Source organism: Micromonospora sp. CPCC 206061 (assembly GCF_036906915.1).
Lineage (GTDB): Bacteria > Actinomycetota > Actinomycetes > Mycobacteriales > Micromonosporaceae > Phytohabitans.
In genome coordinates this window covers 1-55,873 of the sequence record NZ_JBAKHX010000006.1, presented here as the reverse complement: position 1 = coordinate 55,873, position 55,873 = coordinate 1, and the positions used below count along the sequence as shown (strand labels likewise).

General features: G+C 72.0%; 53 protein-coding genes and 1 riboswitch (1 of these 54 cut by a window edge). Of the genes, 34 read left to right on the top strand and 19 right to left on the bottom strand.

Annotation, left to right across the window (positions count from 1 at the left end):
- From V6V89_RS07230 to V6V89_RS07220, 3 genes are all read left to right on the top strand, one after another.
- Positions 1-493, top strand: the 3' portion of a protein-coding gene (locus tag V6V89_RS07230) for a CPBP family intramembrane glutamic endopeptidase (protein ID WP_334618193.1). 380 nt of this gene lie to the left of the window's left edge; the window shows 493 of its 873 coding nt (coding positions 381-873); its start codon lies off the left edge, out of view; it ends in the stop codon at positions 491-493.
- A gap of 308 nt (positions 494-801) precedes the next feature.
- Positions 802-5,595 carry a diguanylate cyclase gene (locus V6V89_RS07225; protein WP_334618192.1) on the top strand — a complete coding sequence of 1,598 codons (4,794 nt, stop codon included), beginning with the start codon at positions 802-804 and terminating at the stop codon, positions 5,593-5,595.
- Positions 5,596-5,702: 107 nt separating this feature from the next.
- Positions 5,703-7,313 (top strand): CBM35 domain-containing protein, encoded by a 1,611-nt coding sequence (locus tag V6V89_RS07220; RefSeq protein ID WP_334618191.1) that lies wholly within the window; start codon positions 5,703-5,705, stop codon positions 7,311-7,313.
- A gap of 45 nt (positions 7,314-7,358) precedes the next feature.
- On the opposite strand, the gene V6V89_RS07215 is transcribed toward V6V89_RS07220, so the two are convergent.
- Positions 7,359-8,003, bottom strand: a complete 645-nt coding sequence (locus tag V6V89_RS07215) for a maleylpyruvate isomerase family mycothiol-dependent enzyme (RefSeq protein ID WP_334618190.1) — start codon at positions 8,001-8,003, stop codon at positions 7,359-7,361.
- Positions 8,000-9,133 (bottom strand): cupin domain-containing protein, encoded by a 1,134-nt coding sequence (locus V6V89_RS07210; protein WP_334618189.1) that lies wholly within the window; start codon positions 9,131-9,133, stop codon positions 8,000-8,002. Before V6V89_RS07210 ends, V6V89_RS07215 begins: the two co-directional genes overlap by 4 nt.
- 75 nt (positions 9,134-9,208) lie before the next feature.
- Here V6V89_RS07210 and V6V89_RS07205 point away from each other — a divergent pair, with 75 nt between their 5' ends.
- The 4 genes from V6V89_RS07205 to V6V89_RS07190 all read left to right on the top strand — a co-directional run bounded on the left by V6V89_RS07205 (position 9,209) and on the right by V6V89_RS07190 (position 12,327).
- Positions 9,209-9,970: an IclR family transcriptional regulator gene (locus tag V6V89_RS07205; RefSeq protein ID WP_334618188.1), complete on the top strand. Its 762-nt coding sequence runs from the start codon at positions 9,209-9,211 to the stop codon at positions 9,968-9,970.
- Positions 9,971-10,103: 133 nt separating this feature from the next.
- Positions 10,104-10,850, top strand: a complete 747-nt coding sequence (locus tag V6V89_RS07200) for a DUF3152 domain-containing protein (RefSeq protein ID WP_334618187.1) — start codon at positions 10,104-10,106, stop codon at positions 10,848-10,850.
- Positions 10,851-10,892: 42 nt separating this feature from the next.
- Entirely contained in the window at positions 10,893-11,393 is a 501-nt protein-coding gene (locus V6V89_RS07195; protein ID WP_334618186.1) for a SigE family RNA polymerase sigma factor, read from the top strand.
- Complete coding sequence (locus V6V89_RS07190) at positions 11,386-12,327, top strand: hypothetical protein (protein ID WP_334618185.1); 942 nt, start codon at positions 11,386-11,388, stop codon at positions 12,325-12,327. The genes V6V89_RS07195 and V6V89_RS07190 overlap by 8 nt, the downstream gene beginning before the upstream one ends.
- Before the next feature lie 115 nt (positions 12,328-12,442).
- Here the strand turns inward: V6V89_RS07190 and V6V89_RS07185 are convergent, their stop codons facing one another.
- The 3 genes from V6V89_RS07185 to V6V89_RS07175 all read right to left on the bottom strand — a co-directional run bounded on the left by V6V89_RS07185 (position 12,443) and on the right by V6V89_RS07175 (position 15,803).
- Positions 12,443-13,222: an alpha/beta fold hydrolase gene (locus V6V89_RS07185; RefSeq protein ID WP_334618184.1), complete on the bottom strand. Its 780-nt coding sequence runs from the start codon at positions 13,220-13,222 to the stop codon at positions 12,443-12,445.
- Between the two features lie 184 nt (positions 13,223-13,406).
- Positions 13,407-15,038, bottom strand: coding sequence for a thiamine pyrophosphate-binding protein (locus V6V89_RS07180; RefSeq protein ID WP_334618183.1), 1,632 nt, complete (start codon positions 15,036-15,038; stop codon positions 13,407-13,409).
- Between the two features lie 3 nt (positions 15,039-15,041).
- Positions 15,042-15,803, bottom strand: coding sequence for a cyclase family protein (locus V6V89_RS07175; protein WP_334618182.1), 762 nt, complete (start codon positions 15,801-15,803; stop codon positions 15,042-15,044).
- Positions 15,804-16,040: 237 nt separating this feature from the next.
- Between V6V89_RS07175 and V6V89_RS07170 the strand changes: the two genes are divergently transcribed.
- Entirely contained in the window at positions 16,041-17,027 is a 987-nt protein-coding gene (locus V6V89_RS07170) for a pectate lyase family protein (RefSeq protein ID WP_334618181.1), read from the top strand.
- A 51-nt stretch (positions 17,028-17,078) separates the two neighbouring features.
- Here the strand turns inward: V6V89_RS07170 and V6V89_RS07165 are convergent, their stop codons facing one another.
- Complete coding sequence (locus V6V89_RS07165; protein WP_334618180.1) at positions 17,079-17,546, bottom strand: MarR family winged helix-turn-helix transcriptional regulator; 468 nt, start codon at positions 17,544-17,546, stop codon at positions 17,079-17,081.
- Positions 17,547-17,617: 71 nt separating this feature from the next.
- On the opposite strand from V6V89_RS07165, the gene V6V89_RS07160 reads away from it, so the two are divergent.
- Positions 17,618-18,739, top strand: coding sequence for a 5-methyltetrahydropteroyltriglutamate--homocysteine S-methyltransferase (locus tag V6V89_RS07160; RefSeq protein ID WP_334618179.1), 1,122 nt, complete (start codon positions 17,618-17,620; stop codon positions 18,737-18,739).
- Between the two features lie 2 nt (positions 18,740-18,741).
- Positions 18,742-19,692 (top strand): ABC transporter substrate-binding protein, encoded by a 951-nt coding sequence (locus V6V89_RS07155; RefSeq protein ID WP_334618178.1) that lies wholly within the window; start codon positions 18,742-18,744, stop codon positions 19,690-19,692.
- Positions 19,693-19,864: 172 nt separating this feature from the next.
- On the opposite strand, the gene V6V89_RS07150 is transcribed toward V6V89_RS07155, so the two are convergent.
- Complete coding sequence (locus V6V89_RS07150) at positions 19,865-21,265, bottom strand: cellulase family glycosylhydrolase (protein ID WP_334618177.1); 1,401 nt, start codon at positions 21,263-21,265, stop codon at positions 19,865-19,867.
- Positions 21,266-21,513: 248 nt separating this feature from the next.
- Here V6V89_RS07150 and V6V89_RS07145 point away from each other — a divergent pair, with 248 nt between their 5' ends.
- From V6V89_RS07145 to V6V89_RS07090, 12 genes are all read left to right on the top strand, one after another.
- Positions 21,514-22,101 (top strand): CDP-alcohol phosphatidyltransferase family protein, encoded by a 588-nt coding sequence (locus tag V6V89_RS07145; RefSeq protein WP_334618176.1) that lies wholly within the window; start codon positions 21,514-21,516, stop codon positions 22,099-22,101.
- Positions 22,098-22,961, top strand: coding sequence for a DUF881 domain-containing protein (locus V6V89_RS07140; RefSeq protein WP_334618175.1), 864 nt, complete (start codon positions 22,098-22,100; stop codon positions 22,959-22,961). Before V6V89_RS07145 ends, V6V89_RS07140 begins: the two co-directional genes overlap by 4 nt.
- Before the next feature lie 52 nt (positions 22,962-23,013).
- Positions 23,014-23,346, top strand: a complete 333-nt coding sequence (locus V6V89_RS07135; protein ID WP_265251335.1) for a small basic family protein — start codon at positions 23,014-23,016, stop codon at positions 23,344-23,346.
- 11 nt (positions 23,347-23,357) lie between these two features.
- A complete protein-coding gene (locus V6V89_RS07130; RefSeq protein WP_334618174.1) occupies positions 23,358-24,188 on the top strand; it encodes a DUF881 domain-containing protein in 831 nt (276 codons plus the stop codon).
- A gap of 12 nt (positions 24,189-24,200) precedes the next feature.
- Complete coding sequence (gene gcvH / locus V6V89_RS07125; protein WP_334618173.1) at positions 24,201-24,581, top strand: glycine cleavage system protein GcvH; 381 nt, start codon at positions 24,201-24,203, stop codon at positions 24,579-24,581.
- A 124-nt stretch (positions 24,582-24,705) separates the two neighbouring features.
- On the top strand, positions 24,706-25,152 hold the full coding sequence (gene odhI, locus V6V89_RS07120; protein WP_265251338.1) for an oxoglutarate dehydrogenase inhibitor Odhl: 447 nt from the start codon (positions 24,706-24,708) through the stop codon (positions 25,150-25,152).
- 54 nt (positions 25,153-25,206) lie between these two features.
- Positions 25,207-25,887, top strand: coding sequence for a transcriptional regulator FtsR (gene ftsR / locus V6V89_RS07115; protein WP_334618172.1), 681 nt, complete (start codon positions 25,207-25,209; stop codon positions 25,885-25,887).
- A gap of 190 nt (positions 25,888-26,077) precedes the next feature.
- Positions 26,078-26,542, top strand: coding sequence for a bifunctional nuclease family protein (locus tag V6V89_RS07110; protein WP_265251340.1), 465 nt, complete (start codon positions 26,078-26,080; stop codon positions 26,540-26,542).
- Between the two features lie 95 nt (positions 26,543-26,637).
- A complete protein-coding gene (locus V6V89_RS07105) occupies positions 26,638-27,207 on the top strand; it encodes a MerR family transcriptional regulator (protein WP_334618171.1) in 570 nt (189 codons plus the stop codon).
- Positions 27,208-27,602: 395 nt separating this feature from the next.
- Positions 27,603-28,010, top strand: coding sequence for a YciI family protein (locus V6V89_RS07100; RefSeq protein WP_334618170.1), 408 nt, complete (start codon positions 27,603-27,605; stop codon positions 28,008-28,010).
- Between the two features lie 6 nt (positions 28,011-28,016).
- Positions 28,017-29,168, top strand: coding sequence for an RNA polymerase sigma factor (locus V6V89_RS07095; protein ID WP_334618169.1), 1,152 nt, complete (start codon positions 28,017-28,019; stop codon positions 29,166-29,168).
- 36 nt (positions 29,169-29,204) lie between these two features.
- Positions 29,205-30,146: a C45 family peptidase gene (locus V6V89_RS07090; protein ID WP_334618168.1), complete on the top strand. Its 942-nt coding sequence runs from the start codon at positions 29,205-29,207 to the stop codon at positions 30,144-30,146.
- A 143-nt stretch (positions 30,147-30,289) separates the two neighbouring features.
- On the opposite strand, the gene mgrA is transcribed toward V6V89_RS07090, so the two are convergent.
- Complete coding sequence (gene mgrA / locus V6V89_RS07085; RefSeq protein WP_442935085.1) at positions 30,290-31,285, bottom strand: L-glyceraldehyde 3-phosphate reductase; 996 nt, start codon at positions 31,283-31,285, stop codon at positions 30,290-30,292.
- Between the two features lie 83 nt (positions 31,286-31,368).
- Positions 31,369-31,464, top strand: a riboswitch (glycine riboswitch).
- A gap of 72 nt (positions 31,465-31,536) precedes the next feature.
- Between mgrA and gcvP the strand changes: the two genes are divergently transcribed.
- From gcvP to V6V89_RS07070, 3 genes are all read left to right on the top strand, one after another.
- On the top strand, positions 31,537-34,308 hold the full coding sequence (gcvP, locus tag V6V89_RS07080; RefSeq protein ID WP_334618167.1) for an aminomethyl-transferring glycine dehydrogenase: 2,772 nt from the start codon (positions 31,537-31,539) through the stop codon (positions 34,306-34,308).
- A 109-nt stretch (positions 34,309-34,417) separates the two neighbouring features.
- Complete coding sequence (locus tag V6V89_RS07075) at positions 34,418-34,594, top strand: hypothetical protein (RefSeq protein WP_281898567.1); 177 nt, start codon at positions 34,418-34,420, stop codon at positions 34,592-34,594.
- The gene (locus V6V89_RS07070; RefSeq protein ID WP_334618166.1) at positions 34,591-34,971 is read left to right on the top strand and encodes a hypothetical protein; all 381 of its coding nucleotides are present in this window, start codon (positions 34,591-34,593) and stop codon (positions 34,969-34,971) included. Before V6V89_RS07075 ends, V6V89_RS07070 begins: the two co-directional genes overlap by 4 nt.
- A gap of 44 nt (positions 34,972-35,015) precedes the next feature.
- Here the strand turns inward: V6V89_RS07070 and V6V89_RS07065 are convergent, their stop codons facing one another.
- Both V6V89_RS07065 and V6V89_RS07060 read right to left on the bottom strand, forming a co-directional pair.
- A complete protein-coding gene (locus V6V89_RS07065; protein ID WP_334618165.1) occupies positions 35,016-35,753 on the bottom strand; it encodes a VOC family protein in 738 nt (245 codons plus the stop codon).
- A 390-nt stretch (positions 35,754-36,143) separates the two neighbouring features.
- The gene (locus tag V6V89_RS07060; protein WP_265255307.1) at positions 36,144-36,344 is read right to left on the bottom strand and encodes a DUF5999 family protein; all 201 of its coding nucleotides are present in this window, start codon (positions 36,342-36,344) and stop codon (positions 36,144-36,146) included.
- A 123-nt stretch (positions 36,345-36,467) separates the two neighbouring features.
- Between V6V89_RS07060 and V6V89_RS07055 the strand changes: the two genes are divergently transcribed.
- Entirely contained in the window at positions 36,468-37,673 is a 1,206-nt protein-coding gene (locus V6V89_RS07055; protein WP_334618164.1) for a chorismate-binding protein, read from the top strand.
- 46 nt (positions 37,674-37,719) lie between these two features.
- Positions 37,720-38,217: a peptide deformylase gene (gene def, locus V6V89_RS07050; RefSeq protein WP_334618163.1), complete on the top strand. Its 498-nt coding sequence runs from the start codon at positions 37,720-37,722 to the stop codon at positions 38,215-38,217.
- A 22-nt stretch (positions 38,218-38,239) separates the two neighbouring features.
- Here def and V6V89_RS07045 read toward each other — a convergent pair whose 3' ends face one another.
- The 3 genes from V6V89_RS07045 to V6V89_RS07035 are packed head-to-tail and all read right to left on the bottom strand — an operon-like array spanning position 38,240 to position 42,490.
- A complete protein-coding gene (locus tag V6V89_RS07045) occupies positions 38,240-39,379 on the bottom strand; it encodes an alanine racemase (RefSeq protein ID WP_334618162.1) in 1,140 nt (379 codons plus the stop codon).
- Entirely contained in the window at positions 39,369-40,985 is a 1,617-nt protein-coding gene (locus V6V89_RS07040; protein WP_334618161.1) for an IucA/IucC family protein, read from the bottom strand. The genes V6V89_RS07045 and V6V89_RS07040 overlap by 11 nt, the downstream gene beginning before the upstream one ends.
- Positions 40,982-42,490 carry an IucA/IucC family protein gene (locus tag V6V89_RS07035; RefSeq protein WP_334618160.1) on the bottom strand — a complete coding sequence of 503 codons (1,509 nt, stop codon included), beginning with the start codon at positions 42,488-42,490 and terminating at the stop codon, positions 40,982-40,984. The genes V6V89_RS07040 and V6V89_RS07035 overlap by 4 nt, the downstream gene beginning before the upstream one ends.
- Before the next feature lie 568 nt (positions 42,491-43,058).
- Here V6V89_RS07035 and V6V89_RS07030 point away from each other — a divergent pair.
- The gene (locus tag V6V89_RS07030) at positions 43,059-45,785 is read left to right on the top strand and encodes an Hsp70 family protein (RefSeq protein WP_334618159.1); all 2,727 of its coding nucleotides are present in this window, start codon (positions 43,059-43,061) and stop codon (positions 45,783-45,785) included.
- Here V6V89_RS07030 and V6V89_RS07025 read toward each other — a convergent pair.
- Positions 45,782-46,273 carry a methyltransferase family protein gene (locus V6V89_RS07025; protein WP_334618158.1) on the bottom strand — a complete coding sequence of 164 codons (492 nt, stop codon included), beginning with the start codon at positions 46,271-46,273 and terminating at the stop codon, positions 45,782-45,784. The genes V6V89_RS07030 and V6V89_RS07025 overlap by 4 nt on opposite strands.
- Positions 46,266-47,468, bottom strand: coding sequence for a glycosyltransferase (locus V6V89_RS07020; protein WP_334618157.1), 1,203 nt, complete (start codon positions 47,466-47,468; stop codon positions 46,266-46,268). Before V6V89_RS07020 ends, V6V89_RS07025 begins: the two co-directional genes overlap by 8 nt.
- An 18-nt stretch (positions 47,469-47,486) precedes the next feature.
- Here V6V89_RS07020 and V6V89_RS07015 point away from each other — a divergent pair, with 18 nt between their 5' ends.
- From V6V89_RS07015 to V6V89_RS06995, 5 genes are all read left to right on the top strand, one after another.
- Complete coding sequence (locus V6V89_RS07015; protein ID WP_334618156.1) at positions 47,487-47,951, top strand: MarR family winged helix-turn-helix transcriptional regulator; 465 nt, start codon at positions 47,487-47,489, stop codon at positions 47,949-47,951.
- A 79-nt stretch (positions 47,952-48,030) separates the two neighbouring features.
- A complete protein-coding gene (locus V6V89_RS07010) occupies positions 48,031-48,891 on the top strand; it encodes a phytanoyl-CoA dioxygenase family protein (protein WP_334618155.1) in 861 nt (286 codons plus the stop codon).
- Between the two features lie 238 nt (positions 48,892-49,129).
- Positions 49,130-49,837, top strand: coding sequence for a hypothetical protein (locus V6V89_RS07005; protein ID WP_334618154.1), 708 nt, complete (start codon positions 49,130-49,132; stop codon positions 49,835-49,837).
- Positions 49,838-49,843: 6 nt separating this feature from the next.
- Positions 49,844-50,323 carry a pyridoxamine 5'-phosphate oxidase family protein gene (locus V6V89_RS07000; protein WP_334618153.1) on the top strand — a complete coding sequence of 160 codons (480 nt, stop codon included), beginning with the start codon at positions 49,844-49,846 and terminating at the stop codon, positions 50,321-50,323.
- 150 nt (positions 50,324-50,473) lie between these two features.
- Positions 50,474-50,956, top strand: coding sequence for a hypothetical protein (locus V6V89_RS06995; RefSeq protein WP_334618152.1), 483 nt, complete (start codon positions 50,474-50,476; stop codon positions 50,954-50,956).
- Between the two features lie 88 nt (positions 50,957-51,044).
- Here V6V89_RS06995 and cydB read toward each other — a convergent pair whose 3' ends face one another.
- Positions 51,045-52,031 carry a cytochrome d ubiquinol oxidase subunit II gene (gene cydB / locus V6V89_RS06990; protein WP_334618151.1) on the bottom strand — a complete coding sequence of 329 codons (987 nt, stop codon included), beginning with the start codon at positions 52,029-52,031 and terminating at the stop codon, positions 51,045-51,047.
- An 11-nt stretch (positions 52,032-52,042) separates the two neighbouring features.
- Positions 52,043-53,431 (bottom strand): cytochrome ubiquinol oxidase subunit I, encoded by a 1,389-nt coding sequence (locus V6V89_RS06985; RefSeq protein WP_334618150.1) that lies wholly within the window; start codon positions 53,429-53,431, stop codon positions 52,043-52,045.
- A gap of 63 nt (positions 53,432-53,494) precedes the next feature.
- Between V6V89_RS06985 and V6V89_RS06980 the strand changes: the two genes are divergently transcribed.
- Positions 53,495-54,169, top strand: coding sequence for a lysophospholipid acyltransferase family protein (locus V6V89_RS06980; protein WP_334618149.1), 675 nt, complete (start codon positions 53,495-53,497; stop codon positions 54,167-54,169).
- 8 nt (positions 54,170-54,177) lie between these two features.
- Here V6V89_RS06980 and V6V89_RS06975 read toward each other — a convergent pair whose 3' ends face one another.
- Positions 54,178-54,711 (bottom strand): LuxR family transcriptional regulator, encoded by a 534-nt coding sequence (locus V6V89_RS06975; protein ID WP_334618148.1) that lies wholly within the window; start codon positions 54,709-54,711, stop codon positions 54,178-54,180.
- Positions 54,708-55,873 (bottom strand): helix-turn-helix transcriptional regulator (locus V6V89_RS06970; RefSeq protein WP_334618147.1); only part of this gene is annotated, 1,166 nt, incomplete at its 5' end. The genes V6V89_RS06970 and V6V89_RS06975, both read right to left, overlap by 4 nt.

The following is a 55,873-nucleotide window of genomic DNA, read 5'->3' as shown; positions in this document are numbered from 1 at the left end:
GTCCGTGCTGGCCCTCGTGGTCCTCGTCTTCCTGTACGAGGCGCTGCCCGAGGAGCTCGTCTTTCGCGGGTACCTCTTCCGCAACCTCGCCACGGCGCTGCCACGCTGGGCGGCCGTACTGGCCCAGGCGGCGCTGTTCACACTCTTCGGCGTCGTGGTCGGTGCCGCCGGCAGCGTCGACCGGATCGTGCTCTTCTTCGCCTTCGCCTACGTGCAAGGGGTCATCAGGGCGGTCACGGACACCCTCTGGGTGCCCGTCGGTTTCCATCTCGCGTTCCAGACGGCGGAGCAGATCGTCGGCCCGTTCTGGGACCGGTTCGCCGTCAGTGACCTCGATCTTCTCCAGCAGATCGCGCTCGGGTTGATCCCGCTGGCGCTCGGCGTCTTTACGGTCCAGGCGCTGTGGGGAAGGACGGGGGACCCCAGCCACCCAGGCGGTGCACGCCCGGCTTGGTGGCGTAGGCGTCGTGGAGGTCGTCCCAGGCGTGGTTGAGCGCGTCCGGGCCGCGGATCGCCCCATCGACGCCACGGGCGACGATGCTCGCCGATCAAGGAGATCTGCGCCGATCAAGGGCAAACGCACGCGGAAAAGAGATCGAACCACGTGCGTTTGCCCTTGATCGGCGGAAGACGGGGTGATCGGCGGAGGAGGGGGTGATCGGCGGAAGGCGGGGTGATCGGCGGAGGAGGGGGTGATCGGCGGAAGGCGGGGTGATCGGCGGAGGTGGGGGTGATCGGCGGAGGTGGGGGTGATCGGCGGAAGAGGGGGTGATCGGCGGAAGAAGGGTGTAAGCACGGGGTATGGCCTGGGTCCCGCCGGGCCGGGACGCGCCGGTCCGGACCGAAGTGCTGCACGAGAGTGGGCGCACGCGCGTGACCCGGCTGTTCCTCCCGGGGCGCACCGCGATCCGCAAGGAGCCGCTGGGCCCGGACGCGGACCGCAGGCTGCGGCACGAGCTGGCGATGCTGGAGCGGCTGGGCGGAGTACCCGGGGTGGCGCAGCTGCTGGACGCGCCGCGGTACCCGGGGTCGCTGGTACTGGCGGACGGCGGCGTGAGCCTCGCCGACCTGCCGAAACCGCTGATCGTCGACGAACTGGTCACGCTCGCGCTGGAGCTGGCCCGCGTCGTGGCGGGGACGCACCGCCGGGGCGTGATGCACCAGGACATCTCGCCGGCGAACATCGTGGTCTCCGACGCGGGCGCCCCGTGCCTGGTGGACTTCGCGCTGGCGTCGTCGCTGGCGGAGATCCGGCCGGCGTTCACGCACCACACCGAGATCGTCGGGACGCTGGCGTACCTGGCGCCGGAGCAGACCGGGCGCACCGGCCGATCGGTGGACGAGCGCGCCGACCTGTACGCCTTGGGGGCCACGCTGTACGAGCTGGCGACGGGGGAGCCGCCGTTCGGTACCGGTGATCCGCTGCGCCTCACGCACGATCATCTGGCGCGGGTGCCGCGGCCGCCCGCCGAGGTGAACCCGGCCGTCCCCAGGCCGCTGGCGGCGATCATCATGCACCTGCTGGAGAAGGAACCGGACAACCGGTACCAGACCGCCGACGGCGTGGCCCACGACCTCGAGCGGTTGAAGGACGCCGGCGCCCGGGTGCACGTCGGTGAGCACGACTTTCCGCTGCGGCTGCTGCCGCCGTCGCGCCTCGTGGGCCGCGAGGACGAGGTGGCGGCGCTGGAGACGGCGTTCGCGGAGACCCTCGCCGGACGGTGCCGCGGGGTACTGGTCGGCGGCCCGCCCGGCGTCGGCAAGACAGCGCTGGTCGAGCAGCTGCGTCCGGCGGTGACCGGTGGTGATGGCTGGTACGTGGCCGGCAAGTACGACCAGTACCGGCGGGCGTTGGAGTTCGACGCCGTCCACCAGGCGTTCCGCGCCCTGGGCCGGCTGCTGCTGGCCGAGCCGGAGGAAGACCTGGCCGAGGTGCGCGAGCGGATCCTGACGGCGATCGGCGCGAACGCGGGCCTGGTGGCGGCGACCTCGCCGGAGTTCGCGGCGCTGCTGGCGGTGCCGCCCGACCCGGGGGATCCGCTGACGGCGCAGGCGCGGGCGCAGCGCACCGGCGTACAGATGCTCCGAGCGATCGCCTCGCGCAAGCGGCCCGTGGTGCTCTTCCTCGACGACTTGCAATGGGCGGGGCGCACCCCTCTCGGCTTCGTCGACCTCGTGCTGGGTGAGGATCCGGTCGATGGCCTGCTGCTGGTCGGCACGTACCGCGACGACGACCTGGACGAGGCGCACCCGCTGGCCGCGCCGCTGGCGCGCTGGCGCGGCCAGGCCGCGGTGCGCCACCTGCGGCTCGACAACCTGCCCGAGCGCGGCCTGCGAACCATGGTCGCGGAGATGCTGCACGCGGCCCCGGACTCGACGAAGGCCCTCGTCGAGGTGATCGAGGCATACACGTCCGGCAACCCGTACGAGAGTGCCGAGTTGCTCAACACGCTGCGCCGCGACGGCGTGCTGACCGCGACGGCCAGCGGCTGGCGGTGGGAGCCGTCGGCGGTACGGGCTCACCTGGGACGCTCGGAGGTCGCCGGGCTGCTGACGGCGCCGTTCGAGGCGCTGCCCGCGCGGACGCGGGTAATGGTCGAGGCGATGGCGTGCCTCGGCGGGCGCGCCGAGGTCACCGTGCTGCAGGTCGCGACCCGCGAGCCGGCGGCGGAGGTGGAGCGGATCCTCGCCGCGGCGCTCGACGAGGGCCTGCTGGTGGTCGAGCCGGGCGCGCACGAGGCGATGCGGTTCCGACACGACCGGATCCGCGAGGTGATCCTCGACGAGATGGACCAGCCGCGGCGGCGCACCCTGCAACTGTCCATGGCGCGGCGGCTCGCGGCGGTGCCGGAGCTGTTCGCCGTCGCGGCGGAGCAGTACCTGCCGGTGGTCGACGCGGTCGACGACCCCGGCGAGCGGCGCGAGGTCGTCGGGCTGCTGCGGCGCGCTGCCGGCCAGGCCGCCATGGTCGGAGACCACCCGCTGGTGTACACGCTGCTGACGGCCGCGCTGCGGCTCGCCGACCCGGACGACACCGCCACGCTTATCAAGCTGCGCACCGGCCGCCACGCCGCGCTGTTCGGCGTGGCGCGCCTGGATGACGCGGACGAGGAGTATCGGGAGATCGTCGCGCTGCGACCCACCACGATGGAGCGCGCGACCGCGACGGGGGTGCAGGTGCGCGGCCTGACCTTCCGCAACCGGTACGCGGAGGCGCTAAGCCTCGGCCTGGCGGCGCTGCGCGAGCTCGGCATCACGGTACCGGCGGCGGACCGGCTGTTCGCGGAGCTGGACCATCAGTTCGAGCATCTCTACCGGTGGTTGGACCGCGTCGACGACGCGGACGACCTGGCCCGGCCGGAGCTCACCGACCCGGCGCTGCTCGCCGCGACCCGCCTTATCGACGCGGTCCTGCCGGCGGCGTTCCTGTTTCCCGACCCGGCCACGCACGCGTGGCTGAGCCTGGAGGCGGTGCGGATCTGGCTCGAACACGGCCCCGGCCCCACCCTCATCGGCCCGGTTGGGATCGCCGCCTTCGGTGTCGTGGCGATGCGGGCGGACTACGCCGCCGGCTACCGGGCGCTGCGGCGGGTCCTGGCGCTGGGCGAGGCCCGTGGCTACGAGCCTGACACGTCGCAGATCCGCTTCCTGTTCGCCACCCTGTGCTGGTGCTTCGAGCCGGTCGAGAATTGTGTCGCGGGGGCTCGGCGGGCCCGCGAGGGGCTGATCGGCAGCGGCAACCTGGTGTACGCCATCTACACCTACCACACCACCGTGCGCGGCATGCTGGACTGCGCGCCGACGCTCGACAGCGTGGCGGCCGAGGTGGAGGCGGGGCTGGCCCTGGTGCGGCGCGGCGGCGACGAGCAGACCGGCGCGACGCTCGACATCTACCGGTGGCTGGTCGGCGTGCTGCGCGGCGAGAGCTCCGCGGCGGCGGCGCCCATCGACCGGTACGCGGACAACCCGCTCGCGATCCTCCACGGGCACATCAGCCACGCGGTTGCTGCCGCCATCTTCGGCGATCCGGTCGCCCTGTCGCAGCACACCGCCGCGGCGATGCCGGTGCTGCCGGCCGACCTGGGCAGCTACCCGACCGCCACCGCCTACCTGGTGCGCGGGCTGGCCCTCGGCGGGCAGGTCCGCGCCAGCCGGGGCGCCGAGCGTGAGGCCCTACTGTCCGAACTGGACGGTGTGACCGGATGGCTGGCCACCCGCGCGGCGGACGCGCCGGAGAACCTGTTGCATCTGCTCCGGCTCGTCGAGGCCGAGCGGGCCTGGGCGGTGGGCGACTTCCGCGCCGCTGTGCTCACCTTCGACGCCGCGCGGCGCGAGGTCGAGGACCGCCAGCGTCCGTGGCACCGGGCGCTGATCGCGGAGCGCGCGGCCCGCTTCCACCTCGCGCACGGCGTCGAGCACACCGGCTACGAGCTTCTGGCGCAGGCACGCGAGGAGTACCTGGCGTGGGGCGCGACGGCGAAGGTCGACCAGCTGGACTGGGCCTACCCGACCCTGCGGCCGCGCGATCGCCGCGCTGCTGTCACGACCGGGGCGATCGACCTGCTCGGTGTCCTGTCCGCGTCGCAGGAGCTGAGCTCGCAGACCAGCGTCGAAGGGCTGCACTCGTACGTCGTCGAGGTGCTCAGCGCGATGACCGGCGCCACGGGCGTGCACCTGGTGCTGTGGAACGACGAGGCGCAGGAGTGGCTGCTGCCCCCGGCCGGGCGTGAGCACACCCTCCCCTTGTCGGTGGTGCGCTACGCCCAGCGGCTGCGCGAGCCGCTGGTCACGCGCGACGCCACCCGCGACGACCGCTTCGCCCGCGACCCGTACTTCGCCGATGTCGCCTGCTGCTCGCTGCTGGCCGTGCCCATCGTCAACCGGGGCGCGCTGCGGGCGGTGCTGCTGCTGGAGAACCGCCTCATCCGAGGGGCGTTCTCCGCCGAGAGGCTCGACGGGGTCAGGCTCATCGCCGGCCAGCTGGCCGTCTCCCTCGAAAACGCCATGGTGTACGCGTCGCTGGAGCGCAAGGTCGCCGAGCGCACCGAGGAGTTGGCGATCGCCAACGAGCTGCTCAGCATCGCCAACACGCGCCTGGAGCAGCTGAGCGTCACCGACCCGCTGACCGGGGTCGCCAACCGGCGCCGGCTGGAGGAGGTCCTGGACGCCGAGTGGCAGCGCGCCGAGGCCACGGCGGCGCCCATCAGCTTCGCCATGATCGACATTGATCACTTCAAGCTGTACAACGACCACTTTGGACACGCGGCGGGCGACCGCTGCCTGCAGCGGGTGGCGGCCCGCGTGCGCCAGCACGTCCGCGACACCGACCTGGTCGCCAGGTACGGCGGCGAGGAGTTCGCGGTCGTGATGCCCGGGATGGGTCTGGAGGCCGCCGTGGCGGCCGCCGAGCGCCTGCGGGTGGCGGTCATGACGCTCCCGGCGCGAGATGTGACCGTGAGCATTGGTGTCGCCGCTGCCATCCCGGCCAGTGACGGCGCGTGGCACCAGCTCGTCGAGGATGCCGACGCCGAGCTGTACCGGGCAAAGCGCGGCGGCCGCAACCAGGTGCACGCGGCCCTGCCCCGCACGACGTAACCCGTGACCTGCAACAAACCTGCAAACGCCAGCTCTTGAGATACGGAAAGCGCTTTCCGTACGCTGGCGTTTGTCAATGTTTCGATATTGTGTCCGGGAGAAGAATGATGCGGTTCAAAGTTCTCGTCGCCGGCGGCGCGACCGCCGTCGTCGCCGGCGCGGTGGGCGTATGGGCCGCTGGCTCGGCGTTCGCCGCGACCCAACGCTACGAGGCGGAGACCTCCCCAGCGGTCTGTACCGGCACGATCGACAGCGACCACTCTGGGTACTCCGGTTCCGGCTTCTGCAACGGCACCAACTCCACCAGCGGGTTCGTCCAGTTCACGGTGAACGCGCCGGCGGCCGGTGCGGCGACGCTCGCCGTGCGGTTCGGCAATGGCACGACGAGCAGCCGTCCGGCCAACCTGCTCGTCAACGGCGCGACCGTGCAGTCGGTGTCGTTCGAAGGCACGGGGGCGTGGAACGCGTGGGCCACCAAGACGCTGACTGTCACGCTGAACGCGGGCAGCAACACGATCCGGTTCAACCCGACCGGCTCGGCGGGCCTGGCGAACATCGACTACCTCGATGCCACGACGGACGGCACGCCGCCGACAACCCCGCCGCCGACAACGCCTCCGACAACGCCTCCGCCAGCGGGCGACACGCTGTTCGTGGCGCCGAACGGTAGCGACAGCGCGGCGGGCACGCAGGCGAACCCGACGACGCTCACCTCGGCGATCACCCGTATCGGCGCCGGCGGGACCATCTACCTGCGCGGCGGGACCTACAACCTCTCCCAGACCGTCACCATCGCGCAGGGTAACAACGGCACCGCCAGCGCACGCAAGAAGCTGTTCGCCTACCAGGGTGAGCGGCCGGTGCTGAACTTCTCGGCCCAGAGCGAGGACCCGGCCAACCGCGGGCTCGCCGTAGGCGGGAACTACTGGCACATCAGCGGCATCGTCGTCGAGCGGGCCGGTGACAACGGGATCCTCCTCGCCGGCAACAACAACATCATCGAACGCACCATCACGCGCCACAACCGCGACTCGGGGCTGCAGCTGTCCCGGCTGATAGCTGGCGCTCCCCGCGACCAGTGGCCGTCGAACAACCTCATCCAGAGCGTGGAATCGCACGACAACGTCGACTCCGACGGCGAAGACGCCGACGGCTTCGCCCCCAAACTCACCGTCGGCCCCGGGAACGTGTTCCGCTACACCGTGGCCCACAACAACATCGACGACGGCTACGACCTGTACACCAAGGACGACACCGGAGCCATCGGCGCGGTCACCATCGAGGATTCCCTGGCCTACGACAACGGCACCCTCAGCAACGGTGGCCAAGCCGGCAACGGTGACCGCAACGGCTACAAGCTCGGCGGCGAGGACATCGCGGTCAACCACGTCGTCCGGCGCAGCATCGCGTTCGAGAACGGCAAGCACGGGTTCGGCTACAACCGCAACCCCGGCTCGATGACCATCTCGAACAACCTCAGCATCGGTAACGAAGAACGCAACTTCAACTTCGACGCCGGTAGCTCGGTCTTCCGGAACAACACCTCCTGCAACAGCGGAGCAAACGACCGGATCATCGGCAACTCCGACAGCTCCAACCAGTTCTGGTCCGGCACCAACGGATCCCGCTGCGCCAACTTCAGCGGCTCCCTGGGCTGGTCCTTCGCCTCCGACGGCCGCCTGGTCGTCACCCTCGGCGGCAGGACCGTGACGCTCTAGCGTCCGCGGGTCGGGCCGGTACGCCGCACGTGCCGGCCCGACTGCTCACAGCCACGGCGGCAACGGATCGGCGGGGTCGCCGTCGGCGGTGGTCACGCCCGTGTAGGGGCGGCCGGCGAGGTAGGCGGTGACCTCCGCCGGGTCGCCGTGCACCGAGGGCACGCCGGCCCTGCCGCGCTTGGCGAGGATGTCCTCGCGGAGCGCGTCGAGGAACTCCCCGGGCAGGTCGGCGAACTCGATTCCGGCACCGAGGTCCACGGCGTGCACCATGACCTCCCGGCCGCGCATCCAGGGCGTCTCACTCGCCGGCACGGTCCGGCCCTGGGCGGTGACCACCGGCGCTTGCCACTGCTCGGCGGTCAGGCCGGCCATGGCGTCGGCCAGGACCCGCGCCGACTCCTCGAACCACGCGGTAAGGCGGGCGCCGGGCAGCGCCGCACCGGTCTGGATACCCACGGCGCGGGCCTCCGGCGATGCGTACATGGGGGTCGGCTCACCGGTACGTGCCCACCGCACGAGGTTTGCGATGGCTTCGGCGTTGCCGGCCAGGTGCGCCACGACGTGCTTGCGGGTCCAGCCGGGCAGCCGCGACGGCTTGCCGTACGCCGCCTCGTCGAGGCCGCCGATCGCCTTCCGGCACAGCGCGGTGCCTTCGGCGACCCACGCCAGCGCCGTCCGCAGGTCCCTCATCGCGCCTCCTCGACTTGGCTGCGGTACAGGTTGAGCTTGGCGAAGATCGGCGCGTCGGAGAACTGGAACAGGTCGAGCGCCCCCGAGTCGGAGTCGGACGCGGACGCCTCGGACGTGATCGACAGCGGCGTCCAGGACGGCACCACGAACAGGTCGCCGCGCTGGACCGACCACGAGGAGTCGCCCACGCTCACCCGGCCCGAACCGTCGAACACCTGGTACACCGACGACCCGGTCTCGCGGCGGGGAGCGGTCCGCGTGCCGCTACGGACGCGGTGGAACTGCGCGCGGATGGTCGGCAGCACGTCCTGGGCGGTGGTGGGGTTGGTGTACCGCACCAGCGCGTGGCCGGGCTCGACGGTGCCCGGGTACCCCTCGCGTTCCAGCTCCAGCTGGTCGGTCAGGGCCGCGTCGGTGTCCTCCCAGCGGTACCGCAGCAGCGGGCTGCCCTCACTGGGCTGGAGCCTCGAGACCGGTGCCAGGCCCGGGTGCCCCCAGAGCCGCTCGGCCCGGGAACGGTCGGGCGTCGCGTGCTCCCGCTCCGACAGCTCGTCGCGCCCGAAGTCGAAGAACTGCCCCTCGACGCCGTACTGGAACGGGATGTCGAGGCCGTCGATCCAGGCCATCGGCTCATTGGCCGAGTTGTGGTGCGCGTGCCAGTTCATGCCCGCCTGCGGCAGGAAGTCGCCGCGCCGCATGGGCACCGGGTCGCGCCCGACGACCGTCCACACGCCCTCGCCCTCGACGACGAACCGGAAGGCGTTCTGGGTGTGCCGGTGCTCGGGCGCGTCCTCGCCGGGCATCAGGTACTGGATGGCGGCCCACAGCGTCGGCGTGGCGTAGGGCCTGCCGCCGAGGCTCGGGTTGGCCAGCGCGATGGCCCGCCGCTCACCGCCGCGCCCGACCGGCACGAGGTCGCCCGAGCGGGCGGCCAGGTCGACCAGGGTCTTCCACTCCCACCGGTACGGCTGCGCCTTGGAACGGGGGTGCGGCGGCATCAGGTCGCCGATCCGGGTCCACAGCGGCACCAGCAGCGCCTTCTCGAAGCCGCGATAGAGATCTTCGAGCTCCGGGGTGACCGGCGGCTGATCCGGCCGGTCCTCGGCCTTGAGCGAGACGGGGGAGTCCATACGAGCACCGTGCGCCGCGGGGCCGCTCAGGAACAGTAGATTCTGTTCAGCGGAACAGCGACGCGAGAGGTCATCGTGGCCAAGCCGATGAAGGAGCCGCCGGCGTACGGCGTGACCAGCGTCGACCACGCGCTGCAACTGGCGGTGATCCTGCAGGTCGAGGGTCCTCTCACGGTGTCCGAGGCCGCGATCCGGCTCGGCGTCGCCCGTTCCACCGCCCACCGCCTGCTCTCCACGCTCGTGTACCGCGACTTCGCCGTCCAGAGCGAAGACCGCACCTACCGCGTCGGCCCCGTGTTGGAGATCGCCGCCCAGACGCAGTCGAACGTCGCCGCCATCCGGGCGGCCGCCCTCGGCCCGCTGCGCATCCTCGTCGAGGCGCTCGACGAGACGGCCAACGTCAGCATCCGCACCGGCCGGACCATACGGTTCATCGCCGCGGTCGAGTGCTCGCAGGCGCTGCGGGTCGGCAGCCGGGAGGGTATGGTCCTGCCGGCGCACCTGACGACCGGTGGCCTCGTCATGCTGGCGGCCCTGACCGACGACGAACTGTCCGCGCTCTACGCGGCCACGCCGGCCACCGGCTCCGGCGAACGCCCGGACCTGGCGCGGCTGCGCACCGAGCTTCGCGCCATCCGGCGCAGCGGCGTCGCCCTCAACCTGGAGCGTTCCGAGCGCGGCGTCGTCGCCGTCGGCCGGGGCGTGACGAACGCCAGCGGCGACACCGTCGCCGCCGTGTCGGTCTCCATGCCGAGCGTCCGCCATTCACCCCGCCGAATGAAGGAGGTGGTGGCCGCCCTGACGGCGGCAGCCAACTCCATCTCCGCGGGCCTCTAGGCCCGGCCCGGCTGACCCCGGACCAGGTCGACGACGCGATGCGCGCTGGCAACCGCACAGCAGGTAACGGTTGCGTCGTGTGACGAAGCTCCGCATCTGAAACAGGGGCGCGGCCGCACCCCGTGAACGCGGCATGAGGATCGCGTTGACGGTGGCTCTACTTCTCCTGGCGGGGTGCGGCACCACACCGCCCAGGCCACCCGCGGTGGCCACGCCCGCGCCGCCACCGAGCCCGGCCGCTCGCTCTTCGACGACCGCGGCAATCGAAAAGACGATCGAAAAGCCCATCGAGTACCCCGAACGCGGCGCCGGCACCTGGCTGGTGGCCGCCGGACAGAGCCGCGTCGCCGGCCGGGCCGGGAGGCTCATGCGCTATCGCGTCGCCGTCGAGCGGGGCATCCGCAACGTCGACCCGGCCGCGTTCGCCAGCGCCGTGGATCGGACACTTGCCGATCCACGCAGCTGGACCGGTGACGGGCAGTGGCGGCTGCGCCGGGTTGGCCCCGGCTCCGCGTACGACTTCACCGTGTACCTGGCCACCCCCGCCACCCGCGACAAGCTCTGCGCCACCGGGTACGACCGGTACACGTCGTGCCGCAACGGCGCGAGCGTGGTGATCAACGTGGCCCGCTGGGTGCACGGCGTGCCGCACTACGGCGCGGAGCTGGAGCTGTACCGGCAGTACGTGGTCAACCACGAGGTCGGCCACCGCCTGGGCAACGGCCACGAGAAGTGCCCCGAGCGGGGCCGGCCCGCGCCCGTCATGCAGCAGCAGACACTCGGCCTGCACGGCTGCGTCGCCAACGCCTGGCCACTGGTCGACGGTGAGCGGTACCGCGGCCCGTCCGGCGCCTACGACGATCCGCTGCCGAAACGGTGAAACGAAACCGGGCCCCGACCGCGTGTACAGGACGGGAGGAACATGATCTCGTTCGACGACTTCGTCGCGGCCCGCGCTCCGGCGCTGCTCCGCTTCGCCTACCTACTGTGCGGTGACCGCCACCTCGCGGAGGACATCCTGCAGGAGGTGCTGACACGCGGGTACCGCCGGTGGGACCGCATCGCGCCGAGCGGGCCGCCGGAGGCGTACCTGCGGCGGGCGATCCTGCGCGAGTACCTGTCGTGGCGGCGGCGCCGGGCCAGCACGGAGGCCGTCGTCGCGGTCGTCCCGGACCGCCCGGGCAGCGGCCACCTGGAGGACGAACTGGCCGTACGGGACGAGATGTGGACCCTGCTGGCGACCCTGCCCCGCACCCAGCGGGCCGTACTTGTCCTGCGCTACTACCTCGACCTGCCCGACGGCGACATCGCCGACCTGCTCGGCTGCGCGGTGCCGACCGTGCGGGTCACCGCCTTCCGAGCCCTCACTACGCTGCGCGGCCAGCTCTCGCCGTCACCTGTCACGGAGGCACGCAATGGATGAGATCGAGGACCTCGTCCGGTCCACCCTGGTGCGACGGTCCGGCGAGGTCACCCCGCACGCCGACCTCGCCGAACGGGTCCGGCATCGGTCCCGGCGCGCCCGCCGGCGTACCCAGTCTGTCGTTGCCGCCGCGGTGGCCGCGGCTGCCGTCCTGCTCGCCGCGCCCGCGCTGGCCGGCCTTTTGCGGCCCTCGGCCGGCACCGAGCCGGCGGCCAAGCCGGCACTGGCCGTCGAACCGTTCCCGCTCCTGCCCCGGCTGGCGCTGGGCGGCTACGGTCCCCCGGTGGCCGAGATCGAGAAAGGCCGCCCAGTGCTGCGCCAGTCGAGCGCGGACGGCCGTTGGGTGGCCGTGTCGGTCACCTCGACGCCACCGTCCGACCCGGACGAGCCGCCGACGTCGTCGCGCCAACACGAGGTGCGCGGTCGCGCAGGCACGCTGACGTTCGGCACCACCAGGACACTGACCTGGCAGGAGGGGGACGGCCGCTGGGTGCGTATCCAAGCGGACTCCCGCGTCGAGGTCGGCATCCTGACCGCGTACGCCGAGGGCCTGGACGCCGCCGGCAGCGTGCCGGTGCGGGTGCCGTTCCACTTCGACGTCGTGCCGGACGGCCTGGTGCTGGACAACGTGACCACGGCCGTCATGACGTTCCGGCCACCGGATGTGCCGGCGAGCACCGCCTTCAGCGACAAGCTCGTGGTGAGCCTCTCACCGGTGGAGCAGATGCCCACGACGGGCGAGTCGGCGACCGTGGGCGGACGGTCGGTGCGGATCACCCGCGGCGACCTGGCGATCACCGTGCACGCCGACCTGGGCGACGGCCGGATGGTCGATATCCAGGCCGCCGCGCGGACCGGCCTGGACGAGGCGTGGCTGACCGCGTTCGCGGCCGGCGTCCACCCGACCGCCGACGCGGCGGTCTCGGCCGGCTAGGGCCTGGGGCGGATCTCCCGCGACATGCCCTAGCCCTCGCGGGCGCACCGCGCGGTGCTGGCGCGGATCAACGTCCCTGGTCAAGCGGCGCGAGCTGGCCGGCTCGGCCCGTCCGCTAGCGCAGGAAGCCGAGCACCGCCTCCACGAACTCCCCTGGCTGCTCGAACATCACCAGGTGGCCGGTGTCGATCTCGGCGTACGCGCTGTCCGGGATGGCCTCGTGTACCTGCCGGGCGCGCTCGACGGGCACGACCTGGTCGCGGGTGAGACCGACGACGAGCGTGGGCGCGCTGATCTTTGGTAGCAGGTCGCGCACATCGGCGACGAGGTCGAGCTCCATGTGCCGGCGCATGCCCGGCGTGATCGGCGGTGCGCCCGCGAGCAGCCCGGCCACGCCGGCCTCGCCGAGGCCGCTGAGAAACGGGGCGCTCAGGCAGTTCAGCTGCAGGAAGCGGTTGAACAGGTCGTGGTCGGCGCGCTCCAGCCGCAGCCACAGGTCGATGGCCAGCTGGTGGCGGGCGTCGTCCGGCCCTGGCCAGCCGGCGACCAGGATCAGCCGTCGCACCAGGTCCGGGTGGTTGGCCGCGACGGTCGCCGCGACCATCGCGCCGAGCGAGTACCCCACCAGGTCGACCGGCCCGTCAACGGCCTCGCGCGCCGCCGCCGCGACCTGCTCGGCCAGCAGATCCAGAGCGAGCGGCCCGTCGTCGGGGAAGGTGGTCTGGCCGCTGCCGGCGTAGTCGGGCAGGACCACGGTGTGGCTGGTGAACGCGTCGACGAGATGGCCGAAGTTGCCCTGTGCGGGAAGGCCGGTGCCGGCCACCAATACCAGGCCCGGGCCGCTGCCCGCGACGGTGTACTCCACGGTGGTACCGGCGGCGGTCGTCGTCGGCATGGCGGCCCTCCCTCAACTTGGGTGACACTAGATTTGCGTATGCAAGGCAAAGTGTCAAACATTGTGAGCTATCTCGGGAGGACGCCGATCGGGTCTAGCGCTGGGGCCTAGCGGTCGAGGTTGATCAGCCTCGACCGGTTCGCTGGCTCGACCTCGCCATGGACGCGGAGGTCGCGCGGTTGCCCTAGTGGCCGCGGAAGGCTTCCTCCAACCACCACGAGCCGCGGTGCGAGGTCACCTTGGCGTCCACTACGAGGGGGCGGTCGCGGGGGCCGGCGAGCCAGTCGCGTACCGCGGCCAGATCGCCGGGTGAGCGGATGGTCGCGCCCGCGCAGCCGAACCCGCGCGCGATCGCCGCCAGGTCGGTGTCTGGGAACCTGACCGTGTCCAGGGGGTGGCCGTGCGGCCCGAAGTGGTGCACCTCGGCGCCGTACGCCGCGTCGTCGTACACGACGACCAGTAGGGGAAGGCCGAGCCTGGCGGCCGTGGTCAGCTCGGCCACGGACATCAGGAAGCCGCCGTCGCCGAGCGCCGCCACGGTGAGCCGGTCGGGCCGGGCGACGGCCGCGCCGAGTGCGCTGGCCAGGCCGAGCCCGACCGACTGGAACGCCTGGGTGAAGCAGAACCCGGCGGCGTCCGGCACCGACAGGAACATCGACGGGTACCCCATGAAGTTGCCCGAGTCGACGGCCACCGTGCGTTCGGCCGGCAGCAGGTCGTCGAGGGCGATCGTCAGGGTGCGCGGGTCGACCCGGTCGCCGTCACTGTCGTCCACATAGAACACGTCGCGCCAGTGGCCCTCGGCGGCGATCCGGTCGCGCAGCTCCGGCGTTCGCCAACCGGCCGGTCGAGGACCTCGGTTGCCCAGCTCGTGCTCACATCTCGCGGCGACGGCCGCGACGTCGCCGGGCACGGCGATGTCGACGGGACGGTGCACGCCGAGTGCCGCCGGGTCCACGTCGACCTGCGCGACCACCGCGGACGGCGGGATCAGCCGGCCGTGGCGGGTGGTCCACATGTTCAGCGTGCTGCCCCACGCGACGACCAGATCCGCGCCGGCGACCAACTCGGCGCAGAGCGGGGTCGCGAAGCCGCCGGACACGTCGAGATACCACGGGTCGCCGGCGAACAGGCCCTTGGCCGCCGCGGAGACCGCGAGCAGCGCGCCGCACCGGTCGGCGAGCGCGGCGAGCTCGGCGCGGGCGCGCCGAGCGCCACGCCCGGCGATGAAGACCGGTCGGTGGGCGGCGTCGAGCGCGTCGACCAGCCGTCCGAGGGCACGCGTCGAGTACTGGTACGGCGCCCGCTGTGCCGCGGGTGGCTCCGCGTCCAGCGCCGCCATTGCCTGTACGTCGAGAGGGAGTGCCAGGACCACGGTGCGGCCGGCGCCCTCGGTGGCCAGCCGGCACGCGCCCGCCACGTCGGCGGCGACCCGCTCGGCGCCGATCCGCCGGAACTCGGCGCCCACCGCGGCCGCCAGTCCCGGCAGGTCGACGAAGAAGTTGGACCGCGGGTTCGTCGCCTCGGGCGCCAGCACCACCAGCGGCGTGCGGCTCTTGGCCGCCTCGGTGAGGCCGGTGAGCGCGTGGGTCACGCCCGGCCCCTGGTGCACGCTGAGCACCGCCAGCCGGCCGGACACCCGGGCGTACCCGTCGGCCATGCTCGCCGCGCCGCCCTCGTGCGCGGCCGGTACGAACCGGGCGCCGGCCGCCACGAGCGCGTTCGTGACGTGGAAGTTGCCGCTGCCGACCACGCCGAAGACGTGGTCGACGCCCTGCGCGCGCAGGGCGCGGCCGGCGGCGGTCGCGACGTCCATCGGCTAGCGCTCGACCAGCGCCAGCACCCGGCACGGGCTGCCGGAACCGTCCACGATGGGCAGTGGGCTGGCGATCAGCACCGCGCCGGTGGGCGGCAGCGCGGCCAGGTTCTGGAGCTGGGTGAGCCCGTACTTGCCGGCGCCCAGCAGGTACGAGTGGCAGGGGAACGGCGGGTCGAACGAGTGCGCGGCGCCCGCGTCGGTGCCGACCGTCTCCACGCCCACGCCGATGACCGGTGCCTGCTCGGCGAGCCACTTGGCGCAGGCGACCGAGACGCCCGGCGTGTGGCCGCCGTTGGCGTACGCCTCGTCGTCCTCGGAGCGCGCGTCCCAGCCGGTGCGCACGAGCAGCCATCCACCCTCGGGCAGCGGGCCGTGCGTGGACTGCCACGCCTCGATGTGCTCGACCTCGACCAGGAAGTCGGCGTCGGCGGCGGCCCGCTCGGAGACGTCGAGGACGGCGGCGGGCCCGATCAGGTGCTTGGGCGGCACCTGCGACACGTCGGGCAGTTCGCGGCCGGTGATCCAGTGGATGGGAGCGTCGAAGTGGGTGCCGGTGTGCTCGCCGGTGGCGAAGTTGTTCCAGTACCACGCCGGCCCGGCGGCGTCGTACCGGCTGATCTCGGTGAGCTCGAAGCGGCGGGTCTGGCCGAAGGGTTCGGGGAGGCCGATGATCGGCGTCCGCGCGGAGAGGGGAGCGGTCAGGTCGACCACCTCGACGGCGCCTGCGGAGAGGGCGCCGACGAGACCGGAGAGGAGCGTCATGGGGCGATGTTAGGCGCGGGTCGTACCGCGCGGAATCGTCCGCTTCGCGAGGCTTGTTGACAGGATCGATACAAGTCGATAATCTTCCTCGGTAAGGAAAGCGCTTTCCATGTGCGGGAGCTTGCGACCGCACGACCCGAACCAGCCGGGCTTCCCACCGTAGGCGCACACCACCAGCAGCTGTTCTGCCACAGCTTCGGCGGCGCGCGGCATCCAGTCCAATGGGAGGTTTTCCCCATGACACCCGAACCGACCGGTACCCCAACCCCACGAACCCGGTCACGCCGCTGGCGCGGTCCGCTGATCGCGGCCGCCGCTCTCGGCCTCGCCGCCACCGGCGCGCTCGTCGCGATGCCGAGCGCCAACGCGGCGACGTTCAACATGCAGGGCTGGGCGACCCAGGGTGGCGGCACCAGCGGCGGCGGCAGCGCCTCAGCGGTGACGGTCACCACGGCGTCGGCCCTGATCAGCAACATGCAGGCCAGCGGCTCGCGGGTCATCCGGGTATCCGGCACGATCTCGATCAGCGGCATGCAGAAGGTCGCCGCCAACAAGACGATCATCGGCGTCGGCAGCGGCGCGACGATCACCGGCGGCGGGCTGAACGTCGCCAGCGTCAGCAACGTCATCATCCGGAACATCAACTTCCGGAACTGGGGCGACGACGCTATCAACGTGCAGTACTCGACGCGCGTCTGGATCGACCACAACAGCTTCAGCAACGGCTCCGACGGTGCGGTCGACATCAAGCGCGCGTCCGACTACGTCACGGTGTCGTGGAACAGGTTCTTCAGCCACGACAAGTCGATGCTGCTCGGGCACTCCGACAGCAACGGCGGCGAAGACCGCGGCAAGCTGCGCGTCACGTACAACAACAACTACTTCGACGGCAGCAACCAGCGCCACCCGCGGGTCCGCTTCGGCAACCCGGTGCACGTGTTCAACAACTACTACCGCAACGTCGGCAGCTACGGCGTCGCCTCCACCTGCGAGGCCGGTGTCCTCGTCGAAGGCAACTACTTCGAGAACGTCAAGGACCCGTTCCACCGCGGTGAGGGAAGCTCGCCGGCCGGTTCGCTGGTCGCCCGCAACAACCACTTCGTCAACTCGGGCTCGGGCCAGCAGGGCGGCAGCGTCCGCAGCATCCCGTACTCGTACCAGATGGACAGCGCGAGCAGCGTGAAGGCCTCTGTTCAGAGCGGTGCCGGCACCGGCAAGATCTGAGCCTTTTGGCTCGCGAATGGGGCGGCCCCTTGTGGCCGCCCCATTCGCGACTTAGCAGGTCTCGTCCTCATCCACCTTGGCCAGGATGGCGCGGGCGACCTCTTCCATGCGCGCCACCTGCTCGGGCGTGAGCGCGTCGAACACCAGCCTGCGCACCTCGCCGACGTGGCCCGGCGCGCTCTCCACGACCTTCTCGTACCCGGCGTCGGTGAGCACTGCCACGTACCCGCGGCCGTCCTGCGGGGTGCGCTCGCGCCGCACCCAGCCGCGCTCCTCCAGCCGGGCGACCAGGTGCGACAGGCGCGACTGGGAGCCGTTGGCCAGGGCGGCCAGCTCGCTCATGCGCGCCGACCGGGTCGGCGACTCGGAAAGCATGGCCATCACCGTGTACGCGAAGTGAGTGAGCTGCGAGTCGCGCTGGAGCTGGGTGTCGAGCGCCGAAGGCAGGAGCATGACGACACCGGCGAGCGCGCGCCAGGCGCGCTGCTCCTCATCGCTCAGCCAGTGCACTTGATCCACTCAACAAGGATATGGGGTGAGCCGGGCACGCATCCCGCGCCCGCGACCCCATTGAGGACTATCGTTGACGCATGGTTGCGCGCACGATCCCTCCGTACCGCGCCGACCACGTCGGCAGCCTGCTGCGCCCGCCCGCGCTGCTGCGCGCTCGGGAAGACCGAGCCGCCGGCCGTATCACGGCCGACGAGCTGAGGTCAGTGGAGGACGGCGCGATCAGCGCCGTGGTCCGCATGCAGGAGGAGGTCGGGCTCCAGTCGGCCACCGACGGCGAGTTCCGGCGAACCTCCTGGCACATGGACTTCATCTACCAGCTCGGCGGCATCGACCCCGCCGACCAGAAGCTCACCGTGCAGTTCTTCAACGAGTCCGGCACGCTGGAGTTCACGTCGGCGGCGCTGCGCGTGCACGACCGCGTCACGCTGGCCGACACCATCTTCGGCGACGCGTTCACGTACCTGCGCGGGCAGGTGACCAGCGCCCGGCCGAAGCTCACCATCCCGTCGCCCAGCATGGTCCACTACCGCGGCGGCCGGGCCGCCATCGACCCGACCGTCTACCCCGACCTCGACCAGTTCTGGGACGACCTCAGCGCCGCCTACGCCGAGCAGGTGCGCCGGCTCGGGCAGCTCGGCTGCACGTACCTCCAGCTCGACGACACCAGCCTCGCCTACCTCAACGACCCGCGACAGCGCGAGCTGGTCGCGGCGCAGGGCGGCGACCCGATGCACCAGCACGAGCGGTACATCCGGCAGATCAACGCCGCCCTCGCCGGGCGTCCGCCCGGCATGGCCGTGACTACCCACATGTGCCGGGGCAACTTCCGGTCGTCGTGGGCGGCGGAGGGCGGGTACGACTTCGTCGCCGAAGCCCTCTTCACCCAGCTCGCCGTCGACGGCTTCTTCCTGGAGTACGACGACGAGCGCTCCGGCGGCTTCGCGCCGCTGCGGTTCGTGCCGCCCGGCAAGATGGTCGTACTCGGCCTCGTCACCACCAAGCGGGGCGAGCTGGAGAGCAAAGACGACCTGAAACGCCGCATCGACGAGGCGGCCAAGTACGTGCCGCTGGAGCAGCTGTGCCTGTCGCCGCAGTGCGGGTTCTCCTCGACGGTGGAGGGCAACGCGCTCACCTACGACGACCAGGTCGCCAAGCTCGGCCTGATCGTAGAAACCGCCCTCGACGTCTGGGGTGACTGATCGTGCGCCGGCGGTCCGTGCTGGCGCTGGTCCCGGCCGGTTTCGTTGCGGCTTGTGGCGACGGCGGTGGCGCCACCCCCGCTCCCGGGCGCCGCGACCAGGTCACGGTCGGCGTCATCGCCATCCTCGACGTGGCGCCGATCCACCTGGGCAAGCAGAAGGGCTTCTTCACCAGCCGCGACATCGACCTGACGCTCACCAACGCGCAGGGCGGCGCGGCGATCGTGCCGGCGGTGCTGAGCGGGCAGTTCCAGTTCGGGTTCAGCAACGTGGTCTCGTTGCTGCTGGCCCGGTCGCGGAACCTGCCGCTCAAGGTGGTCTGCAACGGCAACAACTCCACCGGCGTCGACGGCCAGGACTTCGGCAGCGTCCTGGTCAACGCCGACAGCCCGATCCGCGGCGCCGCCGACCTGCCCGGCCGGTCCGTCGCCGTCAACACGCTTCAGAACATCGTCGACACGACGGTGCGGGCGTCGGTACGCAAGGCCGGCGGCGACCCGCGCTCCCTGCGGTTCGTCGAGATGCCGTTCCCGGACATGCCGGCGGCGCTGCGAGGCGGCCGGGTCGACGCTGCCTTCATGGTCGAGCCGTTCCAGTCGGCGGCCCGCGCGCAGGGGGCCCGCTCGGTGGCGAGCAGCTACGTCGACGCGGCGCCCGACCTGACGGTGGCGGTGTACTTCACGTCTACGTCGCTCACGTCGCAGGACGCCGACCTGGTGGGGCGGTTCGGCGAGGCGATGCGGGAGTCGCTGGCGTACGCGAACGACCACCCTGACGAGGCGCGGGCGGTGATCGGCACGTATACGCAGATCGCCCCCGAGGTCATCGCCGACCTGACCCTGCCGAAGTGGCCCCCCGAAATCAACCGCGCGTCGGTCCAGACCCTGGCCGATCTCGCGCTGGCCGACGGCCTGCTCACCAAGCCGGCGGACCTGGCGTCGCTGCTTCCATAGTCCGTCCGCTCCGCCTCGTCGCGCGGGTCCGCCGCCGCGCGGCGGCGGCCCTCTTGCGCCGATCAAGGGCAAACGCACGTGGTTCGATCTCTTTTCCCCGTGCGTTTGCCCTTGACCAGCGGTGTTGGGCGGCCCAGGCCCCGAGGGCTGGGCCGCCCAAGGGGCGGCGGGGTCAGGTCGCGGTGCAGGTGGGGGTGGGTGCTGTGTTGGTGCCGTTCCAGGAGCCGAGGAAGCCGAACGTGGTGCTCGCTCTCGCGCCCAGGGCGCCGTTGTAACCGACGTTGCGGGCGGTCACCGACGAGCCGCTGGAGCTGAGCGTGGTGTTCCAGGACTGGGTGACGGACTGGCCGTTGGCGTACGTCCAGTTGACGGTCCAGCCGCTGATCGCCGAGCTGCCCGCGGTGATCCGGACCTCGGCCTGGAAGCCGCCCTGCCACTGGCCGGTGATCGCGTACGTGGCCGTGCAGGTGCGGCCGGTGGGCGGGTTGCTGGTCGGGGGAGTGGTGGGCGGCGTGGTCGGCGGTGTCGTGGGCGGGGTGGTCGGCGGCGTGGTGGGCGGGGTGGTGGGCGGCGTCGTCGGGTTAGTGCCGCCAAACCAGGTCGCCTCGCGCGAGGTGGCGCGGATGCCGTTGGCGCCGTTGAAGATCCGCTGACCCCAGGAGGTGAGCTGGGCGGGGTTGAAGTTGGTGACCATGTCGAGGTACTCGACGCCCCCGCCGTTGCCGCTCCACGACCAGCCGATGTACCCGATGCCGTTGGCCTGGGTGTACGACATGATGGTGTCTTCGTCGGGGTTGCCGTCGGAGTGGTTGTGGCCGAACTCGCCGACCACGATCGGCAGGCCGGCCGTACGGAAGCGCCCCAGGTAGTCCTGGATCTCCGCGGCGGTGTCGAAGACGCCGTACATGTGGATCGAGAAGACCGTGTTGCGCTGCGGGTCGCTGTTGAAGACCGTCTGCGCGTTGTCACGCATGATGAACTGCCAGTCCTGGCCCCACATCGGCGCGTCAACCATGATCATGTGCTCGAAGCCGGCGTTGCGCAGCCGGCCGATCGCGTTCGACGTGGCGGTCGGCCAGGTGGCGCTGACGCCCTGGTTGTTGCCGAACGGCTCGTTGCCGATGTTGATGATGATGAAGTTCTCGGTGCCGGCGAGCGCGGTGCGCTGGCCGATCCAGTAGCTGGCGGCCTGGTCGAGCGTGGCGGCCGCGCCCTCCTCGCCGAATCCGGTGGTGTCGTGCACCTCGAGCACGCAGATGAGCCGGTTGGTGCGGCACAGGTTGACGATGGTGCCGAGGTCGTTGCTGGGACCCCAACGCTGGCCGCTGCCGAGCACGACCCGGACCGTGTTGGCGCCGAGCGCCTTGATGTTGGCGAACGAGCTGGTCTGGTTGGTGTACCAGACGTGGGGGTGGCTGACGCCACGCATGACGAAGTTGCTGCCGTTGGCTTCGGTTATCCGCCCGCTGCTGACGCGCAGCCCGACGGCCGCGTCGGCAGGCTTGACGAAGAACATGATCGAGGCGACCAGGGCGAGCACCGCGGTACCCGCGATCGCGATCTTCCGTTTCATGATTCACCTCAGGTAGGAGCCCGTGAGGGCAGGTGAGGGGCTGTGCCCACAGCCCGGCGACGACCACCCGGCTCCCAGGGTGACGGCATCAGCGTAAATGAATGGCCCGACCCAACACAACCGGTTAAGTTGCGAGGCATACCTAGCATCCTAGGATGCCTTAGAGGGTGTGGCGCGGTCCGCGCGGGGGAGCGAGGGCTATAGTGCACGTCGGCAGGGCACCAGGTCAGGGGCGGGAGGGAGGCTCGGTGTCGCACGTCCAGACACCGAACACGCGGATCCTCACGATCCCGAACCTGATCAGCTTCGCGCGCCTCCTGGGCGTACCGCTGTTCCTCTATCTCTTCCTCGTCCCGCACGCGGACGTCGCGGCGGTCGTCGTGCTCGCCATCGGCGGCACCAGCGACTGGGTCGACGGATACGCGGCGCGGCGCCTCGGCCAGGTCAGCCGGCTGGGGGAGCTGCTCGACCCGGCCGCCGACCGGCTGTACATCCTCGCCACGCTCGTCGCGTTCACGGTGCGCGAGGTGGTGCCGTGGCAGTTCACCGCCGCGCTGCTGGTGCGCGAGCTGATGCTGCTGGGCGCGCTCGCGGTGCTGCGCCGGCACGGGTACGGGCCGCCGCCGGTGCACTACGTCGGCAAGACCGCCACGTTCATCCTGCTCGCCGCGTTCCCCGTCCTACTGCTCGCGCACGCCTCGTCCGGCGCCGAGGCGGTGGCCGGACCGATCGGGTGGGCGCTCGCCTGGTGGGGACTGGTGCTGTACTGGGTGGCGGGAGCCCTGTACGTCGCGCAGGTCGCCAGCCTCGTGCGGTCGGCCCCGAGGAAGACATGAATGACAAGAACCGGGTGTTCGCGCCCGACTTCCTGACCCAGCTGTTCCGCGACCCGCTCGATCCCGGGTACGCGGACGCCGCACGTCGCCGCGCCGAGAACGGTTCGCCTGCCGGGTGGCGCGCCACCAGTACCAAGATCGTCAGCGCCGTCACGGTCATGGCCGTCGGCTTCCTGCTCGTGGTGGCGTACCGCCAGACCCTCGCCGACGAGCCGTCGCGCAGCCAGGCGCGGGCCGGCCTGGTCGGCCAGATCGAGCAGCGCCAGGCCGAGAGCGACCGCCTCGAGACGGAGGCCGAACGGCTGCGCGGCGAGGTGGCGGCCTTGCGCGACGCCGCGCTCGGCGACACCGAAGCCGAGAGGCTGCGCGACCTGGAGGCCGTGACCGGCCTCGCCCGGGTGCGCGGTGGCGGCGTGGTCGTACGCGTCGACGACGCGCCGTCCGCGATCGACGCCGTCACCGGCGCCGACGGCAAGCCGGAGCTGGGCCGGGTGCTCGACCGTGACCTGCAGGACATCGCCAACGCGCTGTGGAGCGCCGGCGCGGAGGCGATCGCCATCAACGACCAGCGCCTGACCGCGACGTCGACGATCCGGGCGGCCGGTTCGGCGATCCTGGTGGACTTCCGGCCGGTGACCCGGCCGTACGAGATCCGCGCGATCGGCCCGGACGACATGGACAAGAAGCTGCGCGACAGCCCCACCGGGCGGCTGTTCCGGGCGCTCGTGGCCGACCACGGCATGTCCTTCGAGGTACGGGACGCCGAAGACCTGAGCCTGCCGGCGGCCGCCGAGCCGCGCCTGCGCTACGCCACGCCGTCCCCGTCGGCGTCGCCCTCACCCTCGGAAGGCGGGAAATGAGGCACCCCACGAAAACGCTCCGCTGCGCTCCACGTTTCCGCAGGGACCCCGCATGATCGCTGTACTCGCGCTGGTCATCGGCGTGGTGCTGGGCGTGGTTCTGGATCCCACGGTGCCGCTCGGCCTCCAGCCGTACCTGCCGATCGCGGTGGTCGCCGCGCTCGACGCGGTGTTCGGCGGCATCCGGGCCAAGCTCGACGGGATCTTCGACGACAAGCAGTTCGTGATCTCGTTCATCTCGAACGTCCTGGTGGCGGCGCTGATCGTGTACCTGGGCGACCAGCTCGGTGTCGGCGGCCAGCTGTCAACCGGCGTGGTCGTCGTCCTGGGTGTCCGCATCTTCGGCAACGTGGCCGCCATCCGCCGGCTGCTGTTCAAGGCGTAGGTTCGGTGCCGATGAACTCTGACCCGATCAACCCCGGGCGCAGGCCGACAGGTACCGGATGGCCTGACGGCGCGGCGCGGCCGGCGCCCCGCGCGGACACCGCGCCGCGCACCACCCCGGTGGTGCCGAAGGCGGCGGCCAAACCCGCGCGGCGCCTCAGCTCCGCCGGAGTGGTCATCGCGCTGCTGCTGGGCGTGCTGGGCTTCACCCTGGTCGTCCAGGTCAAGAGCAACTCGGAGGACACCGGCCTGGCCTCGGCGCGCCAGGAAGACCTGGTGCGCATCCTGGCCGACCTGGAGGCGCGCGAGCAGCGGTTGCGGCAGGAGATCTCCGGCCTGGAAGACAGCCAGCGCCAGCTCACCTCCGGTGTCGAGGGCCGCCAGGCGGCCCTGGAGGAGGCCGGCCGTCGCGCCGACGAGCTCGGCGTCCTCGCCGGCACGCTCCCGGCCCAAGGGCCGGGACTGACCGTCCGGTTCGCGGCGGGGGACCAGCCGCTCAAGGCCGCGGCACTTCTCGACGCGGTGCAGGAGCTGCGTGGCGCCGGCGCGGAGGCCATGCAGATCAGTGGCTCCGACGGGGGTGCCGTGCGGATCGTCGCGTCGACCTATTTCCTCGACGCCCAGGGCGGGATCACAGTGGACGGTGACCACCTCACCGGCCCCTACACGATCGACGTCATCGGCGAGTCGCGCACGATGGAGACCGCCCTGAAGATTCCCGGTGGGGTGGTGGAGTCCGTCGGTAACGACAACGGTACGGTGATCGTCCAGGAGCGGGACGTGGTCGAGGTGTCGGCCCGTGCCGCGCCGAACAGCTTGCAGTACGCACGCCCCGCCTCATAGGTAAGGAATGCCGTGATCCCCGATGATTTGCGCTACACCGCGGAGCACGAATGGGTGGCGGCCACCGCCGGCGGGCCCGTACGGGTGGGCATCACGCACTACGCGCAGGACGCCCTGGGCGACATCGTCTACGTGCAGCTGCCCGACCCGGGTACGGCGGTGACGGCGGGCGAGCCGATCGGCGAGGTCGAGTCGACCAAGAGCGTGTCGGAGATCTACGGGCCGGTGACCGGCACGGTGGTGGCCCGCAACGACAAGCTCGCCGACACGCCCGAGGTCATCAACACCGACCCGTACGGCGAGGGCTGGCTCGTGGAGATCGACCCCAGCGACCCCGCGGCGCTCGACGGCCTTCTGGACGCCGCGGCGTACCGTGAGCTGACAGAGAGCTGACGCAACCTCGTGGGCACCGCCCGCGAGTCTGGTTGACCCTGCATTTCAGCGCTGGCTAGGCTCGCCCAGTCGATGCGAACCCCTGTGCTCCGTGCTGCTTGAGAAGATTCCGTGAGGTGGTCCGATGACTCGCCCAGACGACGAGTTTCCCCCACTCGACGTCACGTCCACACTGAACCTCGGTTCGCTCGACGAGGTACTGGAGGGGCCTGACGCCGATGTGGTGCCGAGCCGGATGTCCGGTTCGCTGCCGCCCGGCATGGCGTTGCTCGTCGTACGGCGGGGTCCGAATGCCGGTGCCCGGTTCCTGCTCGACCACGACGTGACCACGAGCGGGCGGCACCCCGACAGCGACATCTTCCTCGACGACGTGACGGTGTCGCGGCGGCACGCGGAGTTCCACCGCGACGGGGGCACGTTCACGGTGCGTGACGTGGGCAGCCTCAACGGCACGTACGTCAACCGCGAGCGGGTCGAGTCGGCCACTCTCAGCAACGGCGACGAGGTCCAGATCGGCAAGTTCCGCCTGGTCTTCATCGCCGGCCCGCGCCCCGACGAGGAGGCCAGGTAGGGCGTGTCGCTCGGCAGCGCTCCGTCATCGCCGCCCCAGCCGTCGGCGCCTCTGATGAGCATCGGTGAGGTGCTTGCCCAGTTGCGCCCGGAGTTCCCGGACACGACGATCTCGAAGTTGCGGTTCCTGGAGGCCGAGGGCCTCGTGGAGCCGCAGCGCACGCCGGCCGGGTACCGCAAGTACAGCCGGAACGACGTGGCGCGGCTGCGGTACGTGCTGACGGCCCAGCGCGACCAGTACCTGCCGCTGCGGGTGATCCGCGACCAGCTCGCCGAGCGCGAGGAGGCGGAGACGCCGGCGCCGCCGTCGCGCCCGACGCTGGTGGCGGTCGGGTCGCAGGCGTCGTCGCCCCCGTCGCTTTCGGAGTCGCGGTTGACGCGTGCTGAGCTGCTGGAGCGCTCCGGTCTCGACGAGGGCACCCTGCTGGAGGTGGAGCGGCTCGGCCTGGTCGGCCCGGTCGCGCCCGGCCGGTACGACGGGGAGGCGCTCGCCGTGGCGCAGGCGGTCGCCGGGCTGGCCCGGTACGGGCTCGAGCCGCGGCACCTGCGCGCTTACCGGGCGTCCGCCGACCGCGAGGTCGGCCTGTTCGCCCAGCTGCTCGCGCCCATGATGCGCCAGAGCGACCCGGCGGGCCGGGCCCGCGCGGCGGAGACCGCGCGGGAGCTCGCGGGGCTGTCCCAGCAGCTCCACGCGGCGCTCGTGCGTGCTGGGCTTCGCGAGACGCTCGGCAGGTGAGCGAGCGTAGCGGCGCGGCGACGCTGCGACCGGCCCCGGTGACCACCGACCGCACCGACCCGGTCGGGCCGGTCGCTGCGCCGCCTTGGAGCGCCGCGAAGCGAGCGAGCCCAGCGGTACTGCGCATCCGATCTGCCGGCCGTGTACCGTGCAGAGAGGGCGGAAAGACACAACCACACGGAGGCGGGCGGTGCGCGAGCTGAGCGTGGTCGGGGTGCGGGTGGAGCTGCCCAGCAACCAGCCGATCGTGCTGCTGCGAGAGGTTGACGGCGACCGCTACCTACCGATCTGGATCGGTGCGGTCGAGGCCACCGCGATCGCCTACGAGCAGCAGGGCGTCAAGCCGGCCCGGCCGCTGACGCACGACCTCATGCGCGACATCCTGGCGGCGCTGCAGGCGCCCTTGCGCGCGGTCGAGATCACCGAGCTCAAGGAGAACGTCTTCTACGCCGACCTGCTCATCGGCGACGGCCTGCGGGTGTCCGCGCGCCCCAGCGACTCGATCGCGCTGGCGCTGCGGGTGGGCGCGCCGATCCGCTGCGCCGACCAGGTCCTCACCGAAGCGGGCATCGTCATTCCGGACGAGCAGGAAGACGAGGTCGAAAAGTTCCGGGAGTTCCTGGAGCAGGTGCGTCCGGAGGACTTCGCGGGATAGGGAGTGGCGTACACCCTTGGCGGCGTGTCGCGCCAAACGTTCCCCGGGGATCCCGCGGGTGCGCTATAGGGTTGGCCTCGTTGGGAGGTTGCCACATGTCTGAGGGTCCCTCTGATTCTGGTCAGCCGTCTGGTCAGCCAGAAGACGTCGACACCGTTGGGTACCGCGGCGTGACCGCCTGCCACGCGGTCGGGATCAGCTACCGGCAGCTGGACTACTGGGCGCGGACAGCGCTCGTCGTGCCGAGCATCCGCGACGCGTCCGGCTCCGGGACGCAGCGGCTGTACTCGTTCCGCGATCTGGTCGTGCTCAAGGTCGTCAAGCGGCTGCTCGACGCCGGCGTGTCCCTCCAGAACATCCGCAAGGCGATCGAGACGCTCCGCTCGCGCGGCGTCGGCGACCTCGCCGGGATCACGTTGATCTCCGACGGCACCACGGTCTACGAGTGCCGGTCGCCGGAGGAGGTCGTCGACCTGCTCCAGGGTGGGCAGGGCGTGTTCGGCATCGCGATCGGCGGGGCGTTCAAGGAGATCCAGGGCTCCCTCTCCCACCTGCCGGCCGAGCCGGCCGCCGGCACCCCGGTGCCGGCCGACGAGCCGCTGGACGACGATCCCCCCGCTGGCGACGAGTTGGCCGCCCGCCGCGCCCGCCGCCGCGCCGGCTAACGCCTTCACCCCCGCTCGCCCCGTCCCCCTCTCCAGGCCCGCCCTCCCGGCGCGCTCTCCCACGGCCCCTCGGCCCGCCGATCATGGGCAAAGGCACGTGGTTGGACCTCTTTTCCGCGTGCCTTTGTCCATGATCCATGAGATCTTCCTTGATCCACGCGCTCTGTTGGTCGCGCGCCGCAGCGGGCATGTGCGGGCGGTGTCGCGCCGGTCCGCTCGCGCGCGTCGCGCGCGGTCGGACCGGCGGCCTAGGACGAGCGGGGCAGGCGATGCTGGGGGGACTGCGGCTAAAACTTCCCAAGAAATGTCTCGGCCGGATGTCGAGAACCGGGGCGCGGCTCCGTCCCCGCAGCGAACACGGCGACAATGGGCCGTACCTCACCAAGGAGAACGTGATGGCTAAGTACCTGCTGCTCAAGCACTACCGCGGCGCGCCGGCAGCGGTCAACGACGTACCGATGGACCAGTGGACGCCGGAGGAGGTCTCGGCGCACATCCAGTACATGCGGGATTTCGCCGCTCGGCTCGAGACTACGGGCGAGTACGTCGATGGTCAGGCGCTGTCCCCGGAGGGCACGTTCGTCCGCTACGACGGTGAGGGGCGGCCGCCGGTTACCGATGGCCCGTTCGCGGAGACCAAGGACCTGATCGCCGGCTGGATGGTGATCGACGTCGACACGTACGAACGGGCGCTCGAACTGGCCGGCGAGCTGTCGGCGGCTCCGGGCGCGGGCGGGAAGCCGATCCACGAGTGGCTCGAGCTGCGCCCGTTCCTGGCCGAGCCCCCGACCATCACGGAGTGACGCACGGTGGATGAGGCTCTGCTGAGGACCCTCACCCCCACTGTGATCGGCATCCTCTTCCGTCGCGGAGCTGACTTCGCGGCGGCCGAGGATGCCGTACAGGAGGGCCTGGTGGAGGCCGTACGCGTGTGGCCGGACGGCGCGCCGCGGGACCCCAAGGGCTGGCTGGTCACGGTGGCCTGGCGTAAGTTCCTCGACGCTGCCCGCGCCGATACCTCCCGGCGGCATCGCGAGGAACTCGTCGAGGCCGAGCCCCCGCCCGGCCCAGGCGGGGTGATGGACGACACGCTCCAGCTGTACTTCCTGTGCGCGCACCCGTCCCTGACACCGGCGTCGGCCGTCGCGCTCACGCTGCGCGCGGTCGGCGGCCTGACCACGCGGCAGATCGCGCAGGCCTACCTCGTGCCGGAGGCGACCATGGCCCAGCGGATCAGCAGGGCCAAGCGGACCGTCTCCGGCGTCCGGTTCAACCAGCCCGGTGACGTCGCCACCGTCCTGCGCGTGCTGTACCTGGTCTTCAACGAGGGTTACTCCGGCGACGTCGACCTCGCCGCCGAGGCGATCCGGCTCACCCGCCAGCTGGCGGCCAGGACCAACCATGAGGAGGTCGCGGGGCTGCTCGCGCTCATGTTGCTGCACCATGCACGACGCCCGGCGCGGACCGCATCCGGGGGCAGGCTCGTGCCGCTCGCGGAGCAGGACCGCGGCCTGTGGGACACCCAACTGATCACTGAGGGCGTCGACGTGCTCCAGGCGGCCTTGCGCCGCGACCGCCTGGGCGAATTCCAGGCACAGGCCGCCATCGCCGCGCTCCACGCCGACGCCCAGACGGCGGAGGAGACCGACTGGGTGCAGATCGTCGAGTGGTACGACGAGTTGGTGCGCCTCACCGACAGCCCGGTGGCCCGCCTCAACCGGGCCGTCGCGGTTGGCGAGGCCGACGGGGCGCGGGCTGGGCTGGCCGCCCTGGCGGAGCTCGATCCGGCCCTGCCCCGTTACACGGCCGCCGCGGCGTACCTGCACGAGCGTGACGGTGACCCGGTCACCGCGGCACGGCTCTACGCCGAGGCCGCACGAGCGGCGCCGAACCTCCCCGAGTGCGAGCACCTCACGCGACAGGCGGCACGCCTCAACGCGCAACTGCGCAGGTCTTCCTGACAGGACCTGTCGGGATTGGTGGTTAGGGTCCTGGGCGTGGAGCTGACTTTTCGTGCTGTCGATGTCGGGGACGGGCGTGACGGGCGGTGGCTGAAGGTCGCCGAGCCGGTGTGGCCGGTCATCGTCGCCGAGACCGAGCCGGCCGCCCTGGAGCCCGCCGGTGAGGCCGCCGCCAGGGAGTTGTTCGCCGCGCACATGCCGGAGCTGGTGCCCGTACTGGACGGGCTGGCCGCGGAGCTGGACCGGCCCGGCGCGGCGGGCGTGCTGACGCAGGCCGCGCTGAAGCCGTTCTTCTCCGGCTGTTCGATGGCGGGTGCGCCGGGCGCTCTGGTGCGCAACTACGACTTCAACCCGGAGCACTGCGAGCGCACCGTGGTGGCGTCACGGTTCCTGCGTCCGGTGATCGGTATGGGCGACTTCCTGTGGGGGCTGCTCGACGGCATGAACGACGCCGGGCTGGCGGTGGCGCTGTCGTTCGGTGGGCGGTTCACGCACGGGCGGGGGATGAGCATCCTGCTCGTGGTGCGGCACCTGCTGGAGACCTGCGCGAGCGTCGACGAGGCGTGGCGCGCCGTGGCCGGGATGCCGGTGTCCACCTCGCAGAATCTTATTCTCGTCGACCGGGAGCAGACCGCCGTCGTGCACCTGGGGCCGGACCGGCGGGCCGTGCGCGTCGATGAGGCGTGCGTCACCAACCACCAGGATGCTCCGGTGCCGGATGCGGAGGAGGCGTCGAACGCGACGCAGCGCCGGCTGGCGGCGCTGCGCGCGATGACCAACCCGACGGCGGACGCGCTCGTCGCCGCCATGCTGCGGCCGCCGCTGTACCAGACGCGGTACGCGGAGGGCGCGGGCACCGTGTACACGGCCGACTACCGGCCGGCGCAGGGCCGGGTCACGTACGTGTGGCCGGACCACCGCCACGAGCAGTCGTTCGCCGGCTTCGCGCCGGGAGAGTGGACGGTGCGGGCCGGCTAGCGCGACGCTCCCCGCCTCGCCGATCAAGGGCATTCGCATGGATCAAGGGCAAACGCACGCGGAAATGAGATCGAAGCACGTGCGTTTGCCCTTGATCGACGAGGAGAGGGGGAGAGGGCGTGGAGACGGCGCGGAAGGGCGCGCTAGGTGGGTGGGGCGAGGTTGTCGATCTCGGTCAGCTCGGCGTCGGTGAAAGCCAGGTTGGCTAGGGCGCCGACGTTGGCCTCCAGCTGGGCCACGCTGCTCGCGCCGATGATCAGGCTGGTCATCCGCTCGTCGCGCAGCGCCCAGGCGAGCGCGAGTTGGGCGAGTGACTGCCCGCGCTGGGCGGCGATGTCGTTGAGCGCCCGGATGGTGGCCATCCGCTCGTCGGACAGGTCGCTCTCGTTGAGGAAGACGCTGGTGCGTACCCGGGAGTCGTCGGGGATGCCGCCCAGGTAGCGGTTGGTGAGCAGGCCCTGCGCGAGCGGGCTGAACGCGATGCAGCCCGCCCCGGCCTCTTCGAGGGTGTCGAGGAGGCGGTCGCGTTCGGTCCAGCGGTTCAGGATCGAGTACGACGGCTGGTGGATCAGCAGCGGGGTGCCCAGGTCGCGCAGGATCGCGGCCGCCGCGGCGGTCTGCTCGGAGTTGTAGTTGGAGATGCCGACGTAGAGGGCCTTGCCGGCGCGCACGGCCGCGTCGAGGGCGGTCATCGACTCTTCCAGCGGCGTGTCCGGGTCGGGCCGGTGGTGGTAGAAGACGTCGACGTAGTCCAGGCCCATGCGCTTCAGCGACTGGTCCAGCGACGACAGGATGTACTTGCGCGAGCCCCACTCGCCGTACGGGCCGGGCCACATGTAGTACCCGGCCTTGCTGGAAATGATCATCTCGTCGCGGTATGCGGCGAAGTCGGTGTGGAGAATTCGGCCGAAGTTCTCTTCGGCCGACCCCGGCGGCGGCCCGTAGTTGTTCGCCAGGTCGAAGTGGGTCACGCCCAGGTCGAACGCGCGCCGCAGGATCGCGCGCTGCGTCTGGCGCGGCCGGCCTTCACCGAAGTTGTGCCACAGGCCCAGGGAGATGGCGGGCAGGCGCAGCCCGCTGCGCCCGGAGCGGCGGTAGGTCATGGAGGAGTAGCGGTCGTCCGCGGCAACGTACGTCACGTGGATCACGGTAGCCGTGCCTGCTCACTCGTCGCCCGTCAGCTGCGCGAAACACAGGGACTGGTACGTTTGACCTTGCCGGTACCACCCGCGCGGGAGAGACCGCCAACGCACCACGGCGGCGCCGAAGGGGCAAATCCTCCCCGGAACCTCTCAGGCAGAAGGACCGCGAGGGCAGGCGACTCTGAAGGACCCTTCCCGGGTACGACAGAGGGGGAGGCCGCATAGTCGACCTTCCCCGGGAGCACCTCATGACTTTCGCCGGCCGGCACATCGGACCCTCCGCCGACGAGCAGCGCCGCATGCTCGAAACCGTCGGCTACGGCTCGCTCGACGAGCTGATGGACGCGGCGATCCCCGAGGTGATCCGCTGGCTTCCCGATGAGCCCAGTGGCCTTGTGCTCCCACCCTCAGCCAGCGAGCCGGAGACCATCGCCGAGTTGCGCGCGCTCGCCGCCCGGAACACGGTCGCGGCCAGCATGATCGGCCTCGGCTACTACGGCACCCACACGCCGGCCGTCATCCGCCGCAACGTGCTGGAGAACCCGGCGTGGTACACCGCCTACACCCCGTACCAGCCGGAGATCAGCCAGGGCCGCCTGGAGGCGCTGCTCAACTTCCAGACCATGGTCACCGACCTGACCGGGCTGGCCACCGCGAACGCGTCGATGCTCGACGAGGGCACCGCCGCGGCCGAGGCGATGACGCTCGCCCGCCGCGTGTCCAAGAGCAAGAGCATGGTGTACGCCGTCGACGCCGACACGCTGCCGCAGACCCTTGCCGTCCTGCGCACCCGTGCGGAGCCGCTCGGCATCCAGCTCGTCACCGTCGATCTGGACAGCGACGAGCTGCCATCGGAGCTTTTCGGGCTGCACCTCCAGTACCCGGGCGCCTCTGGAAAGGTCCGTGACCACGCCGACCTGGTCGCGGCCGCCCACGAAGCCGGCGCCCTGGTCACGGTGGCCGCCGACCTGCTGGCTCTGACGCTGCTGCGTCCGCCGGGCGAGATCGCCGCGGACATCGCGGCGGGCACGACGCAGCGTTTCGGCGTACCGATGGGGTTCGGCGGGCCGCACGCCGGCTACCTGGCGGTGCGCGCGGGCCTGGAACGGATGCTGCCCGGCCGCCTCGTCGGGGTGTCCCGCGACGCGGCTGGCGCGCCCGCGTACCGGCTGGCGTTGCAGACCCGCGAGCAGCACATCCGGCGGGAGAAGGCGACCAGCAACATCTGCACGGCGCAGGTGCTGCTCGCGGTGATGGCGAGCATGTACGCGGTGTACCACGGGCCGGACGGGCTGCGCGCGATCGCGTCCCGGGTGGCCGGGCGGGCGGCGACGCTCGCGGCGGGGCTGCGCGCGGGCGGGGTGTCGTTGGCCTCCGACGAGTTCTTCGACACCGTGACGGCGGTGGTGCCGGGCCGGGCCGCCGCCATCGTGGACGCGGCCGCCGAGCGGGGCGTCAACCTGTGGCTGGCCTCGCCCGACACGGTGGTCATCGCGTGCGACGAGACCTCCTCCCAGACCCACGTCGAGGCGGTGTGGGCCGCGTTCGGCGTTCCGCCCGTCGCCGCTGCTTCGCCGAAGGTGCCGCTCCCGCGGACCTCCGACTTCCTCACCCACCCGGTGTTCCACAGCCACCGGTCCGAGACGGCGATGCTGCGGTACCTGCGGCGCCTCGCCGACAAGGACTACGCGCTCGACCGGGGCATGATCCCGCTCGGTTCCTGCACGATGAAGCTCAACGCCACCACCGAGATGGAGCCGGTGACGTGGCCTTCCTTCGCTGACATGCACCCGTTCGCGCCGGCTTCGCAGACCGCTGGGTACACCGCGCTGATCTCCCAGCTGGAGGGGTGGCTGGCGGAGATCACCGGGTACGACGCGGTGAGCGTGCAGCCGAACGCCGGCTCGCAGGGTGAGCTGGCCGGGCTCCTGGCGATCCGGGCGTACCACCTGGGTCGCGGGGAGGCGCACCGCGACGTGTGCCTGATCCCGTCGAGCGCGCACGGCACCAACGCGGCCAGCGCCGTCATGGCCGGCATGCGGGTCGTCGTGGTGGCCTGCGACGCCGACGGCAACGTCGACATGGTCGACCTGGAGCGCCTCGTCGACCTGCACCGCGACTCGCTGGCCGCCATCATGGTGACGTACCCGTCGACCCACGGCGTGTACGAGACCGGCATCGCCTCGCTGTGCGCCAAGGTGCACGACGCCGGCGGTCAGGTCTATGTGGACGGTGCCAACCTGAACGCGCTGGTCGGGTTCGCGAAGCCGGGGCGGTTCGGCGCGGACGTGTCGCACCTGAACCTGCACAAGACGTTCTGCATCCCACACGGCGGGGGCGGGCCGGGCGTCGGGCCGGTCGCGGTCCGCGCGCACCTGACGCCGTACCTGCCGACGGCGGTGTCGGCGGCACCGCATGGAAGCGCGGGAATCCTGCCGATCTCGTGGGCGTACCTGCGGATGATGGGCCCCGACGGGCTGGCCCGCGCGACCGGCGTGGCCGTGCTTGCGGCCAACTACGTGGCGGCCCGGCTGCGCGCCCACTACCCGGTGCTGTACAGCGGCAACAAGGGCCTGGTCGCCCACGAGTGCATCCTGGACCTGCGGCCGCTGACCAAGGCCACCGGCGTCACCGTCGACGACGTCGCCAAGCGGCTGATCGACTACGGGTTCCACGCGCCGACGATGTCGTTCCCGGTGGCCGGCACGCTGATGGTCGAGCCCACCGAGTCGGAAGACCTGGCCGAGCTCGACCGGTTCTGCGACGCGATGATCGCGATCCGTTCCGAGATCTCCTCCGTCGAGTCGTGGGGCGCCGACAACCCGCTGCGGAACGCTCCGCACACCGCCGCGATGGTGACCGCCGACGAGTGGGAGCACCCGTACCCGCGTTCGCTGGCCGCGTACCCATCTGGAGTGGATCGCGCCACGAAGTACTGGCCGCCCGTGCGGCGCATCGACGGCGCGTACGGTGACCGTAACCTCGTCTGCGCGTGTCCTGCGCCGGAGGCGTTCGCCTAGGGATCCGCTTGCGGGCCCCGGTACGCGGGGCCCGCCCGTTCCGGGCGCCGTCGGGATCGCGCCCCGTTCGGGGCGCGCCTTCGGGATCGCGGCGCGGTACCCTGATCGCATGAGCGCGCAGCACACCCGAGCCGAAACCGAGCGGATGCTCGCCGAGGCCGGCATCGCCGTGACGCCCGAGGGCAAGGCCCGGGCGCGCGCCAAGCTGCGCGCCGCGGAGCAGCGGATGACGCCAGAGGCGTGGGAGCGACTCGACGAGCGTTACCGCCGCGCCGACGCCGCGTGACCGAGCCGCCCGTACGGCTCGTCCTGGACGCGACCGCCGTCGCCGCTTACGGTCGGGGCAACGTCGCCGTGGGCGAGATCATCGCGGAGGTCGCCGACGAGGACGCGGCCATAGCCGTACCCGACATCTGCCTGATCGAGGGCGCTCACCAGCTGGACCGGGACGACTGGCACGTGCTCGACCTGCTGCTCGCGCACTCCCATGTCGAGCGGCTGGATCTGCCGCAGGACTGGCGGGACGTGGCTGCCGCGGCACGGTTGTTGGGTTCGACCAGCCGTGCGGTGGCGATGCTGGCGGCGGTGGACCTGCGGGCGTACGTGCTGACGGCCGAGCCGGAAGCGTACGGCGCCGAGGCCGCCCCCGTGATCGGCTTCTGACCACCGCACCACGACCCCGGGCGGATGGTCGGCAAGGCTCCGCGTCAGCGCGGGGTGAGGACGCAGAACTCGTTGCCCTCCGGGTCGGCGAGGCACGTCCACGGGACGTCGCCTTGGCCGAGGTCGATGTCGATGGCGCCGAGGGCCCGCAGCCGGGCCACCTCCGCCGCTTGGTCGTCACCGGGGTACGGGCGCAGGTCGAGGTGGACGCGGTTCTTCACCGTCTTGGTGTCGGGTGTGGGGACGAATTCCAGATACGGGCCCACACCCTTGGCGGAGCGCAGGCTCGCATGATCGTCGGTCACCTCGTGGAGGGTCCAGTCCATCGCCTCGCCCCAGAATCGGGCCATGGCCCGCGGGTCGGCGCAGTCGACCACCACCGCGGCGATCGGTCCGGTGTCCCGGTAGATCTCCCGAGGCTCCAGGACGCAGAACTCGTTGCCCTCCGGGTCGGCGAGAACCGTCCACGGAACGTCGCGCTGGCCGACGTCGGCGGGCGTGGCGCCGAGATCCTGGAGGCGCGCGACCAGGCCTGCCTGATGCGCCGCTGAGATGGTGGCGAGGTCGACGTGCACGCGGTTCTTCACCGTTTTGGGTTCCGGGACGGCGATGATGTCGATGCAGACGGCGGTGGGGTCCGGATAGGTGAAGCCCTCAGGTTCGAGGTTGGTCACGCCGGATTCCTCGCTGGATATGCTCCAGCCGAGCGCCTCCGCCCAGAATCGGCCGAGCGCGGAGTCGTCCCGCGCGTTCATCGCGATCTGAACAAGCCGCAACGCCATGTCGCCGATCTTATGCCAGGTGCTCGCCGTGGCAGATCTTCGGCCGAGGCGGCGGCGCCCAGCGCGCGGTGGCGCCCGGTGCCGCCGACACGAGGGCCAGCGATCAAGGGCATTCGCCGCGATCAAGGGCAACCGCACGCGGAAAGAGATCAAAGCATGTGCGTTCGGCCTTGATCGACGGAAGAGGGGGCGGCGGCGAGCGGCCGCGGCCGGCGCCGGGCACGGACGGCGCGGGGCGGGGCGGGCGCGTGGGGGAGTCCCGCGGAGGTTAGCCGCGGCGGCCGGGGTGTCGAGGGACGACGGTGTCCGTCGAGTGCCTCAGCCCGCGGACAGTGGGGGCGAGGCGGGTGGCATGCTCACTCAGATGGGGCGATGCCGGGTCTTGCCGTGTCAGGCGGCCAGCGCGTGGCGGGCGGGGCCGCGGTGGGGTGCGATGGTGCTGCCGTCGGGAAGGAGCTCGCCGGTGTCTTCGAAGACGATGACACCGTTACACAGCAGGCTCCAGCCCTGCTCGGGGAAGGACGCGACGACTCGTGCGGCCTCCCGGTCGGTAGCTTCAGCGGATGGACAGGGTGTTTGGTGCGGACACATCGGGTTCTCCGGCCGGTGGGGTTGCTGTGTCACGGTTCACATGACCAGTGACGCACGCTACCAAGCGGAACGACACTCCTTCGAGCAGGTTTTGGCGCTTACACGGGAGAATCCCCCCTTCGGATGAGTCGATTCAAGCCGGTTGTCGTGGAAACGCTCCCAAACGAGTCTACCCTCGTCACAGGGCGTCCGTCCTCTTGTTACGGACAGCTCAGGGAGCGCTCTCGCTTTGAGTGGCGGATCAGTGACCCAGGTGATCCCGCTCAGCTTCTCGAAGACTTCCTCGCCGGCAACGGACTGGCGGTGCGTGACGTGGCCGGGATCGGGGGAGCGCACACCGCGCGGTGCGGCGCGTCGGTCTTCGTGTCGGCCGCGGCGGGCGCCCGGATGATCGACGCTCCGGTGGGCCGGCCGAGCCCCGCGCCCGGGGTGCCCGATGTGGTCGCGGTCGTCTACGCCCACGACGAGGCGGCCAGGCCATCCCGAGAGGAGCAGGGGGAGCGGAGGAAGCGGGCGTGGCGGCTCGGGGCGTGGCGGGACAGTTGGACGGCCGGTGAGCACGCCGGTGCCGTCGAGCTTGCGCGGGCCGCGATCGCGCGGGGGGACGTGTACCAGGTCAACGTGGTCGGGCACGCGTCCGCCCCGTACACCGGTGATCCGCTGCCGGCCCTGCGGGCGCTGGCGGGGTTGCCGGGCGCCCGGTACGCCGGGGTGCTGGCCGGGGCGGGCTGGGCGATCGGGTGCGCGTCTCCGGAGACGCTGGTCGAGGTGCGCGGCGGGCGGATATTCACCCGGCCGATCAAGGGCACCCGGCCGGCGACCGCGGCCGGCCGGCGGGAGCTGCTCGCCTCGGCGAAGGAGCGCGCCGAACACATCATGATTGTCGACCTTGAGCGCAACGATCTGGCCCGAATCGCCCGAACCGGGTCGGTGCGGGTCGACGAGCTGTACGTGCTGCGGCGCTGGTGTGACCTGTGGCAGGCGGAGTCGGTGGTGTCGGCCGCTCCGGCCCCCGGGGTGGGCCTGGCGCGGCTGCTGCGGGCGGTGTGCCCGGGTGGCTCGGTCACCGGGGCGCCGAAGTTGTCGGCGCTGCGGGAGATCGCCGCCATGGAGCCGGTCGGGCGGGGCGCCAGCATGGGCGCGCTCGGCTGGATCGGGCCGGACCACATCGATTTGGGGCTCACGATCCGCACCGCGGCGGCCGCTGACGGCCGCGTACACCTGTGGGCCGGTGGTGGGATCACCTGGAGCAGCGACGCGGAGGCGGAGGTCGCGGAGGCCGCCGCCAAGGCCGCCCCGCTCCGCCGTGCCCTCGCGACAGGGGCCTAAGCGCGGCGCCCCCACCATCGGTAAGGCACCCGATACCCTTGCGGTCATGACGATGCGGCCTATCCGCCTGCTTGGGGACGCGGTTCTTCGCAGCCCCGCCGACCCGGTGACCAGCTTCGACGCCGAGCTGCGCACCCTGGTCACCGATCTGCTCGACACGCTGCTGGGCGCTCCGGGCCGGGCCGGTGTGGCGGCGCCGCAGATAGGTGTGAGCGCCCGGGTGTTCGTGTACGACGCGGACGGCCAGGTGGGGCACGTCGTCAACCCGGAGCTGGAGGTGTCCGAGGAGCTGCAGGACGATGACGAGGGCTGCCTGTCGATCCCGGGCCTGTACTTTCCGACGCCGCGCGCGATGCACGCCACCGTGCGGGGCTTCGACCAGCACGGCGAGCCGCTGACCGTGGGCGGCAGCGGCTTCCTGGCGCGGGCGCTTCAGCACGAGACCGACCACCTTGACGGCAAGCTGTACATCGACACCCTGCGCGGCGACACCCGCCGCCAGGCGCTGCGCGAGATCCGCGCAGCGGCCTGGGCTCGGCGGTAGGCATCAGGCGATACCTGAAGGCTCATACCACGAGGATCTGCGGATGGGGATGCCGCAGAAACTCGTGGTGGGAGATGTCCCAACCGTAGGCTCCGGCACGGCCGAACACGAGGATGTCACCCACCCGTAACCGGTCCACCCGCTGGCCGCGGGTGAGCACGTCGCGGGGCGTGCACAGCTCGCCGACCGCGTCGACCTCCGCGTCCTGGACACACGGGCGGGGGTACGGGTGCGGCCAGTCGGGCACCGGCAGCACGGTGAACGGGTGGCTGTAGCCCCACGCCGCCGGCAGCCTGAAGTGGTGGGTGCCGCCGCGCAGCACGGCGAACCACCGACCGTGGGTGTGCTTGAGGTCGAGCACCTCGGCGGCGTACCAGCCGGCGTCGGCGGCCAGCCACCGCCCCGGCTCGAACACCAGGCGCACCCCGTCGGGCGGGACGAGACCGGCGAGTGGGGCGGTGTCGAATGTGGCCGTGCCGGTGTAGTCGACGCCGAAGCCGCCGCCCACGTTGACGTACTCCAGCGCGATGCCCAGGGCGCTGGCGGTGGCCGCGGACCAGCGCAGCGACGAGGCGACGAAGGCCGCGTGCAGGGCGCCGTCGAGGTTGTTGGAGACCGCGTGCAGGTGGAAGCCGACCAGGCGGATGTGGGGGAGGGCACGTGCCAGCGCGACCACGCCGGGCAGCTGCGCCTCGTCGATCCCGAAAGGCGTGGGAGCGCCGGCCATCTGATGGCTCCCCGGCAGCCCGCCGTCGCGCCGGTTGACCCGCAGCGCCACGCTCACCTCAACGTCGGCCGCCGCCGACAAGCGGTGCAGCTCCAGGGCGCTTTCGACGTGTACCAGGGCGCCAGCGGCCACCGCCGCGCGCAGCGAGGCGTCCGTCTTGGCCGGACCGCCGAACGCGATCCGCCGCGCTCCCGCCGCCCGCGCGAGCGCCAGCTCGCCGCCCGACGCCACCTCCAGGCCGTCGGTCGCGGCCGCGAGTGTCGCCACCACGTCCGGGTGGCCGTTGGCTTTGACCGCGTACAGCACCTCGGCGCTCGAAGGCAGCGCTGCCTTCAACGTGGCGGCGCGGGAGCGGAGCACCTCCCGGTCGTACACGTACGCGCACACCGGCCGCACGGCACCGGTCAGGGCGGCGCGCACCCGGTCAGGCGGCATGCAACGGGTTCCGTACCGGGATGTACACGTCGCCGCCCTCGACCAGCCGCATCCGCACAAGGGCCTTGTGGGGCACCCGCGGCGCCGTCAGAGCCGCGTGGTCGGCGGCAGCCGCGGCGGCGGTGCGCGGGTCGGCCAGGAGCGGCTCGTAGGCCTCGTCGACGACGCCGCGGATCAGCCGCCAGGCGGCCGCCTCGTCCAGGCCGTACCCGTCGCCCAGGCGGATCACCAGCTCGCCGAGGTGCGCCTGGAACGCCGTGTAACCCAGCTTGGCCCGCATCACCGCGGGGTCGTCGGTGCCCACCACCGAGCCGGGCCACAGTGACAGCGACACCCCGGCCGCGGCGAGGCGGGGCCGCAGCACCCGCAGCCCCGCCAGATCGCGCAGGGCGAGCCGGTGCGGGGCACCGCCGACGAACAGGGGCAGGCAGTTCTGCAGGTGCGCTTCGAGGGCGATCCCGTAGCGGGTCTGCAGGCGCAGCAGCGGCGGCAGTAGCAGGCGGGCGTAGGCCTCCAGCCAGGCCAGGGGCCCGCGCCCGTACTCGTCGACCAGGCCGGCCACCACGAGCGGAAGCGCGCCGCCGGGCACGACCCGCTCGCCGGCGGCGAGGCGGCCGTCGAGTCCGGTGCGGACGATCGCGGACACGTCGCGGCCTGTCCCGGAGGGCACGGCCGCCCCGGCGGTCTCGGCGAGCAGCAGCACGCGCTCTTCGCCGGACAGCAGCTCATCGAGTACCGCCGACAGCGCCGGCCCGTTGCGGGTGCTGGCCACCGAGATGGTGCGGCGTGTCGAGGTGACCTGGATGTCCAGGGACACCTTCAGGTAGCGGCGGTGGCCGTCCGCGGCGGGCGGCAGCAGCAGGGTGCGCAGCGCGGCGGTGGGCGCGGCCGGCAGTTCGGCGTCCAGCACCCGCAGCGCGCCGGACTCGACCAGGTCGGCGTACCGGTGGCGCAGCACCGCGTCGCGCTGCCAGGCGTGCACCGGCTGGATCAGGTACCCGGGCGGCGGCGCCGGCACCTCCGGGTACCCGGACAGGGCCGCGCCGAGGTCGTCGCCGGTGTGCCGGTCGGCCCGGACCGCGACGAACCCGATCGTGGTCTGGCCGGCTTCGAAGTCGTGGGCGAGCACGTCCTCGACCTCCCAGCCCAGCCGGGTGCGCCCGCACGGGTGCAGGTTGTGCCCGTCGACGGCCAGCCGCTCCGCGGCGAGCGCGTCCGCGTCGGGGCCACCGGTCAAAGGGGACGGTGGCCGCGCGTACGCGATGGCGAGGTTGACGGCGGCGTCGGCGAGTTCAGCGGCGAGCTGGTGGTCGCGCAGCGCCGGCGGCAGCAGCTCGACGGGGTCGGCCGGTACCTCGTCGAACTCCACCCGGTCGAAGCCGTGCGACCGGCCGCGCCCGGCGTGCCGGGCGCGGGCGCCGCCGATGTCCTCGCGGCACAGCGCGCCGAGCAGCCGCCGGCCGACGGCCTGGGCGGCCCGGGGGAGCGCGGCCCGGAAGGGGCCGACCAGCTCCGGCGCCAGCACCGCCAGGTGCGACTCGGCGTGCCCGGCGGCGTCGCGGACGGTGCCCGGCCGGAACGCGCAGGTACTCAGGACTGGGCTCAACGCATGCCTGCCAGGGGGTTCGGGAGGGACGCCCACACGTCGGTGAGCGGGTCTGCCGCGAGGCGCATTGCGGTGGTCGCCTTCACGGGAAGGCTAGCGCGGAAGATCGACTGATCGTTGGTGACCGCCGCCACCCGCGCCCACAGCCGTTCCGGGGCGATGCCGTGCACGCGCCCGAACGCGGCCACCTGCTCGGCGACGACCCCGCTCAGCGCCGCGGCGAACAGCTTGTCGCGCAGCTGGTCAGGGTTGTCGGTGACCAGGTCTCCGCGTACCGGTGGCGGGTCGACGCCGTGTGCGCGCAGCCGGGCGGGGCTGATCCGCACGCCGCCGACGTCCCGGTAGAGCAGGCGTGCCGGGCGGCCGTCGCGGAGCACGATGAGCGTGTTCTGGCCGTGCGCCTCCAGGGCGGCGCCGCGTGCGAGGAGGGTGAGCAGCGGCGGCAGGAACACGCGCGCCAGGGCGGCGAAGAACTTTTCGGGGTCGGCGGCGTCCGGTGCGCCGCCGAGGCCGGCCAGGGGCACCGCCGTCTCGCCGGGCGCGAGCGCGGGGGCGAGCCGCCGCACGTAGGCGAGGCTCCGCGACGGCGCTCCGTCGACGAGGACGGCGCCGGCGCGGTCCTCCCGCAGCACCTCCAGTCCGGTGCCGTGCGCGAGGTGGGCGAGCAGCGCCGACACGACCGGTCCGTTGTGGACGGCCGCCGGCGAGACGGTACGCACCGCGGAGGTCATCTGCACGTCGACGGCGGTCTTGAGGTGGTACCCGGGCACGGCCAGGGTGCGCAGCGACATGAGCGGCCGCGCGGGCAGCGTGCCGGCCGGCGTGAGCCAGGGGTACGCGTCGAGCACGTGCGCGTACTGCCAGGGGTGCACGACGAGGCGGGGCGGGGCGTCGCCGTGCCACCGGTCGGGAGGAACGTCCACCAGGCGCAGGTGTACAACGGGGCGGTGCTCGGGCGCGTAGGCCAGGACCTCGGCGGTGGACATGCCGAGGCGGGTGCGGCAGCAGGGGTGCAGCGGGTGGCCGTCGACGACGCTCTGCTCGGTGCTCGCGAGGTCGCTTGTGGAAGCGGGGCTCGCGTTGGCGCGGGCCAGGGCCAGGTTGGCGACGCTGTTGTCGACCTCGACCGCGAACCGCTCTTGGTGGAGCACGCCCCGGACCAGCGCCGCCGGGTCGGTGTACCCGCCGACGGTGAGGCCGTCCGGGGCCGGCGCGTACGGCTCGGCGGCGTCGGCCGGCCCGGTCAGGCGGTGCCCGGCGACCGTCACGGTGAGCCGTCCACCGTGGACCTCGCGGCCGGTCACGCCGGGGATGGGCTCGCGGGCGAGGGCTCCCCACAGCCGGCCCAGCACGGCGGCCCGCGCGCCGGGCAGTGCCGCCAGGTACGGCGCGACCAGCCCTGGCCGGTCGTCGCGCAGCGCGGCGAGGGTGCTGTCCGGGTCGGGCGTGAACCGGTGGAGCGCTCCGGCCCGCGGCGGCGACGAGTCGTGAATGGACCCCGACATCCTCGCCTGCTACGACCGCGAGCCGGAGACGGACCGACTGGCCTGGCGGCCGGGCGTCATCGAACGGGTGCGCACCCAACACATTCTCAGTCGCGTCCTGCAGTCGCCGCCCGGGAGGGTGCTTGACGTGGGCGGCGCCACTGGCGTGTGCGCGACCTGGCCGGCCGCCGGAAAGTCACAAACTAGCATCCTAGGACGCCGTACAGGGTGTGGCACGGGTCGCACATCACACGAAACGGCCATACAAAGCACGGCTAACGACGCGAACCGGCTTTGGGAGCGGTGCGGGGTGATCAAAGTCCCGAAATCTGCTTGACACGCCGAAATGCCGGCGTGTCCTGGGACTTTGATCATGAGTGGGGGTACGCGCTCGGAACCCACGAAGCGACCGGTAGGAGGAGCGGCGCTGCGTGCAGGGCTAACGACGCGGTTAGCGGCCGCGGTGGCGGCGGAGCCAGATGCCGGCGGCGCCTATGAGGATGAACAGGAGCATCGCGTAGACGAGGCCTTTGAAGAGCACAGCCAACCTTCTCACAAGGGGGTGGGGCCGGGTCAGTACCATGCGCCGGTGGACGAACCCGTACGGCTGGCTGTCGACCTGGGCACCACGCACACCGTCGCGGTGGTGCGGCGCGGCGGGCAGCAGCCCCGGGCGCTTTTGTTCGACGGTACGCCGTTGCTGTCGTCAGGGGTGTTCGTCGACGCGGAAGGCGCTCACCATACGGGCCGGGACGGGCAGCGGCTGGGTGCGGCGCAGCCGGAGCGGTTCGAGCCACATCCGAAGCGGCGGGTCGACGAGGGCACGGTGCTGCTGGGCGAGCACGAGGTGCGGGTCGAGGAGTTGCTGGCGGCGAGCCTGCGCCGGGTGGGTGACGAGGCCCGTACGGCCGGGGTGGATCCGGTGGGTGGCACGGTGTTGACGTGTCCGGCTGACTGGGGGCAGCCGCGGCGCAACGTGTTGCGGGCGGCGGCGTGGCGGGCCGGGTTGGGCGAGGTGCGGCTGCTGGACGAGCCGATCGCGGCGGCGACGTATTGCGTGCAGGTGTTGGGTCAGCAGGTGGCGCCGGGGCAGTGCCTGGGGGTGTTCGACTTCGGCGGCGGCACGTTCGACGTGGCGGTGGTGCGGCGGGAGCCGGCGGGGCTGCGGGTGCTGGCGACCGGTGGCCTGGACGATCTGGGTGGCCTGGATGTCGACAGCGCGTTGGTGGCGCATCTGGGGCAGCTGGTGGCGGTCGGCGATCCGGCGTTGTGGCATCGGTTGGGTGCGCCGGCGGATTCGGGGCAGCGGCGGGATCGGCAGGCGTTCTGGTCGGAGGTGCGGGCGGCGAAGGAGATGCTGTCCCGGTCGAGTGCGGCGCCGGTGCATGTGCCGGGGCGGCCGGAGCCGATGCACCTGACCCGTGAGGAGTTGGAGCGGGTGGCGGGCCCGCTGGTGGCGCGGGCCGTGGACGAGACACGGCGGGTGTTGCAGCGGTCGGGTGTGCAGCCGGGTGAGCTGGGCGGGCTGCTGCTGGTGGGCGGGGCGAGCCGGATGCCGCTGGTGGCGAGCCGGCTGCACGCGCGGCTGGGTGTGGCGCCGTCGGTGCCGGAGCAGCCTGAGCTTCCGGTGGCGTACGGGGCGATGGTGCATGTGATGGCGTCGCAGCCGGCGACGGCCGAGGCGGGGTTGGCGCCGTACCCGGTGTCGGGCCCTATCGGGACGGGGTCGCCCGCGACGGCGTATCCGGTATCGGCGCCGTTCCCGCCTGGGCCTGCGAGCGGGCCGATCGGTGCGGGGTTTGCCACCGGTCCGGTGAGTCCACCGATGCCGCCGCCGCCTGCGCCGATGCCGGTGAAGGTGAAGCGGCCGCTGCGCCGCGCGCTGCTGGTCGCGATGGTGTTCACGCTGGTCGGCGGGTTGGTGGCGGGTGTGGTGACGGGTGCCCGTTGGCTGATCCGGACCATCGAGAACGGCAACCTGACTATCGGCAGTGGGCCTGGCGGGCTCGGCGTCGGTGGCGATGGGAACGGCGGCGACGGTGAGCTGGCGACGGTGCACACGGTGGGGTTGAAGCGGGACGGCGCCGCCGGGGTGGCCGTTGTGGGCGACAGCGTGGTGTACGCGGTGGCGGGCGGCGGGTCGACGGAGGTGGTGTCGCTGCCCGGCGGTGGCGGTGGGGCGAGGTGGACGAAGACGGTGCCGATCGAGCCGGCCGGTATCCAGCTGACGGCGGTTGGTGACCTGGTGGTGCTGGACGGCGAGGACTCGGGCACCGACGGCGGCGACAACGTGCGGGCGGTTTTGTCGGCGGCGGATGGCAAGCTGCTGTGGAAGAGGAAGTGGGAGAAGCGCCGGGATGTCGCCTATGTGGGCACGGACGCGCTGGTGGAGCTGCAGGACTCGTTCACGGCGAACGCGGTGCTGCGTGTCGACCTGCGCAACGGGCGCGACAAGTGGAAGCGCACCGGCGGCGACGACACCCTGGTGATCGACGACCATCGGATCGAGCCGGTGCGGCAGTGGCCGGACGGTAAGGGCGACGGCGAGCTGCCGGGTGCGAAGGGGGCATTGTTCGACGTGTTCACGGCCACGCCGGACGCGGTGGTAGAGCTCGACGAGGGCAGCGGCAAGGGGTGGCTGGTCGACACCTCCAACGGCAAGACGAAGGGCAGCGGGTCCCTGCCGATCGGCAACGAGCAGTGGACGGTGTACGGCGGCCTGGTGATCGGGTTGCAGAACGATGAGACGTCGGGTGGGAAGGCAGTGCTGGCCGGGTACCGGCTGCCGTCGTTCAAGAAGGCGTGGACGTATCCGCTGACGAGCGGCTTCGACGTGGAGAAGATCAAGCCGTGTGGGCAGCATCTGGTGTGCATGGCGGTGGACGAGCCGGAGAACGACAAGACGATCGCCGTGGATGTGCGCACCGGTGAGCAGGCGTGGAAGGTCGACGTCGAGTGGCAGCACGACGAGGGCTGGTACGCGACCGGTGACCGGCTGGTGTTCGGTGACGCGACGTTCGACACGGTGACGGACGCGAAGATCCTCAAGGGCGATGGGTCGGCGGCTGGCCAGTACCCGCGGTTTTCGCAGGTTCTCGCGACGCGGGGCGGGCGGATGGCGGTGCAGGACGGGCGGGTGGAGGGCTCGGACGTGGTGATGCAGGTGTACGCCACGGAGATCGGCACTGGGAAGTCGACGAAGGCGGTCGACATCGGTACCGACCCGGCCGACCAGGTGATGATCGGCGGCGACCTGCTGGCGGTGGTGACCAAGGACCGCCGCGTCCTCGTCCTGAAGATCAAGTCGTTCGGTTAGCCCTTCCAGGGGCGTAGGCGGGGCCACCAGCCGGGCACGGCGCGGCGGTACTCCTCGTACTGGTCGCCGAAGCGGCGGCGCAGTGCCGGCTCCTCGTGCCAGCGGGCGAACGCCATCATGACGGCGCCCGCCACAACGGCGTACCCGAAAAGGACCTGGCGGCCCAGCAGGAGAGCCTGACCGGCGATCGCGGCCAGGACCGCGATGTACATCGGGTTGCGCACGTGCCGGTAGAGGCCGCCCACGACGAGCCGTTCGGTGGGCGCGACCGGCGCTGGCGTGCCTGCGCCCTCGGCGACGAACCGCACGAACGCGTGCATCAGCACCACCCCGGCCGCGGCGGTGAGCAGCCCGCCCGCCGCACGCACGGCGGGCGGCGCGCTGCCCGCCTGCCAGCCGGTCAGCCACCACGGCACCAGCCCGGCGACGACGCCGGGCGCGAGGGCGAAGAACACGGCGCTGCCGGTCGCGGCCGCTGCTTTACGCATCGAGGATCGCCTCCGCGGCGGCGGCGGGCCCGTCGAGGGCGGCATACGCCTTGTGTACGTGGGCGGCCGCCTCCCGGTAGGACGGGTCGGCGAGGATGCGGGCGGCGTCGGCGGCGGCGCGGGCCGGGGTGGTGCGGCGGCCGGCGCCGAGACGTTCGAGGAGGGCGAGGTTGAGGTCCTGCTCGGGTTGCAGGGGGACGCCGAGCACCGGTGTGCCGGCGGCCATGGCGGTCTGCACGCTGCCCTGACCGCCGGCGGTGACGGCGAGCGCCACGCGGGGCATGACGAGGTGGCTGGGCAGGATGCCGGCGACGGTGACCCGGTCTGTTTGGAGATCGGTCAGGTCGTGGACGGTGGCGGCGACGAGGATCTTCGTGTTCTTCGGCAGCGCGTCGATGAGGGCGCGGACGAGGGCCGGGGGAGAGGAGTTGACCGCCACGTACACGACCGGGTCGTTCCCGTCGAGGAACGCGTCGACGGCCGGGGGGAGTGGCATGTCCAGGTGCGCGAACAGCGGGCCGGTGTAGCGCAGTCGGGTGCCGGGTCGGTAACCCCGGCCCGGTCGCCACGCCTCCAGGTCGGCGGGTGCGACGCCGAGGACGTCGGGGGATTCGGGTACCAGGCTGAGGTCGCCGAGGACGAGGGCGGCGAGGCTGGGTACGGGCTCGACGCCGAGGCGTGCGGCGACCCGGTTGAACCCTCCACAGTAGAAGCGGACGCGGGGTGGGGCGGCGTTGACCAGCCAGCGGGGAAGGCCGCGCATGGGTGGCAGGAGGCGGCGTTCGAACGCGGGCGGCACCCAGCTGCCGGCGTGCTCGGTGACCAGCCTGACGCCGGCCAGGCGGGTGGACAGTGTCGTGGTGAGGGTGAACCCGGTGACGGCTGTTGTTATCTGATTGGCCCGGAAGTAGTCGGCCTCGGCGGTGGCGTACTCGTACAGCTCGTCGTCGCTGTACATGCTCTGCCGGACCGGGCCGACGCCGAGTTCGTCGCGCAGGAAGCGGGCGCACCGGGCGGCGGTCATCGGTGGGCCTATCTGGTCGTAGGGGACGGCGGCGGCGCGCAGCAGGTGCTCGTAGGTGCCGCCGTGGGTGGCGACCCGCACCGGGGCGCCCCGCGCGCGCAGCGCCCGGTAGATCTCCAGCATCCGGGAGACGGCGGACAGGTAGCCGCAGTGCGGCACGAGGCAGATCACTTAGGTAATATATTGCGTATGTCGAAGGTGTGGAAGTCCCCGGACCTGGAACCGCCGGTACGCGCGTTCCGAACCGTCCTCGCGCTCGCCCAGCGGCTGCGCTACCAGATGGACGACCGGCTGCGCGCCGACGGCCTCACCACCCAGCAGGCGGCGCTGCTCACCGTCGTCCTCGCCCTGGGACAGCCGTCGGCGAGCGAGGCGGCCCACGCCCTCGGCAGCACCCACCAGAACGTCGCCCAACTCGTCGCCGCCCTCCGACGCAAGGGCTTCCTGGAAGTGCGGCCCGACCCGGCCGACCGGCGCCGCAAGCTGCTCGCCGCCACACCCGCCAGCGACGCCTACTGGAAGGCCCGCGACCAGGGCGACCTCGCCGCGGTGGCGTCCTGGTTCGCCGTCCTGTCACCGTCCGAGGTGGACACGCTCTGCGAGCTGGCCGACCGCGTGCTGGAAGGCCTTCAGAAGAACTTCACAGGTACCTGACAGGTTTCCCGACATCCTTTTGGGATCCTCCGCCGTCTAGTGGTCAGGACCAAGAATCGAGATCACGGGAGGCCCTCACATGACCATGACCGGTCCGGCCGTACGGCATCCTGGCACCGCGATGACCGCGGACCAGCGCGCGCAGTTCGAACGCGACGGCTACCTGGTCGTGCCGGGTGTGCTCGACGCGGACGAGGTCGCCCACTACACCGAGGCGATCGACCGGGTCTACGAGCGGCACACGCGGGAGGGTGAGGGCCTGCACCTGCGGGGCGCCGTGCAGAGCTGCCCGGAGCTTGCGCCGCTGATCGACCATCCGAAGATGTTCGGCCTCGTGTGGTCGATCCTGGGCTGGAACGTCCACATCTACCACTCGCACCTGGACGTGCACCCGACCGTGTCGGCGGAGCGGCCGTTCCGGTTCGAATGGCACCAGGACGGCGGCCGGCAGAACCGCGAGATCGAGACGCACCCGCGGCCGAGGATGTCCGTGAACGTCGCCTACTGGCTGTCGGACGTGTCGGTGCCCGGACGCGGCAACCTCAAGGTGGTGCCGGGCAGCCACACCACCGACTGGATCGCCGGCCCGCCCAGCCGCAACGTGCCGTGGCCCGACCCTGAAGACGCCATCCACGTCACCGCCAACGCCGGCGACGTGGTCTTCTTCGACCGGCGGATCTGGCACGCCCGCTCCGAAAACCACTCGCCGATCACCCGCAAGGCGGCGTACTTCGGGTACACGTACCGGTGGGTCCGGGCCCGGCAGGAGCTCACGCGGGAGCTGCCGGGGCTCAGCCCGGTGCAGCAGCAGCTGCTGGGGGCGTTGGGCGCCACCGACGGCGACCACGCGTGGGGACACGCCCCGCACGGGGTGCCGCTGTACACGGTGCTGCGCGAGACCGGCAACCTCGACCCGGGTTTCCCGCCGCTGAAGCCGTAACGCTCCGCCGCTGGAGACCCGGCCTTCCGCCGCACCCCAGCGCTCAGGTTGACATAATGTACATTATCGAACAAGCAGAAGCCGGGGCCGGTCCCCGGCTTCTCCCCGTCCCTCGGCCTGTCCCTCGGCCTGTCCCTCGGTGTGCTTCATCCGGTGTGGACCCTGCGTGTCGGTAGACGTTGTCGGACCCGGCTGGTAGGAAGCTGTCATCAAACACGTGTACGGAAGAGGTCGCGCGATGGCAGGGTTGTCCCACGACGAGCTTGAGTCGATCCGCGACACGCTCGCGGCGGGTCGCAAGCCGCGGGTGATGTTCACCGACTCCGCCGGGCAGATCGCCGGTCAGATCGGTCAGGTGACCGATCTGACCGATCCCGAGGCGTCCGACGAGTGGGTGGTGGTCCGGTTCGGCCGCGACGAGCTGCCCTTCTCCCCCGCCGATTTGACGATCCCGCCGCGGGGCGCCAAGGCGGCCGCGGCGCGGGCGAAGAAGGCGGCGTCCGAGCCGGAGCCCGACCCGGTTCCGGCACCAGAGTTCAAGATCACCAGGACGCCGGTTCCGGCGCCCCGCAAGGAGGCCAAAGTGAGCACTGTGGACGCCCCCGCGAGCCAGCCCGCCCCGGCGCCCGCCGACAAGCCGCGTAAGGCCGCCGGCAAGGCGGCCAAGCCGAAGGCTCTCGCCGGCCTGACCGTCACCTTGGCCTACACCGACGGCGAGTGGACCGTCGCGGCCACCCAGGGCACCAAGTCCCTGGCCAAGCCGTACGTGGTCAAGCCGATCGAGGCGCTGAAGATCGTTGGGCTGGTCGACGTGCCGGGCGTCAAGGAGGCCGTCGAGCAGATCCTGGCCGCCGAGCGCAGCGAGGCCGAGCAGCAGGCGGAGAAGCTGCGCGCCGAGCTGGCCGAGATCGAGGCGCGCCTGGCCGAGCTGCGCGACGCGGGGTGAGCGAGGGTGGCCAGCTGGGCTCAGGTGGAGGCGGAGGCACCGGAATTCGCGGCGGCGGCGCGGCGCCTCTTCGACGCGCACAAGCACAAGACCCTCGCCACGCTGCGCCGTGACGGTTCGCCGCGGATCAGCGGCACCGAGGCGCAGTTCCGCGACGGCGAGCTGTGGTTCGGGGGCATGTGGCGTTCGCGTAAGGCCCTTGATCTGCGGCGCGATCCACGGTTCGCGCTGCACAGCGCCAGCGTCGACCCCGACGAGGGTGACCCGGCGGGCTGGCCCGGCGACGCGAAGCTGTCCGGCCGGGTCGAGGAGATCACCGACCCGGCGCGGGTGGCCGAGCTCAACGAGGGCCCGCCGGGCCCGTCGCACCTGTTCCGCGCCGACGTCACCGAAGTGGTGCTGACGAAGGTCGGCACCCCCGCCGACCACCTGGTCATCCAGCTATGGCGCGAGGGCCAAGGCCTCCACACCTTCAAACGCACCTGACCCTCCTCCCGCCCCTTCTTTTCGTCGATCAAGGGCAAACGCACGCGGTTCGATCTCTTTTCCGCGTGCGTTTGCCCTTGATCCCTGCGAATGCCCTTGATCGGCGCGGCGGGGTGCCGGTGTAGCCCCGCGAACTGCCGCCAACGGCGCGTGGCACAGGCGGTGCCCGGCCGGCCGTCCGCCCTCGGCGGCGGCCTGGCGGCGGCGTTTCTGGCCTGGCCAGCGCCAGCGCGGCGACCGCCGCCAGCGCCCGCCGGGTTCGCCCTGCCCCGCGCCCTCGCGGCGGTCGCCGCGCTGGCGCGAAGCCCGAACGACGCCAGGTCGTTCGGGTCGGCGGCGGCGTCGAGCGGGCCCGCCTCCTGCGTCGCATCGCCCGCCATGAGTCGCCAAGATCTGGCGGCACGGAAAGAGCGCGGCGCGCCTGCGGACCGGCGGCGCGGCAAGAAGCACGCCGCGCCGCCAGCGCGCGAGGCGCCGCGCTGCCGCTCGCCGGCGGACAGCCGGCCGATGCCGACCCTGTCGAACAATGCGGGCCGACGCGGCCTGGCGCGCCCCGGCGATGGCCGCACCGGCCCGCCATGGCCGCGATCAAGGGAGATCGCGTCGATCAAGGGCAAACGCACGTGGTTTTGAGATCCAACCGCGTGCATTCGCCCTTGATCGACGGAAAGAGGGGCGGAAGGGGGCGGAAAGGAGGGCGGGGCGGTGGGGGTGGGGTGGGTTAGTCGGGGATGTGGGAGATGTCTATGCGGCGGCGGAAGATCCAGTAGGTCCAGGACTGGTAGAGCAGGACCAGTGGGGCGAAGAACAGGGCCACCCAGCTCAGGATCCGCAACGTGTACGGGGTGGCGGCGGCGTTGTTCACGGTCAGGCTGTGGGCGGGGTCGACGGTCGAGGGAAGCACGTCCGGGTACAGGCCGGTGAACAGGGTCGCCACCGCCAAGGCGATGCCGGTGGCGGTACCCAGAAATGCCCACCCCTCGCGGCCTCGCCGGTTGGTGATCAGGGCGCCCACCAGCGCGGCGACCGCCGCGAGGGCGCAGAGCAGGGCGAGTCCGGCGGGCGCTGTCCAGGCCAGGAACGCCGCTGTCAGACCGGCGGCGGCGATCCCCAGACGGCCGGCGATGACGTTGGCGCGGGCGCGGATGTCGCCGGTGGTCTTCAGGGCGAGGAACACCGCGCCGTGCGTGACGAACAGGGCGAGGGTGGTCAGGCCGCCGAGCAGCGCGTATGGGTGGAGCAGGTCGAGCAGGCCGCCGGTGTACTCGTGGTCGGCGTCGAGGGGCACGCCACGGGCGATGTTGGCGACCGCTATCCCCCACAGCACCGCCGGCGTCAGCGAGCCGAAGAAGATCGCGGTGTCCCAGCGGGCCTTCCAGCGCGGGTCGGGGCGTTTGCCGCGGTACTCGAAGGCGACCCCGCGCAGGATCAGTGCCACGAGGATCAGCAGTAGCGGCAGGTAGAAGCCGGAGAACAGGGTGGCGTACCACTCGGGGAACGCGGCGAACATGGCCCCGCCCGCGGTGATGATCCAGACTTCGTTGCCGTCCCAGACGGGGCCGATGGTGTTGATGAGGACGCGGCGTTGCTTGTCGTCGCGGCCGAGGACGGGCAGCAGGATGCCGACGCCGAAGTCGAAGCCTTCGAGGACGAAGTAGCCGACGAACAGGGCGGCGACGAGCGCGAACCAGACGGTGGTGAGCTCCATGGCGGCGGTCCCTAGTAGGCGAAGGCGAGCGGACGGTCTTCCTCGGACGGCGCGGGCGCGGCCACGTCGGGCAGGCCCGCTTTCGCGTACCGGAGCAGGAGCTTGACCTCGACGGCCGCGAGCGCCGCGTAGAGGAGCGTGAAGGCGGTGAACGAGGTCAGCACCTCGGTCAGTGAGACGCTGCGGGATACGCCGTCGCGGGTGAGCATCTCCCCGAAGACCAGCCACGGCTGGCGGCCCATTTCGGTGAAGACCCAGCCGCTGATGTTGGCCAGCAGCGGCAGTACCGGCAGGATCAGGGTCGAGCGCAGCAGCCAGCGGTTGGTGGGGATACGACCGCGGCGCTGCGCCCACAGGGCGATCAGGGCGATGAGGGCGCCGGCCATGCCGAGGCCGATCATGAGGCGGAACGTCCAGTACGTGACGGGGATGACGGGGCTGTAGTCGCCGGGGCCGTACTGGGCGGTGTACTGGGCCTGTAGGTCGTTGATGCCGTGGACGGTGCCGTTGGGGTCGCCGGTGCCGAGCCACGACAGCAGGTACGGGATCTTGAGGGCGAAGATTTCGCGGCTGCCGTCGAGGGTGCCGACGGTCAGGACGGAGAACGCGGCGGGCTGTTCGGTCTGGTACAGGGCCTCGGCGGCGGCCATCTTCATCGGCTGTACGTCGGTCATGATTTTGCCTTGGGTGTCGCCGGTGATGGCGACGGTGGCGGCGGCGACCAGGGTGACCCAGGCGCCGAGCTTGACGGCGGGGCGGAACTCCTCGGTGCGGTGCCGCATCAGGTGCCACAGGCCGACGGCGGTCATGAGGGCGCCGGCGACGAGGAACGCTCCGGCGATGGTGTGCGGGAACGTGATCAGGGTGACCTTGTTGGTGAGTACGGCCATGAAGTCGGTGAGCTCGGCGCGGCCGGTGTCGGGGTTGACGCGGTAGCCGACCGGGTTTTGCATCCAGGAGTTGGCGGCGAGGATGAAGTAGGCGCTGACGGTGGAGCCGATGGCCGCGATCCAGATGCAGGCGAGGTGGACGCGTTTGGGGAGCCGGTCCCAGCCGAAGATCCACAGGCCGAGGAACGTGGATTCGAGGAAGAACGCGAGCAGTGCCTCGATGGCCAGGGGTGCGCCGAAGATGTCGCCGACGAAGCGCGAGTAGTCGCTCCAGTTCATGCCGAACTGGAATTCCTGCACGATTCCCGTCACGATGCCCATGGCGAAGTTGATCAGGAAGAGCTTGCCGTAGAACTTGGTCAGGCGCAGGTAACGTTCGTCGCCGGTGCGCAGCCAGATGGTCTGCAGGACGGCGACGAGCGTGGACAGGCCGATGGTGAGGGGGACGAAGAGGAAGTGGTAAACGGTGGTGACACCGAACTGCCAGCGGGCGACATCGAGCGCGTCCACGCGAACCCCTCTCGTACTACGTCTCGTAGTAATACTACGGGATGTCGTAGAGGACTTCAGAAGGTGGCCCGTGTGGTCCTCGCCGCATTCGCCCGGCTGCGCGTCACCGGCGAGGTGCCCGACGGGCCGGTGATCCTGGCCGCCAACCACATCAGCCCCGTCGACCCGGTCGTGCTGATGGCCGCCTGCGACGCCATCGGGGTCGCGCCCCGGATCATGGCCACCGCCGGGGTGTTCCGGGCGCCTCTGCTCGGCACCGTCGTCCGCCGCGCCGGATACCTACAGGTCGCCCGCGGCACCGCCTCGGTCACGCAGGCGCTGCACGACGCCATCGAGGCGGTCGCCGGCGGCGACCCGGTGCTCATCTACCCGGAAGGGCGCATCGGGCTCGACCCCGGCCTGTGGCCCGAACGAGGCAAGACCGGCGTGGCGCGGCTCGCCGAGGCCACCGGCGTACAGGTCGTGCCGGTCGCCCAGTGGGGTGCCCACGAGGTGGCGCCGTACGCGGCGCCGAAGGGCGCGGTGCGGGGCTTGGCGCGGTCGGTGGTGCGCCGTCCACAGGTGAGTGTCCACTTCGGTCCGCCGTTGACGCTCGCGGGTGCCGGCTCGCCGCGGGAGGCGACCGACCGGGTGATGGACGCGATCGCCGCCGCGCTGCTCCCCCTACGCGCGGCGGAGCCCGACACGCCGAGATGGCACGACCCGACCCGCCCGACGGACACCAGCCGCTCCCGCTGAGCGGCGGGTCAGCGGCGGTTGCGCAGGTACGCCAGGACCGCCTCGCGGGTCGTTCGGACACCCAGCAGCTGGCGGGCCTGGGCAATGCGGCGGTTCGCGGTGCGCAGGGACAGGAACTCGGCCGCCGCGGCCGCCGCAATCGTCTCGCCGTTCGCGAGCCGCTCCAGCAGCGCCCGCTGCTCCGGCACCAGCTGCCCCACCAGGTCGCCCTCGCCCGGCTCGGGGTCGGCGTCGGCCGCACGGTACACCGGGCCGAGCCGCCCCAGATCCGCCACCAGAGCCCGCCCCACGTCACCGACCGCGTCGGTGATCGCCACGACGCCGGCGCCGCGGGCGGCCGCCATCACCACCAGGTGGACGGTCTCCAGGTCCGGCACCCGCCCGTACAGCACCAGCCGCGCCCCGGCCACGTCCCAGCCGCCGTCGGTCAGCGCGAACCCTTCCCGGGTGGACCAGCCGGCGCGGGCCAGCCGGCGCAGCACCGATGTGGCGTCGCTGGCACTGGGTACCACGTACCGGGGAACGTCGTTCGGGCCCGTCATTGCGAACCCCCGAGTCGCGCGGCCGCCTCAGTCCGCGTACGAGCCCCCAGTTTGCGCATGCCCGACCGGATGTGTGTCTCCACCGTCTCGGCGGAGATGCCGAGCTGTCCGGCGATCCGGCGGGTCGGCTCACCGGCCGCCACCAGCCGCAGCACATCGCGTTCCCGGTCGGTCAGCTCGCCACCGGAACGAGGTCCGCGCTGGTCACGACGCACCGCGTGGCGGCGCAGCGCCCGCCGCGCCCGCCCCAGCAGCACCACCAGACCGGCCCGCTCCGCCAGGGCCTCGGCGGCCAGCAGCGGCGGCACCGCCCGGGCCGGGTCGCTCTCGTGCAGGCCGCGGGCCAGCAAGCAGCGCACCTCCTCGCGGACGGCCAGGTCGTGCCAGGCAGCCGCGGCCTGGTCGAAGTCGCCGGCGCCCGCCCACGCGGCCAGGGTCGCCCGCACCGGCGCCAGGCCACCCTCAGCTGCCGAAAGGGCCGGCGTGGCGGCCCCGTCGTACGCCGCCCACCGCGCGGTGATCCGGCGCAACCCGTCGACCAGCGGCGGCGCGCCCGGCGCGAACCCGGCCGCCGCCCGGTCCGGCTGCCCGTCCAGCCAGGCCGCCTCCCGGCCCACCCAGTCCAGCAGCGCCGCCACCGACGGCGGCCCGGTCGGCGCGCCAGCGAGGCGGGACCGGGCCGGTGCGAGCAGCCCACCGTCGGCCTCCACCAGGCAGGCGGCCGCGATCGCGTATCCGCGCGCCAGCACCGGCAGCGTCCGATCCGTCAGATCACCGGCACGCCGCAGAACGGCATCTGTGCCCACCGGTCCAGACTCCGCACCGCTCCGCTCGCGAACGGCCCCAGCGCCACGCAACGCGGTGCACCACAGCTCCGCCGCCAGGAAGCGCGTCTGCCAGCTGTACGCCATGTCGGCCGCGCAGGCGGCGGCCGCGTTGGCGGCGGTCTGCGCGGCCTCCGCCAGCCGCCCGTCCGCCGCGAGGGTCTCGACCAGCAGCCACGCGCTCCACCGGGCCGCCAGCAGGTCACCGGCCGCGCCAGCGGCGGCGGCCGCGGACGCCAGGGCGTACTCCCAGCCTTCGGCCCGCTCGGCGGCGCGCACCGCCGCGAGGGCCGCGCGCAGGCCGGCGTGGGTGGGCGGGTCGCCGTGCCGGGCCGCCA

What these genes read in the sequence shown, in the direction of transcription:
- V6V89_RS07100 (WP_334618170.1), top strand. Translation starts at nt 27,603, where the DNA reads ATGGCTAAGTACCTGCTGCTCAAGCACTACCGCGGCGCGCCGGCAGCG.
- V6V89_RS07210 (WP_334618189.1), bottom strand. Translation starts at nt 9,133, where the DNA reads ATGGACTCCCCCGTCTCGCTCAAGGCCGAGGACCGGCCGGATCAGCCG.
- V6V89_RS07150 (WP_334618177.1), bottom strand. Translation starts at nt 21,265, where the DNA reads ATGAAACGGAAGATCGCGATCGCGGGTACCGCGGTGCTCGCCCTGGTC.
- V6V89_RS07025 (WP_334618158.1), bottom strand. Translation starts at nt 46,273, where the DNA reads ATGCGTAAAGCAGCGGCCGCGACCGGCAGCGCCGTGTTCTTCGCCCTC.
- V6V89_RS07060 (WP_265255307.1), bottom strand. Translation starts at nt 36,344, where the DNA reads ATGTGTCCGCACCAAACACCCTGTCCATCCGCTGAAGCTACCGACCGG.
- def (WP_334618163.1), top strand. Translation starts at nt 37,720, where the DNA reads ATGACGATGCGGCCTATCCGCCTGCTTGGGGACGCGGTTCTTCGCAGC.
- V6V89_RS07170 (WP_334618181.1), top strand. Translation starts at nt 16,041, where the DNA reads ATGACACCCGAACCGACCGGTACCCCAACCCCACGAACCCGGTCACGC.
- V6V89_RS07185 (WP_334618184.1), bottom strand. Translation starts at nt 13,222, where the DNA reads ATGCCGACGACGACCGCCGCCGGTACCACCGTGGAGTACACCGTCGCG.
- V6V89_RS07190 (WP_334618185.1), top strand. Translation starts at nt 11,386, where the DNA reads ATGGATGAGATCGAGGACCTCGTCCGGTCCACCCTGGTGCGACGGTCC.
- odhI (WP_265251338.1), top strand. Translation starts at nt 24,706, where the DNA reads ATGACTCGCCCAGACGACGAGTTTCCCCCACTCGACGTCACGTCCACA.
- V6V89_RS07015 (WP_334618156.1), top strand. Translation starts at nt 47,487, where the DNA reads ATGTCGAAGGTGTGGAAGTCCCCGGACCTGGAACCGCCGGTACGCGCG.
- V6V89_RS07175 (WP_334618182.1), bottom strand. Translation starts at nt 15,803, where the DNA reads ATGACGCTCCTCTCCGGTCTCGTCGGCGCCCTCTCCGCAGGCGCCGTC.
- V6V89_RS07140 (WP_334618175.1), top strand. Translation starts at nt 22,098, where the DNA reads ATGAATGACAAGAACCGGGTGTTCGCGCCCGACTTCCTGACCCAGCTG.
- cydB (WP_334618151.1), bottom strand. Translation starts at nt 52,031, where the DNA reads ATGGAGCTCACCACCGTCTGGTTCGCGCTCGTCGCCGCCCTGTTCGTC.
- V6V89_RS07200 (WP_334618187.1), top strand. Translation starts at nt 10,104, where the DNA reads ATGAGGATCGCGTTGACGGTGGCTCTACTTCTCCTGGCGGGGTGCGGC.
- V6V89_RS07010 (WP_334618155.1), top strand. Translation starts at nt 48,031, where the DNA reads ATGACCATGACCGGTCCGGCCGTACGGCATCCTGGCACCGCGATGACC.
- V6V89_RS07220 (WP_334618191.1), top strand. Translation starts at nt 5,703, where the DNA reads ATGCGGTTCAAAGTTCTCGTCGCCGGCGGCGCGACCGCCGTCGTCGCC.
- V6V89_RS07180 (WP_334618183.1), bottom strand. Translation starts at nt 15,038, where the DNA reads ATGGACGTCGCGACCGCCGCCGGCCGCGCCCTGCGCGCGCAGGGCGTC.
- V6V89_RS07035 (WP_334618160.1), bottom strand. Translation starts at nt 42,490, where the DNA reads ATGTCGGGGTCCATTCACGACTCGTCGCCGCCGCGGGCCGGAGCGCTC.
- V6V89_RS07135 (WP_265251335.1), top strand. Translation starts at nt 23,014, where the DNA reads ATGATCGCTGTACTCGCGCTGGTCATCGGCGTGGTGCTGGGCGTGGTT.
- V6V89_RS07130 (WP_334618174.1), top strand. Translation starts at nt 23,358, where the DNA reads ATGAACTCTGACCCGATCAACCCCGGGCGCAGGCCGACAGGTACCGGA.
- V6V89_RS07160 (WP_334618179.1), top strand. Translation starts at nt 17,618, where the DNA reads ATGGTTGCGCGCACGATCCCTCCGTACCGCGCCGACCACGTCGGCAGC.
- V6V89_RS07045 (WP_334618162.1), bottom strand. Translation starts at nt 39,379, where the DNA reads ATGCCGCCTGACCGGGTGCGCGCCGCCCTGACCGGTGCCGTGCGGCCG.
- V6V89_RS07075 (WP_281898567.1), top strand. Translation starts at nt 34,418, where the DNA reads ATGAGCGCGCAGCACACCCGAGCCGAAACCGAGCGGATGCTCGCCGAG.
- V6V89_RS07005 (WP_334618154.1), top strand. Translation starts at nt 49,130, where the DNA reads ATGGCAGGGTTGTCCCACGACGAGCTTGAGTCGATCCGCGACACGCTC.
- V6V89_RS07065 (WP_334618165.1), bottom strand. Translation starts at nt 35,753, where the DNA reads ATGGCGTTGCGGCTTGTTCAGATCGCGATGAACGCGCGGGACGACTCC.
- V6V89_RS06975 (WP_334618148.1), bottom strand. Translation starts at nt 54,711, where the DNA reads ATGACGGGCCCGAACGACGTTCCCCGGTACGTGGTACCCAGTGCCAGC.
- V6V89_RS07055 (WP_334618164.1), top strand. Translation starts at nt 36,468, where the DNA reads ATGAGTCGATTCAAGCCGGTTGTCGTGGAAACGCTCCCAAACGAGTCT.
- V6V89_RS07105 (WP_334618171.1), top strand. Translation starts at nt 26,638, where the DNA reads ATGTCTGAGGGTCCCTCTGATTCTGGTCAGCCGTCTGGTCAGCCAGAA.
- gcvP (WP_334618167.1), top strand. Translation starts at nt 31,537, where the DNA reads ATGACTTTCGCCGGCCGGCACATCGGACCCTCCGCCGACGAGCAGCGC.
- ftsR (WP_334618172.1), top strand. Translation starts at nt 25,207, where the DNA reads ATGAGCATCGGTGAGGTGCTTGCCCAGTTGCGCCCGGAGTTCCCGGAC.
- V6V89_RS07195 (WP_334618186.1), top strand. Translation starts at nt 10,893, where the DNA reads ATGATCTCGTTCGACGACTTCGTCGCGGCCCGCGCTCCGGCGCTGCTC.
- V6V89_RS07215 (WP_334618190.1), bottom strand. Translation starts at nt 8,003, where the DNA reads ATGAGGGACCTGCGGACGGCGCTGGCGTGGGTCGCCGAAGGCACCGCG.
- V6V89_RS07225 (WP_334618192.1), top strand. Translation starts at nt 802, where the DNA reads ATGGCCTGGGTCCCGCCGGGCCGGGACGCGCCGGTCCGGACCGAAGTG.